This window comes from Phenylobacterium sp. (genome assembly GCF_030698145.1).
In the GTDB taxonomy this organism is placed as follows: domain Bacteria; phylum Pseudomonadota; class Alphaproteobacteria; order Caulobacterales; family Caulobacteraceae; genus Phenylobacterium.
This window is the reverse complement of the sequence record NZ_JAUYNW010000029.1, coordinates 1-52,676: the sequence shown is the minus strand read 5'-3', so window position 1 is coordinate 52,676 and position 52,676 is coordinate 1. Positions and strand designations below refer to the sequence as shown.

The 52,676-nt window shown below is 69.1% G+C and carries 63 protein-coding genes (1 of these 63 running past the window's edge); 34 read left to right on the top strand and 29 right to left on the bottom strand.

What is annotated here, in order from left to right; translation table 11 throughout:
• The 4 genes from Q8Q77_RS03845 to Q8Q77_RS03830 all read right to left on the bottom strand — a co-directional run.
• Positions 1-1,868 carry the 5' portion of a PAS domain-containing sensor histidine kinase gene (locus Q8Q77_RS03845; protein WP_305581344.1) on the bottom strand. The gene continues 61 nt to the left of window position 1, outside the view, so the window shows 1,868 of its 1,929 coding nt (coding positions 1-1,868); it begins with the start codon at positions 1,866-1,868; its stop codon lies off the left edge, out of view.
• A gap of 154 nt (positions 1,869-2,022) precedes the next feature.
• Positions 2,023-2,469 carry a response regulator gene (locus Q8Q77_RS03840; RefSeq protein ID WP_305581342.1) on the bottom strand — a complete coding sequence of 149 codons (447 nt, stop codon included), beginning with the start codon at positions 2,467-2,469 and terminating at the stop codon, positions 2,023-2,025.
• A 24-nt stretch (positions 2,470-2,493) separates the two neighbouring features.
• Entirely contained in the window at positions 2,494-3,606 is a 1,113-nt protein-coding gene (locus Q8Q77_RS03835) for a sensor histidine kinase (RefSeq protein ID WP_305581340.1), read from the bottom strand.
• 157 nt (positions 3,607-3,763) lie between these two features.
• Complete coding sequence (locus Q8Q77_RS03830; RefSeq protein ID WP_305581338.1) at positions 3,764-5,179, bottom strand: HWE histidine kinase domain-containing protein; 1,416 nt, start codon at positions 5,177-5,179, stop codon at positions 3,764-3,766.
• Positions 5,180-5,364: 185 nt separating this feature from the next.
• Here Q8Q77_RS03830 and Q8Q77_RS03825 point away from each other — a divergent pair, with 185 nt between their 5' ends.
• From Q8Q77_RS03825 to Q8Q77_RS03810, 4 genes are all read left to right on the top strand, one after another.
• Positions 5,365-5,688 carry a hypothetical protein gene (locus Q8Q77_RS03825; protein WP_305581336.1) on the top strand — a complete coding sequence of 108 codons (324 nt, stop codon included), beginning with the start codon at positions 5,365-5,367 and terminating at the stop codon, positions 5,686-5,688.
• On the top strand, positions 5,685-6,077 hold the full coding sequence (locus Q8Q77_RS03820; RefSeq protein WP_305581334.1) for a hypothetical protein: 393 nt from the start codon (positions 5,685-5,687) through the stop codon (positions 6,075-6,077). The genes Q8Q77_RS03825 and Q8Q77_RS03820 overlap by 4 nt, the downstream gene beginning before the upstream one ends.
• A gap of 70 nt (positions 6,078-6,147) precedes the next feature.
• The gene (locus tag Q8Q77_RS03815) at positions 6,148-6,831 is read left to right on the top strand and encodes a superoxide dismutase (protein ID WP_305581332.1); all 684 of its coding nucleotides are present in this window, start codon (positions 6,148-6,150) and stop codon (positions 6,829-6,831) included.
• 15 nt (positions 6,832-6,846) lie between these two features.
• Entirely contained in the window at positions 6,847-7,020 is a 174-nt protein-coding gene (locus Q8Q77_RS03810; protein WP_305581330.1) for a DUF1328 domain-containing protein, read from the top strand.
• A 51-nt stretch (positions 7,021-7,071) separates the two neighbouring features.
• On the opposite strand, the gene Q8Q77_RS03805 is transcribed toward Q8Q77_RS03810, so the two are convergent.
• Both Q8Q77_RS03805 and Q8Q77_RS03800 read right to left on the bottom strand, forming a co-directional pair.
• A complete protein-coding gene (locus tag Q8Q77_RS03805) occupies positions 7,072-7,854 on the bottom strand; it encodes a metallophosphoesterase (RefSeq protein ID WP_371130398.1) in 783 nt (260 codons plus the stop codon).
• Entirely contained in the window at positions 7,851-8,744 is an 894-nt protein-coding gene (locus Q8Q77_RS03800; protein WP_305581328.1) for a diacylglycerol kinase family protein, read from the bottom strand. The genes Q8Q77_RS03805 and Q8Q77_RS03800 overlap by 4 nt, the downstream gene beginning before the upstream one ends.
• Positions 8,745-8,903: 159 nt before the next feature.
• On the opposite strand from Q8Q77_RS03800, the gene Q8Q77_RS03795 reads away from it, so the two are divergent.
• Both Q8Q77_RS03795 and Q8Q77_RS03790 read left to right on the top strand, forming a co-directional pair.
• Positions 8,904-9,260 (top strand): YMGG-like glycine zipper-containing protein, encoded by a 357-nt coding sequence (locus Q8Q77_RS03795; RefSeq protein WP_305581326.1) that lies wholly within the window; start codon positions 8,904-8,906, stop codon positions 9,258-9,260.
• 83 nt (positions 9,261-9,343) lie between these two features.
• Positions 9,344-9,793 (top strand): OmpA family protein, encoded by a 450-nt coding sequence (locus Q8Q77_RS03790; RefSeq protein WP_305581324.1) that lies wholly within the window; start codon positions 9,344-9,346, stop codon positions 9,791-9,793.
• Positions 9,794-9,982: 189 nt separating this feature from the next.
• On the opposite strand, the gene Q8Q77_RS03785 is transcribed toward Q8Q77_RS03790, so the two are convergent.
• Positions 9,983-10,297 carry a hypothetical protein gene (locus Q8Q77_RS03785; RefSeq protein WP_305581322.1) on the bottom strand — a complete coding sequence of 105 codons (315 nt, stop codon included), beginning with the start codon at positions 10,295-10,297 and terminating at the stop codon, positions 9,983-9,985.
• 142 nt (positions 10,298-10,439) lie between these two features.
• On the opposite strand from Q8Q77_RS03785, the gene Q8Q77_RS03780 reads away from it, so the two are divergent.
• Together Q8Q77_RS03780 and Q8Q77_RS03775 are read left to right on the top strand one after the other, a co-directional pair.
• Positions 10,440-10,646 (top strand): hypothetical protein, encoded by a 207-nt coding sequence (locus Q8Q77_RS03780; protein ID WP_305581320.1) that lies wholly within the window; start codon positions 10,440-10,442, stop codon positions 10,644-10,646.
• Between the two features lie 27 nt (positions 10,647-10,673).
• Positions 10,674-10,931, top strand: coding sequence for a hypothetical protein (locus tag Q8Q77_RS03775; RefSeq protein ID WP_305581318.1), 258 nt, complete (start codon positions 10,674-10,676; stop codon positions 10,929-10,931).
• Between the two features lie 69 nt (positions 10,932-11,000).
• On the opposite strand, the gene Q8Q77_RS03770 is transcribed toward Q8Q77_RS03775, so the two are convergent.
• Positions 11,001-11,174 (bottom strand): DUF1328 domain-containing protein, encoded by a 174-nt coding sequence (locus Q8Q77_RS03770; RefSeq protein ID WP_305581316.1) that lies wholly within the window; start codon positions 11,172-11,174, stop codon positions 11,001-11,003.
• A 162-nt stretch (positions 11,175-11,336) separates the two neighbouring features.
• Positions 11,337-12,137 (bottom strand): response regulator, encoded by an 801-nt coding sequence (locus Q8Q77_RS03765; RefSeq protein WP_305581314.1) that lies wholly within the window; start codon positions 12,135-12,137, stop codon positions 11,337-11,339.
• Positions 12,138-12,357: 220 nt separating this feature from the next.
• Between Q8Q77_RS03765 and Q8Q77_RS03760 the strand changes: the two genes are divergently transcribed.
• From Q8Q77_RS03760 to Q8Q77_RS03745, 4 genes are read left to right on the top strand one after another with little or no spacing between them, the layout of a single operon-like run.
• The gene (locus Q8Q77_RS03760) at positions 12,358-12,546 is read left to right on the top strand and encodes a NepR family anti-sigma factor (protein WP_371130399.1); all 189 of its coding nucleotides are present in this window, start codon (positions 12,358-12,360) and stop codon (positions 12,544-12,546) included.
• Complete coding sequence (locus tag Q8Q77_RS03755; RefSeq protein ID WP_305581310.1) at positions 12,546-13,151, top strand: sigma-70 family RNA polymerase sigma factor; 606 nt, start codon at positions 12,546-12,548, stop codon at positions 13,149-13,151. Before Q8Q77_RS03760 ends, Q8Q77_RS03755 begins: the two co-directional genes overlap by 1 nt.
• A 10-nt stretch (positions 13,152-13,161) precedes the next feature.
• A complete protein-coding gene (locus Q8Q77_RS03750) occupies positions 13,162-14,886 on the top strand; it encodes a sensor histidine kinase (protein WP_305581308.1) in 1,725 nt (574 codons plus the stop codon).
• A gap of 48 nt (positions 14,887-14,934) precedes the next feature.
• The gene (locus tag Q8Q77_RS03745) at positions 14,935-15,072 is read left to right on the top strand and encodes an entericidin A/B family lipoprotein (RefSeq protein ID WP_305581306.1); all 138 of its coding nucleotides are present in this window, start codon (positions 14,935-14,937) and stop codon (positions 15,070-15,072) included.
• A gap of 83 nt (positions 15,073-15,155) precedes the next feature.
• On the opposite strand, the gene Q8Q77_RS03740 is transcribed toward Q8Q77_RS03745, so the two are convergent.
• Positions 15,156-15,983, bottom strand: coding sequence for a protein-glutamate O-methyltransferase CheR (locus tag Q8Q77_RS03740; RefSeq protein WP_305581303.1), 828 nt, complete (start codon positions 15,981-15,983; stop codon positions 15,156-15,158).
• Positions 15,980-16,345 carry a PleD family two-component system response regulator gene (locus Q8Q77_RS03735; protein WP_305581301.1) on the bottom strand — a complete coding sequence of 122 codons (366 nt, stop codon included), beginning with the start codon at positions 16,343-16,345 and terminating at the stop codon, positions 15,980-15,982. The genes Q8Q77_RS03740 and Q8Q77_RS03735 overlap by 4 nt, the downstream gene beginning before the upstream one ends.
• A 206-nt stretch (positions 16,346-16,551) precedes the next feature.
• Here Q8Q77_RS03735 and Q8Q77_RS03730 point away from each other — a divergent pair, with 206 nt between their 5' ends.
• The gene (locus Q8Q77_RS03730; protein ID WP_305581299.1) at positions 16,552-17,277 is read left to right on the top strand and encodes a glutathione S-transferase N-terminal domain-containing protein; all 726 of its coding nucleotides are present in this window, start codon (positions 16,552-16,554) and stop codon (positions 17,275-17,277) included.
• On the opposite strand, the gene Q8Q77_RS03725 is transcribed toward Q8Q77_RS03730, so the two are convergent.
• From Q8Q77_RS03725 to Q8Q77_RS03710, 4 genes are all read right to left on the bottom strand, one after another.
• The gene (locus Q8Q77_RS03725; RefSeq protein WP_305581297.1) at positions 17,274-17,705 is read right to left on the bottom strand and encodes a nuclear transport factor 2 family protein; all 432 of its coding nucleotides are present in this window, start codon (positions 17,703-17,705) and stop codon (positions 17,274-17,276) included. The two genes, Q8Q77_RS03730 and Q8Q77_RS03725, sit on opposite strands and share 4 nt — an antisense overlap.
• Before the next feature lie 69 nt (positions 17,706-17,774).
• On the bottom strand, positions 17,775-18,593 hold the full coding sequence (locus tag Q8Q77_RS03720) for an SDR family NAD(P)-dependent oxidoreductase (protein WP_305581295.1): 819 nt from the start codon (positions 18,591-18,593) through the stop codon (positions 17,775-17,777).
• A gap of 58 nt (positions 18,594-18,651) precedes the next feature.
• A complete protein-coding gene (locus Q8Q77_RS03715; RefSeq protein WP_305581293.1) occupies positions 18,652-19,533 on the bottom strand; it encodes a TauD/TfdA family dioxygenase in 882 nt (293 codons plus the stop codon).
• 66 nt (positions 19,534-19,599) lie between these two features.
• The gene (locus tag Q8Q77_RS03710) at positions 19,600-19,986 is read right to left on the bottom strand and encodes a VOC family protein (protein WP_305581291.1); all 387 of its coding nucleotides are present in this window, start codon (positions 19,984-19,986) and stop codon (positions 19,600-19,602) included.
• Positions 19,987-20,057: 71 nt separating this feature from the next.
• On the opposite strand from Q8Q77_RS03710, the gene Q8Q77_RS03705 reads away from it, so the two are divergent.
• Together Q8Q77_RS03705 and Q8Q77_RS03700 are read left to right on the top strand one after the other, a co-directional pair.
• A complete protein-coding gene (locus Q8Q77_RS03705) occupies positions 20,058-21,392 on the top strand; it encodes an amidohydrolase family protein (RefSeq protein WP_305581289.1) in 1,335 nt (444 codons plus the stop codon).
• 100 nt (positions 21,393-21,492) lie between these two features.
• Positions 21,493-22,020: a hypothetical protein gene (locus Q8Q77_RS03700; RefSeq protein ID WP_305581287.1), complete on the top strand. Its 528-nt coding sequence runs from the start codon at positions 21,493-21,495 to the stop codon at positions 22,018-22,020.
• Between the two features lie 47 nt (positions 22,021-22,067).
• Here the strand turns inward: Q8Q77_RS03700 and Q8Q77_RS03695 are convergent, their stop codons facing one another.
• Positions 22,068-22,445: a VOC family protein gene (locus Q8Q77_RS03695; RefSeq protein ID WP_305581285.1), complete on the bottom strand. Its 378-nt coding sequence runs from the start codon at positions 22,443-22,445 to the stop codon at positions 22,068-22,070.
• A 65-nt stretch (positions 22,446-22,510) separates the two neighbouring features.
• Positions 22,511-23,194, bottom strand: a complete 684-nt coding sequence (chpT, locus tag Q8Q77_RS03690; protein ID WP_305581283.1) for a histidine phosphotransferase ChpT — start codon at positions 23,192-23,194, stop codon at positions 22,511-22,513.
• Positions 23,195-23,263: 69 nt separating this feature from the next.
• On the opposite strand from chpT, the gene Q8Q77_RS03685 reads away from it, so the two are divergent.
• Together Q8Q77_RS03685 and cysQ are read left to right on the top strand one after the other, a co-directional pair.
• On the top strand, positions 23,264-23,461 hold the full coding sequence (locus Q8Q77_RS03685) for a DUF3553 domain-containing protein (RefSeq protein ID WP_305581281.1): 198 nt from the start codon (positions 23,264-23,266) through the stop codon (positions 23,459-23,461).
• Entirely contained in the window at positions 23,458-24,219 is a 762-nt protein-coding gene (cysQ, locus tag Q8Q77_RS03680) for a 3'(2'),5'-bisphosphate nucleotidase CysQ (protein WP_305581280.1), read from the top strand. The genes Q8Q77_RS03685 and cysQ overlap by 4 nt, the downstream gene beginning before the upstream one ends.
• Here cysQ and Q8Q77_RS03675 read toward each other — a convergent pair.
• A complete protein-coding gene (locus Q8Q77_RS03675; protein WP_305581278.1) occupies positions 24,216-24,410 on the bottom strand; it encodes a hypothetical protein in 195 nt (64 codons plus the stop codon). The genes cysQ and Q8Q77_RS03675 overlap by 4 nt on opposite strands.
• Before the next feature lie 234 nt (positions 24,411-24,644).
• Between Q8Q77_RS03675 and Q8Q77_RS03670 the strand changes: the two genes are divergently transcribed.
• From Q8Q77_RS03670 to Q8Q77_RS03650, 5 genes are all read left to right on the top strand, one after another.
• Positions 24,645-26,732 (top strand): TonB-dependent siderophore receptor, encoded by a 2,088-nt coding sequence (locus tag Q8Q77_RS03670; RefSeq protein ID WP_305581358.1) that lies wholly within the window; start codon positions 24,645-24,647, stop codon positions 26,730-26,732.
• Positions 26,733-26,872: 140 nt separating this feature from the next.
• Complete coding sequence (locus Q8Q77_RS03665; protein ID WP_305581276.1) at positions 26,873-27,661, top strand: enoyl-CoA hydratase/isomerase family protein; 789 nt, start codon at positions 26,873-26,875, stop codon at positions 27,659-27,661.
• 45 nt (positions 27,662-27,706) lie between these two features.
• A complete protein-coding gene (locus Q8Q77_RS03660) occupies positions 27,707-28,897 on the top strand; it encodes an acyl-CoA dehydrogenase (RefSeq protein ID WP_305581274.1) in 1,191 nt (396 codons plus the stop codon).
• A gap of 86 nt (positions 28,898-28,983) precedes the next feature.
• Positions 28,984-31,677 (top strand): PAS domain S-box protein, encoded by a 2,694-nt coding sequence (locus Q8Q77_RS03655; RefSeq protein WP_305581272.1) that lies wholly within the window; start codon positions 28,984-28,986, stop codon positions 31,675-31,677.
• 59 nt (positions 31,678-31,736) lie between these two features.
• The gene (locus tag Q8Q77_RS03650; protein WP_305581270.1) at positions 31,737-33,416 is read left to right on the top strand and encodes an MFS transporter; all 1,680 of its coding nucleotides are present in this window, start codon (positions 31,737-31,739) and stop codon (positions 33,414-33,416) included.
• On the opposite strand, the gene Q8Q77_RS03645 is transcribed toward Q8Q77_RS03650, so the two are convergent.
• From Q8Q77_RS03645 to Q8Q77_RS03625, 5 genes are all read right to left on the bottom strand, one after another.
• Complete coding sequence (locus Q8Q77_RS03645) at positions 33,413-34,417, bottom strand: phosphotransferase (protein WP_305581268.1); 1,005 nt, start codon at positions 34,415-34,417, stop codon at positions 33,413-33,415. The genes Q8Q77_RS03650 and Q8Q77_RS03645 overlap by 4 nt on opposite strands.
• A gap of 66 nt (positions 34,418-34,483) precedes the next feature.
• Positions 34,484-35,179, bottom strand: a complete 696-nt coding sequence (gene modB / locus Q8Q77_RS03640; RefSeq protein WP_305581266.1) for a molybdate ABC transporter permease subunit — start codon at positions 35,177-35,179, stop codon at positions 34,484-34,486.
• Positions 35,176-36,072: a bifunctional precorrin-2 dehydrogenase/sirohydrochlorin ferrochelatase gene (locus Q8Q77_RS03635; protein WP_305581264.1), complete on the bottom strand. Its 897-nt coding sequence runs from the start codon at positions 36,070-36,072 to the stop codon at positions 35,176-35,178. The genes modB and Q8Q77_RS03635 overlap by 4 nt, the downstream gene beginning before the upstream one ends.
• 6 nt (positions 36,073-36,078) lie before the next feature.
• Complete coding sequence (locus Q8Q77_RS03630) at positions 36,079-36,387, bottom strand: MliC family protein (protein ID WP_305581262.1); 309 nt, start codon at positions 36,385-36,387, stop codon at positions 36,079-36,081.
• Positions 36,384-36,734: a cytochrome c family protein gene (locus Q8Q77_RS03625; RefSeq protein ID WP_305581260.1), complete on the bottom strand. Its 351-nt coding sequence runs from the start codon at positions 36,732-36,734 to the stop codon at positions 36,384-36,386. Before Q8Q77_RS03625 ends, Q8Q77_RS03630 begins: the two co-directional genes overlap by 4 nt.
• 130 nt (positions 36,735-36,864) lie before the next feature.
• On the opposite strand from Q8Q77_RS03625, the gene Q8Q77_RS03620 reads away from it, so the two are divergent.
• On the top strand, positions 36,865-37,359 hold the full coding sequence (locus tag Q8Q77_RS03620; protein ID WP_305581258.1) for a (2Fe-2S)-binding protein: 495 nt from the start codon (positions 36,865-36,867) through the stop codon (positions 37,357-37,359).
• Between the two features lie 14 nt (positions 37,360-37,373).
• The gene (locus Q8Q77_RS03615; RefSeq protein ID WP_305581256.1) at positions 37,374-39,554 is read left to right on the top strand and encodes a xanthine dehydrogenase family protein molybdopterin-binding subunit; all 2,181 of its coding nucleotides are present in this window, start codon (positions 37,374-37,376) and stop codon (positions 39,552-39,554) included.
• Here the strand turns inward: Q8Q77_RS03615 and Q8Q77_RS03610 are convergent.
• Complete coding sequence (locus Q8Q77_RS03610) at positions 39,551-40,147, bottom strand: nucleotidyltransferase family protein (RefSeq protein ID WP_305581254.1); 597 nt, start codon at positions 40,145-40,147, stop codon at positions 39,551-39,553. The genes Q8Q77_RS03615 and Q8Q77_RS03610 overlap by 4 nt on opposite strands.
• A gap of 32 nt (positions 40,148-40,179) precedes the next feature.
• On the opposite strand from Q8Q77_RS03610, the gene moaA reads away from it, so the two are divergent.
• Genes moaA through glp form a run of 6 tightly spaced genes read left to right on the top strand, consistent with a single transcriptional unit; the run spans position 40,180 to position 44,115 of the window.
• Positions 40,180-41,220 carry a GTP 3',8-cyclase MoaA gene (moaA, locus tag Q8Q77_RS03605; protein ID WP_305581252.1) on the top strand — a complete coding sequence of 347 codons (1,041 nt, stop codon included), beginning with the start codon at positions 40,180-40,182 and terminating at the stop codon, positions 41,218-41,220.
• A 4-nt stretch (positions 41,221-41,224) separates the two neighbouring features.
• Positions 41,225-41,464 (top strand): MoaD/ThiS family protein, encoded by a 240-nt coding sequence (locus tag Q8Q77_RS03600; protein WP_305581250.1) that lies wholly within the window; start codon positions 41,225-41,227, stop codon positions 41,462-41,464.
• Positions 41,461-41,904, top strand: a complete 444-nt coding sequence (locus tag Q8Q77_RS03595; protein WP_305581248.1) for a molybdenum cofactor biosynthesis protein MoaE — start codon at positions 41,461-41,463, stop codon at positions 41,902-41,904. The genes Q8Q77_RS03600 and Q8Q77_RS03595 overlap by 4 nt, the downstream gene beginning before the upstream one ends.
• 2 nt (positions 41,905-41,906) lie before the next feature.
• The gene (moaB, locus tag Q8Q77_RS03590) at positions 41,907-42,461 is read left to right on the top strand and encodes a molybdenum cofactor biosynthesis protein B (RefSeq protein WP_305581246.1); all 555 of its coding nucleotides are present in this window, start codon (positions 41,907-41,909) and stop codon (positions 42,459-42,461) included.
• Complete coding sequence (moaC, locus tag Q8Q77_RS03585) at positions 42,458-42,928, top strand: cyclic pyranopterin monophosphate synthase MoaC (protein ID WP_305581244.1); 471 nt, start codon at positions 42,458-42,460, stop codon at positions 42,926-42,928. Before moaB ends, moaC begins: the two co-directional genes overlap by 4 nt.
• A 5-nt stretch (positions 42,929-42,933) precedes the next feature.
• Entirely contained in the window at positions 42,934-44,115 is a 1,182-nt protein-coding gene (glp, locus tag Q8Q77_RS03580; RefSeq protein ID WP_305581356.1) for a gephyrin-like molybdotransferase Glp, read from the top strand.
• A 73-nt stretch (positions 44,116-44,188) separates the two neighbouring features.
• Here glp and Q8Q77_RS03575 read toward each other — a convergent pair whose 3' ends face one another.
• The 3 genes from Q8Q77_RS03575 to Q8Q77_RS03565 form a co-directional block, all read right to left on the bottom strand.
• A complete protein-coding gene (locus Q8Q77_RS03575) occupies positions 44,189-45,688 on the bottom strand; it encodes an NAD(P)/FAD-dependent oxidoreductase (protein ID WP_305581242.1) in 1,500 nt (499 codons plus the stop codon).
• 387 nt (positions 45,689-46,075) lie between these two features.
• Entirely contained in the window at positions 46,076-46,429 is a 354-nt protein-coding gene (locus Q8Q77_RS03570) for a hypothetical protein (protein WP_305581240.1), read from the bottom strand.
• A 27-nt stretch (positions 46,430-46,456) separates the two neighbouring features.
• Positions 46,457-47,449: an XdhC family protein gene (locus Q8Q77_RS03565; protein WP_305581238.1), complete on the bottom strand. Its 993-nt coding sequence runs from the start codon at positions 47,447-47,449 to the stop codon at positions 46,457-46,459.
• A 99-nt stretch (positions 47,450-47,548) separates the two neighbouring features.
• Here Q8Q77_RS03565 and Q8Q77_RS03560 point away from each other — a divergent pair, with 99 nt between their 5' ends.
• The 3 genes from Q8Q77_RS03560 to Q8Q77_RS03550 all read left to right on the top strand — a co-directional run bounded on the left by Q8Q77_RS03560 (position 47,549) and on the right by Q8Q77_RS03550 (position 50,017).
• Entirely contained in the window at positions 47,549-48,424 is an 876-nt protein-coding gene (locus Q8Q77_RS03560; RefSeq protein ID WP_305581236.1) for a bifunctional regulator KidO, read from the top strand.
• 14 nt (positions 48,425-48,438) lie between these two features.
• Positions 48,439-49,146 (top strand): cytidylyltransferase domain-containing protein, encoded by a 708-nt coding sequence (locus Q8Q77_RS03555; protein ID WP_305581234.1) that lies wholly within the window; start codon positions 48,439-48,441, stop codon positions 49,144-49,146.
• A 73-nt stretch (positions 49,147-49,219) separates the two neighbouring features.
• A complete protein-coding gene (locus tag Q8Q77_RS03550; RefSeq protein WP_305581232.1) occupies positions 49,220-50,017 on the top strand; it encodes a hypothetical protein in 798 nt (265 codons plus the stop codon).
• On the opposite strand, the gene mtgA is transcribed toward Q8Q77_RS03550, so the two are convergent.
• Positions 50,014-50,724, bottom strand: coding sequence for a monofunctional biosynthetic peptidoglycan transglycosylase (mtgA, locus tag Q8Q77_RS03545; RefSeq protein WP_305581230.1), 711 nt, complete (start codon positions 50,722-50,724; stop codon positions 50,014-50,016). The genes Q8Q77_RS03550 and mtgA overlap by 4 nt on opposite strands.
• Positions 50,725-50,808: 84 nt before the next feature.
• On the opposite strand from mtgA, the gene Q8Q77_RS03540 reads away from it, so the two are divergent.
• Positions 50,809-51,471, top strand: a complete 663-nt coding sequence (locus Q8Q77_RS03540) for a nitroreductase (RefSeq protein WP_305581228.1) — start codon at positions 50,809-50,811, stop codon at positions 51,469-51,471.
• Here the strand turns inward: Q8Q77_RS03540 and Q8Q77_RS03535 are convergent.
• On the bottom strand, positions 51,468-52,436 hold the full coding sequence (locus Q8Q77_RS03535; protein ID WP_305581226.1) for a WD40 repeat domain-containing protein: 969 nt from the start codon (positions 52,434-52,436) through the stop codon (positions 51,468-51,470). The genes Q8Q77_RS03540 and Q8Q77_RS03535 overlap by 4 nt on opposite strands.
• Between the last annotated feature and the right edge of the window lie 240 nt (positions 52,437-52,676).

Genomic DNA, 52,676 nt, shown 5'->3' with positions numbered 1-52,676 from the left:
AGCTGGATGACAGCGGGCTCAGAGCCGGCCGGCAGCTCGGCGTAGCCGCTGGCGAGGATCAGCGGCACGTCCGGCCACTCGGCCCTGATCGCTTCCGCCAGTTGCACGCCGGTCATGTTAGGCATGGCGTGGTCGGAGATGACCAGATCCACGCGCTTGCCGCGCCGGAGCACCGCCAGGGCCTCCTGGCCCGACCGCGCGGCGAACACGGCGTGCCCCAGGTCCTCCAGCATCGCCCCCGTATTCAGCAGCACCAGTTCGTCGTCATCCACCGCCAGGATGACCAGAGGCGCCGCGTCCGGGTCTACCGGCAGGTCGGCGGCGATCGGCGCCTGGATCACCGGACCTGTGGCGACCGGCAGCCAAAGCTCGATGGTGGACCCATCGCCCTTGCGGCTGGCCAGCTTGAGCCGACCTCTCGATTGCTCGGCCAGGCCATGGACCATCGAAAGGCCAAGGCCGGTGCCCTTGCCCACGCCCTTGGTGGTGAAGAACGGGTCGACGGCGCGCCCCAGGGTCTCCTCGTCCATGCCTTCGCCGGTGTCGGTGACGCCGATCCGGACGTAGGGACCCTCAGGCAGGTTATCGCCGCCCGGATGGTCGGCCATCTCCGCCCAGATCGTGAGGACGCCCCCGTCGGGCATGGCGTCGCGGGCGTTGACCGCGAGGTTGAGCAGCGCCGACTCCAGTTGGTTGGCTTCGGTCTCGACGGGCGGAAGACCCGTCGCGAGCCGCACCTCGACCTTTACGGTCGGCCCGATGGATCGCTCGACGAGACCGACTAGGCCGCCCACCAGGTTGTGCACGTCGACCGCTTCGCGCCGCAGTTCCTGCCGCCGGGCGAAGGCGAGCATGCGCCGGGTGAGCGTGGCGCCGCGCTGGGCCGCGTGGATGGCGTTCTCGATCAGCGGCGTGGTCCTGGGGTGAACCGGGATACGCTTCATGACGAGCTCGAGGCTGCCGAGGATCGCCATCAGCAGGTTGTTGAAATCGTGGGCCACGCCGCCGGTGAGCTGTCCGATGGCATCGAGCTTCTGGGACTGGAAGAGGGCTTCCCGGGCCTCCTCCAGCGCCTGGGCGACCGCCCGCCGCTCGGTGACGTCGCGGGTGACCTTGGCGAAACCGATGATCGCCCCATCCGGACCCCGGATCGCATCGATGACCACATTGGCCCAGAAGCGGCCACCGTCCTTGCGGATGCGCCAGCCTTCCGTCTCGGAGCGACCCTCCCTGGCGGCGACGGCGAGCCCGCGCTCCGGCAGGCCCGCGGCGCGATCCTCGTCGGTGTAGAAGCGCGAGAAGTGCTGGCCGACGATCTCGTCGGCCGAATAGCCCTTGATGCGCTCGGCGCCGAGGTTCCAGTTGGTGACCCGTCCCTGCGGATCCAGCATGTAGATGGCGTAGTCCGTCACACCCTGGGCCAGCAGCCGAAACTGTTCCTCGCTCCGCCGCAAGGCCTCCTCCGACGCCCGGCGCTCGGTGAGGTCGCGGGTGATCTTCGCAAACCCCAGGATCTCGCCGGTGTGGGACCGGATCGGGTCGATCACCACGTGGGCCCAGAAGCGGCCGCCATCCTTGCGGACGCGCCAGCCCTCGGTCTCGAAGCGGCCCTCGGCGGCGGCCGTCGCCAGGCCATGCTGAGGGATCCCCGCCGCGCGATCGGACTCCGTGTAGAACCTGGAGAAATTGTGGCCAACGATCTCGGCGGCGGTGTAGCCCTTGAAGCGCTGCGCGCCGGGGTTCCAGCTGATCACCACGCCGCTCGGATCGAGCATGTAGACGGCATAGTCCGTGATCGACTCCACGAGCAGGCGATAACGCCCGTCGTCGTCGATCAAAGCGGCCTTGCCCCCCGAAGAGTCGTCCATCCATCCATCCCTGGCGGGCGCGCCTGAGTCTTCGCGGATCGACTCTTAGGCTCGGCGACACAGACGACCTAGCGGATGGTTCGAACGGCGGAAATCGCCACCCGCAGGTCCCGCCTGCAAGAACGGACCAGCGATGGCCAAGTTCCTGAAGGCCCTAAACCGGGTCGGGCTCCAACCCCGGCACGGTCTCGTCGAACACTTCCAGCCCCTGGGGCGGAAGAACCGACTCGTCGCCCACCAGGTGGCGCAGCAGGTAGTCGACCGCCTTGACCATATCCATGGCGCTGTAGGGTTTCGGCAGCGACCCGATAGCGACGGTCTGGGCCGACCTCGCCCGGCTGACCTGGCCGCTGATGAACAGGACGGGGACGCCCATGGCCTTCAGCTCCCGCGCCAGTTCGATGCCGTCGTCATGCCCCTGGAGCTCGATGTTGACCAGGGCGAGGTCGGGCTTGCGCGCCCGGGCGGCCGCCAGGGCCTCCTGGTGACGCTCGGTCAGGTCCATGACCTCGTAGCCGGCGTCTTCCAGCTCATCCCTGAGCGCCATCGCCGGGAGGACCTCGTCCTCGACGATCAGCAGGGTAATGCCCAGACGCTTCACCGTTTCGATGCGGGTCTCCCTCGTTCAAATGGCGGCGCCCGCGATCCCGGCCGCGGGGCGCACGATGTCGGCTTCGTCGGCGACATCATCGGGGTCGCCGCTGACCAGGGCGATCTGGGTGTGGGTTATGGCGACGCGGGTTCCGGGGTGCTCCGGGGAGATCTCGACGACCGCGCCGAGCTGCTTGGCCAGGGCCTGGACGATGCTGGTGCCCAGCCCCGGCTGAAGCTGCGCGGGATCGGCGGGCATGCCCACGCCGTCGTCGGAGACCGACAGGACCCAGTTGGGCCCGTGAAATTCGCAGTGCACCTGGATCTTGCCGCTCCGGCCCTCAGGAAAGGCGTGCTTCAAGGCGTTGATCACCAGCTCGGTCACGATCAGGCCCAGGCTGACGGACACCTTGGAGTCCACGACCCCGCCCCCGCCGGTGACGGTCAGGGTGAGCTGGTCGTGATCCCCGATCATCGAGGCGCCGATGCTGTCGCAAAGGCTGGTGAAATAGGCGCGCAGCTCAACCTGGCCCTCACCCGATCCGGCGAGCTGCCGCTCCAGGGCCGCCACCGACATCACCCGGTTGTGGGCGTCCCGCAGGTGGCCTCGGGTCTCGACCGACCGGGTCTTCTTGGCGTTCTGCAGGAGCACGCTGGCGATGATCTGCAGGCTGTTGGCGACCCGATGCCGGACCTCTCGTAGCAGGACCAGGTTCTGGCGAAGGGCGTCATCCTTTTCTTTCTCACCGGCGCGGGCGTCGGTCACGTCGGACACGGCCATCAGCAGCCGGAGATTATCGAGGTCTAGGTAGACCAGCCGCTGGGCGTGAACGATCAGACGACGGGTGTCGCGCCCCGGCCGCTCAAGGTCCATCTCATAGGCCTCGATCTTGGCGACGCCCGACGCGGTCGTATCGAGCAATGACCGAAGCTGCGGGGCGTTCCACTCGCCGGAGCCAAGGCTGGCCAACGGACGACCTGGCGCCGTGGCCGCGTCGGTCTCGAAGGCGTCGCAGAATGAAGCGCTTGCGGCGACGATGTTCAGATCGCCGTCCAGCAGCAGCAGGGGCCCTGGCGACGCCTCGACCATGGCCATGGCCAGGCTGCGGGCGGCTCCTTCCGGATAAGGGGGTGTCTGGGCAGCCACGGCTGGCCCTTCAAGGAACTGGAGGCTCGCGAAGCGAAAGCCGTACCCAGATAGACTGTCGAGGTACTTGGTCGCCTAAGCAGACGGAGCCACAGGTATAACACAACTGCGAGTGATGCGTTGCATTCCGCACACGGGAAACTCGAAACGCGTCCGGCTAGCCCGCCCGTAGCACCGCGGCCACGGCCGCCGCCACCTGGGTGACGTCGTAGGGCTTGCGGATGATCGGGGCGTCGAAGCCCAGCGGCGCGCCAGCGGAGTCGCCATAGCCCGTGGCGAAGACGAACGGGATGCCGCGGGCGGCCAGGGCCTCAGCCACCGGCGTCACGGACAGGCCGTTGAGATTGGCGTCGAGCACGGCGGCGTCGATCTGCTGGTCCAGCAGGGCCATGGCCTCCGACAGCTCATAGGCCGGCCCGATCACCTCGGCGCCGGCGTCCGAGAGGCCGGTCTCAAGCTCCAGGGCCAGCAGTACGGCGTCCTCGACGATCAGCACCCGCGAACCGCGCAGGTCGGTGGGGCCGCTGGCGGCGGCGATCGTCTCGATGGGCTGCTGGGTCGGGGCCTCGGGCACCGTCTCAGGGCGTTCGACCACCGCCGCGGCGCTGGCCCGAAGCCGTACGCGGACCCCGGCGCGACGATACTCGACCTCGGTCTCGCCATTCAGTTCGCGGCCGGTCACCTGGGCCAGCAGGGTGGCGCCGAAGCCCTGGCGGGCCGGACGCTCGACGGACGGTCCGCCGCTCTCGGTCCAGAACAGCTCGAACCCACCGTCGGCGATCCGGCTCCAGCGTAGGTCGACGCGGCCGGTTTCCGTCGAAAGCGCCCCGAATTTCACCGCGTTGGTGGCCAGTTCGTGCAGCGCCAGGGACAGGGCGTTGGCCGCACGCGGGGTCAGGAAGAGCTCGGGCCCTTCCCAACGAGTCTGGCCCGGCGCCAGGCCGCCCAGCTCGGCCGCGGCCAGGTGGGCGATGGCCGCGCCGCGCCAGCGGGCGGCGGTCAGCAGCTCATTGGCCGAGCCCATGGCCTTCAGCCGCCCGGCGAAGGTGGCCAGGAAGCTGTCGAGGGAGGTGGTGCGCTTGGCGGTCTGGAAGGCCAGAGCTTGGACGGTGGCCAGCACGTTCTTCACCCTGTGATCCAGCTCGGCCATCAAGGTGCGGCGGCGGTCCTCCTCCATGTGATGGTCGCCGACGTCCTGCACCACGCCGCAGACCCGGATCGGCGCGCCTTGCGCGTCGCGCACCAGCAGGCCCGACGAGCGCATCCAGACGGTGCGGCCGTCATCCTCGCGGATCCGGCGGTACTCGGCCTCGAACCGGCCGGTCGCCCGCATGGAGCCTTCCATGATCTTGCGGGTGTTGTCGCGATCCTCGGGATGCACGCCGCGATAGAGCGCGTCGCCCTTCGCGGCGGGCATGTCGCCCTGCGGCAGGCCGGTGATCGCCGACATCCGCGCGCTGACGCGGAAGATGTCGTCGACCATGTCCCACTCGTACTCGCCCAGGCGCGCCGATTGCAGCGCCAGCTCCAGGCGTTCCCTGTCGAGGTTCGGTTCAGAGGCGGGCTTCGCCATAAGGCCACCTTAGAGCCGGGTTCGATTGGAAGCGACAGGAACCAAGGGTTGCAGTCGGCCTTTTGCGGCGAAGCCGCCAAGCGACTTCCGCCGCAAGGCGGAACCGCCTAATATGTGTGGCGTTTGGGCTGTGACGCCCGGGCGCGCTTGCTTGAGGCCTGCCGAACATCTGGAGAGCACCCATCATGGGCACGAACGCCATCGATCACGCCACTGACGAAGCACGCAACGCGACCCACTCGGTCACCGAGTCCGCCGCCAAGCTGAGCGCCGAGGCCCAGCGCAGCTTCAACGACGCCGCCAAGCGCTTCGAGAAGGTCGTCGCCGAGGGCCTTGAACAGGTTCGCGCGCAGTCGCGCACCTATGCCGACAACGCCGGCCAACAGATCGACGAAGCCCAGCGCTACGTCGTCGAGCGCGTGAAGGAACGTCCGCTGGTCGCCGCCGGCGCAGCGCTCGGAGCCGGCTTGCTGATCGGTCTGCTGCTGGCCAGCGGCCGTCGCCGTTGATCCTGAAGAAGGCGGTCTATTTCGCCGTCGCCGTCGCCGCGCTCGCCGCGGCGGCGGTCGTTTGCGTGGTCGCCCTGGCCATGGCCCTGCACGCCGCTGTCGTTCCCGCCCTGGGCCCGGCCTGGGCCGCCGTGGTCGTAGCCAGCGCGGCGGCCCTCCTGATGGGGCTGTTGGCCGCGATCATGCTGATCCGCGCCAATCCCCCTAAGAAACTCCACGTCGCGGGCCAGGACAAGGACCTGACCTCGCGGGTGTTCGAACTGGCCCGCGATAAGCCTTGGGTGGCCGCTGGGGTAGTGGCCGCCGCCGCCGCCGTGGCGCTGAAGAACCCCAAGATCACAGCCGCCGTCGTCTCTGCGGTCATGGCCGGCCGCGCCTCGAAGAAATAGCGAACCAATCGCCCCGCGAGGGGTTCCCCCGGGGACAGCGGGCCCGCCCGCGCCTCCCCGGGATGACCCCATGTTCGAGCTTCCGCCCCTGCCCTACGACCACGCCGCCTTGGAGCCGGTGATCGGCCGGGCGACCATGCACCTGCATCACGAGAAGCATCACCAGAAGTACGTCGACACCACCAACGAGTTGCTGGCCAAGCAGGGCGCGAGTCCCGCGAGTCTGGAGGACTTGGTCCGCGCGGCCGCGGGCGATCCCGACGCCAGCAAGCTGTTCAACAACGCCGCCCAGCTCTGGAACCACACCTTCTTCTGGACCTGCATGACCGCGAAAGCCCAGACGCCCTCCGGCGCGCTGGCCGAAGCGATCAACCGCGACTTCGGCGGGCTGGCCGAGTTGAAGACCAGGTTCGTCGAGGCAGGCGCCGCGCATTTCGGCTCGGGTTGGGTCTGGCTGGCCGCCGAGGGCGAAACCCTCAAGGTCGTCGACACCCATGACGGCCACGACCTGCTGACCCACCAGGGGCTGACCCCGCTGTTGGTCTGCGACCTGTGGGAACACGCCTATTATCTCGACCACACGAACGACCGCGAGGCCTTCCTGGAGGCCTGGTTCAACGCCCTGCCCAACTGGACCTTCGCCGCCAGTCAGTATGCGGCCGCACGTGGCGAGGGCGAGAACTGGAAACATCCGGCGCCGATCGCGTCTTCGGGAACGGGAGCGGCCGAAAAGCGTTCGAATCTGGGACGCTAATTCGGAGGAACGACTATGCTCGGTTGGGCTTTGACTTTCCTGGTGGTCGCTCTGATCGCCGGTCTTCTAGGCTTCACCTCCATTGCAGGCGCGGCGATGGGTATCGCGAAGATTATGTTCTTTGTCTTCCTGGTGCTGTTCGTAGTTTCCCTCGTCATGCACATGGTGCGAGGGCGCGGCGCGTTATAGGCGCCTGAAGACGTCACTATCAGCGCCCGCCTTCCTCGGAAGGCGGGCGTTCTATTGTCTGCGGTCGAGCGACCAGGTGCGGGTGGTCTCGAAGTGCGAGCCTACCCAGGCCTGGGCGATGACGCGGACCGAGCGACCGTCGGCCTCCACGATGTTGAAGCCCGCAGGCACGCCGCGTTCGCGCACCGACAGGGTTCCGGCCCCGGCGGCGTAGGTCTTGCCGTCGCCGAACGGATAGGGCCACGCGAACGGCGCGTGGATATGTCCCGACAGGACGAGATCGACACGGCACTCGGAGAACGCCTTGGCCGCCGCCTCGCCGCCCCAGACCCGCGCGGTCATGGGACCGCCGATCATCTCGGTGAGCGGATGGTGGCAGACCAGGATCTTCAGCTGATCGCCGGGGGCCGCGCACAGCCAGTCGCGGGCCGCGCGGGTCTGGCGGCCGGAGATCTGGCCCTTTGACCAGTTGGCCCGGGGCTGGACCCCGCGAGCGGTGTTGACCCCGCGCACCACGAAGCCCTTGCCCACGTGGATCTGACCCTCCGCCGGGCCGATCAGCCGCGCGAACCGGCCGAAGGGCGAGAAGAACCGCTCGACCCAGGCGATATAGGGTGCGTCGTGGTTGCCCGGGGTCACCAGCAGAGGACCGGGCAAGGTCTTGAGCCAGGCCGCCGCGGCCTCGAACTCGGCGATTTCGCCGAACTGGGTCAGATCGCCGGAGACGATGGTCAGGTCGAAGCCGCCCTCGCGCAGCATCTCCGCGGCGCCGGTCACCGCGGCGGCGTTCTCGCCGCCGAAATGGATGTCCGACAGATGGGCGATCCGGATCATGGGCGGGTCTCCTGGACCGCCTCCGGCGGCGGCGCCAGGATGCGCGCCACCTTGGGCCGCCAGGTCACCCGCGCGGTGGCCGCCAGCCGGGCGGGCTCGCCGTCCAGAACCGCGGGAATACGCCCTGCCGCCCAGACGCCGGCCGAGCGGCAGGAGCGCACCTCGACCGCCGGGTCGTTGCGCCAGTCGTCGACAAGCGAGGCAAAGCCCATGCGGGCTACATCGACGAAGTTCCGCGGATCGATGGCCGCGGCCTCCAACGCCTGCTCGTCGCTGGACATGGCCTTGGAGGCCAGCGGGCAGAGGAAGGTCAGCGCCTCGGCCTTGCCGCGCGGACCGCCGTCCAGGGCGTAGCGTAGCCGGCCGGAGAAGGCGCGGCTCCAAGCCCGCTGGGCGTGGGCGAAGGCCAGTCTGAGCCGCCCGTCGCGCACCGCTTCGCGGGCGGGCGCCCATAGGGCCGGCGAGCCCAGGATCGCGGCCACCAGGAAGGTCCGCCCCTCGATCTCGCCGCCGCCGATGACCTGTTCGCGGCCATCTTCGAGAATGGTCTTCAGAGCGTCCTGCCAGGGCGTCACCCCGTAGACGGCGTGCGGCAGCATGTTCATGGTCCCGCCCGGCAGCGGGGCGATCAGCGGCCCGTCGGGTCCGGCCAGCTCGGCCGCGGCCCGTGCCGTGCCGTCGCCCGCCAGCACCAGGACAGCGTCCGGCGCGGCGTCGATGGCGTCGCGCAGGCATCGCGTCAGATCGGCGCCCTCGGGCGCGCAGACATTCGCCTGGACGCCCCATTCTGACAGCAGGGCCGCGATTTCATCGGGCGCTCCGGCATCGACGCCCCCCGAAGCGATGTTCACCACCACCTCGACCTTGGTAATCTTCGGCCTCGCCGCCACTGTCAGTCCTTCGCCCACTCGCCGGTTCGGCGCCCTTATGGCGCAGATCACGCGCCATGTCCGAAACGGCGGCGCCTGCCGCCGGTTCCGGCCGTCTCCGGAACCGTGGGGACCGCCGACGCGTTGCGCCACGAGGGATAAGCTCAAGGAGAGCCAAGAATGCTCAAGCTCGGATCTTTCAAGCCGTTGATCGCGATCGCCGGCGCGGGCCTGCTGGCCGCGGCCTGCACCTCCACCGGTAACGTCGAACGCAACGCCGCGGGCGGGGCCGCCCTGGGCGCGCTGGCCGGCGCGGTGATCGGCAACAATGTGGGCGACGGCGACGCGGGGACCGGGGCCCTGGTCGGGGCCGCCATCGGCGGTACGGCCGGCGCGGTGAAGGGCTGTCGCGAGGACGGCGGCTGTGGCGCCAATGCGCCGAACAAGCGCCAGTACTATGACGAGCGCGCCGGGCGCTATTACTACTACGACTCCGGCACCGGCCGCTACTACTGGGAAAACGGCAGCCCGCGCTGAGCGGACGTCGCGAGACTGGCATCGGAAGGGCGGTCGGCTATGCTGGCCGCCCTTTCCCATTTCTGGCTCAACAAGGGCGTAGGATGAAGCTGCAGCCGATCTTGGCGATCACCCTGGTTGCGGGACTTGCAACCGCCGGATGCGCCATGCGGAGCGGTCGCGACCGCATCGTCACCGCGCCCGCCCCGTGCGAGGACGTCACCGTCCAAGTCTATTTCGAACCCGACAGCGCCCAGGTGACCGCCGAGGGTCGCGCGGTGATCGCGCAGGCCTCCAGCCAGGCCAAGAGCTGCCGGATCGACCGGGTGCTGGTGATGGGCCTGGCCGATGCGGCCGGGGCGCCGGCGGCCAATCTGGAGCTCTCCAAGCGCCGCGCGACCTCGGTCAGCGAAGCCTTGAGCGCCAACGGACTGCCGACCGCCGAGTTCGATCTGCGGGCGGCCGGCCAGAGCGGGGCCGTGACCCGGACCGGCGACGCCCAACCCCTGCGCCGCAGGACCGATGTGACGGTGGAGCTCAGCGCCCCTCGCTGACGGCACACGCAAAGAAAAAGGGCGGATCACCGATCCGCCTTGAGTGTGCATCATCGAGAAAAAGGGGGTGCGGAGACGGCAGACCGGCATGGTCGCCGGCCTCAAGTCGGGGGGGGCGTCGCCGCCTCCGCAGCAGATAAACCCGGCTCCCGATTGAATGTTCCCGGCATAGGCGAGTTTATTTCCAACCTATTTCGCCGGAAGTTCAACGGCCGGCATGGCGTCGAATTCGGCCTTGCTGATTGGCGCGATCAGCGCGTCGCCGTCCTCCTTCAGGGCCTTGACCGACAGGCTGCGAGGACCGGCCGCGCGCAGCCCCTTGGGCCGCACCAGCACCTGGGCCGGGGCGCCGCTGGCCGCCAGCACCACGCGCTCCACATGGCCCAGCAGCACGCCTCCCTGACCAATCACAGCCTTGCCTTCAAGCTTGGGCGCGAGCGCGTGGGCGCCAAGCGGCGGCGACAGCAGGACGAGGGCGAAGAGCAGGGGCTTGAGCACTTTCATGGCCCTAAGATGGGGCCTTTCCGCCGGAAAGCGAACGTCTCCGACGCCGCACCTTCCGCACTGTCGCGCTGGGAACACTCAAGCCCGTCGGCACGTTAAGAGAATGCGGGCGGCACGCCCGTGGGACAGGGGCGCGACGATCATGATGCGCGGATATGAGGCGCCGCACGGCGGACTGGTTCTCTTCTCCACCCCCTCTCGCCGGCAGCGCATGGCGCGGCGGCGGTGGACGGCGCTGGCGGTGGTGCTGAGCGTGGCTTTGGCGGGCGCCGTGCTTGGCCAGATGTCGAGCGTCCGCGACGACGCCGAACGCCCGGTTCCGCCCGGACCGTTCAGCTACCTGCCCTAGAGCCTTTTCCTCCGAGGACCCTACGCCATGGCGACTATTTCCCGACTTTCGCGCAACGCCCTGGGCGCGACCCGCGCGCGGCAGGGGCAGCTTGGCCGCCACATGTTCTGGGTGCTCGCGGTCTCCACCGCCCTGGCCGCCCTGGCCCTGTTCGGCGCCTGGAGCTGGCGGGCCGACGACCTGGCCTCGACCGCGCCGCACAACGCGCGCCAGCCCGCCGACGCCAAGGCCTTCGACATGGGCGAGCCCGCGGCCTTGCAGACCACCCCGACGCCGGGCCGCTGATCCATTATCCAGACATGGAAACGGTCGCCCCGGCGGGCGGCCGTTCTTTCGTGGGTTCGGCGGCGGAGGCTAGAGGACCGATTGGCCCCGCACCGCGCGCATGACGAAGCTGGCGATCAACAGGGCCAGGAACACCACGAACAGCACCTTGGCCACGGTGGCGGCGAGGCCCGCCAGGCCTATGAACCCCAGGAAGCCTGCCACGATGGCGAGAACGGCGAAGGCCAACGACCAACCCAGCATGTGGGAACTCCTGAAATGAAAACGCCGCGCCCCGGCGGGGCGCGGCGAGATCAGGTGAACGCCTTCTGGCGGCCTACGTTCCCGGGTCGGAGCCGACCCGAGAGCCTTTGTATTCAGACCATTTTCTTCGACAAACCGGCGGCCACTTCGTCGAAAAATTGTCTAGGCGGCCTTGCGCGAGTTCCGCGGGTGGAAGAACAGGGCCTGGCCGATGGCCGCCTTCACCGTTTCTGGCTGGAACGGCTTGGTGATCAGGAAGGTCGGCTCGGGCCGCTCCCCGGTCAGCAGGCGTTCCGGGAAGGCGGTGATGAAGATCACCGGCACGTCGAAACGGGCCAGGATGTCCTTCACGGCGTCGATACCCGACGAGCCGTCGGCGAGCTGGATGTCAGCCAGCACCAGACCGGGCGTGCGGCGGTTGATGGCGTCCACGGCCTCGGTGCGAGTGGCGGCGATGTCGACCACGGTGTGCCCCAATTCGGTCACCAGAGCCTCGATGTCGGCGGCGATGACCGGCTCGTCCTCGATGATCAGCACCTCGGTGGCCAGTTCCGCGTCGATCTCGGACTGGGCCTCGCCGATCAGCCGCTCAACCTCGCTGAAGTCGGCGCCCAGGATCTGGGCGGCCTCCGACGGGGTGAAGCCTTCGAGGGCGGTGAGCAGGAAGGCCTGGCGGGAGCGCGGCGCGATCCGCATCAGGCGGCGGCTGGCGTCGTCGTTGGGCCCTTCATTGGGCTCGGCGGGGCTCTCGAGCTGAGCGCCCGTCGACAGCCATATGGCGTGGAAGACGTGATAGAGCGCCACGCGCGGCGTGAGGTTGGTTTCGAGGACGCGTTCTCCGGCGGCCAAGGCCTCGAGCGCGACGCGGACATAGTGGTCGCCGGTGGTCTGATCGCCCGTGAGCGCCCGCGCATAGCGGCGTACATAGGGCAGATGCGGCGCCAATCGGGCTAGCAGACTCAAAACTTACCCCTCCCGTGGAGATACCCATGCGAACCTACGGGGTTGTCGCCCCGAGGCCCATCATAGGCCCTTTAACGTAGCCTTGGGGAACCGGTTCCCTCCGAGCTTCGTTTTCTGCATCTTAGGGTTCCACCCATGGAACCCGGCACGGAATGAGACGTTGAGCGGCGACGAGGATGCATCGAGGGGGCGGGTCCTGCGAAAGCCGGGCGCCGACAACATGATAGAACAACGACCCACAGAGGAACGCCGCAAGGCGTCGGCCGCTCTGGACGAAGCCCGCCTGCGCCAGCAGGCGATCGGCGTGCGCCTTCGTCAGATGTTCGACGAAGTGGTGAGCGAGCCGGTCCCCGACGAGTTCCTCGAGATTCTCCGCAAGGCGGACAAGACGGCCGCGGAGAAGGGTTGATGACGCAGGACAGGACTGACCGTCCGCCGCGCACGGCCGCGGACGACGAAGCGTTCAAGCGCGAGCTGGTGAAGCTCATCCCACACCTTCGCGCGTTCGCCCGCACCCTGGCCGGAGAACCCGCCGGGGCCGACGACTTGGCGCAAGACGCCATGATGAAGGCGTGGGACGCCCGCGCGAGCTTCCAGATGGGCACCAACATGAAGGCCTGGACCTTCATGATCCTGCGCAACCAGTTCTATTCCGAGAAACGCCGCTCCTGGCGCCAAACCCAGCTCGACCAGGAGGCCGCGGAACGGACCCTGGTGGCGGTGGACGATCCCGAGGCCCCCGTGGCCCTGGACGAACTGCGGTTGAGCCTGGCGCAGCTTCCGGCCGAGCAGCGCGAGGCGCTGATCCTGGTCGGCGCGGGCGGCTTCGCCTACGAGGAGGCCGCCGAGATCTGCGGCTGCGCCGTAGGCACGGTGAAGAGCCGCGTCAGCCGCGCACGTAAGGCCTTGCACGTCATCCTCGACGACGGCTCTTATGAGCGCGACGGCGGGAAGGCTGGCGACGCCATGCGATCCATCCTAGCGGACGCGGAGCGTCTCAGCACCGTTCGCTAGAAAGAGGACGATGCACGTCTCGCCATGGGGTTCGCTGTCGACGATCAGGGTCAGGTTGACGGCGGCCCTCGCCGCGGCCCTGTTGCCGGTGCTGATCCTCGGCGTGATCCAGGCGGCGATCGCCTTCCGTAACGACGCGATCGAACTGCGCGATGAGTTGGCCGCCTCGGCGGAACGCAGCGCGGCCACGGCGCGTGCGCGGATGGAAGCCGCCGACATCCTGCTGCAGACCCTGGCGCCGGGCTCAGTCGGCCTCAACTGCGCCCAACGCCTGGCTGAGGTGACGCAGCGCATTCCAGGCTATTCCAACCTCATCCGGTTCGACCGGCGCGGACGGGTGGCCTGCGCCGCCAACGACGTCCCGGCCGATCCCCTGCGCGCCAGGAGGGCCTGGTTCACGCGGACCGCGGCGGGCGACAACCTGGTCATCACCCGCGACCCGGGCGCCGAATACGCCCGCGTCCCAGCCCTGCTGGCCGCGGTGCCGGCGCGGGATCCGAGGGTCGGTTTCGACGGCGCCTTCGTGGCGGTGATCTCCCTGGAGAGCCTGGCGCCGCGCACCGCCGACCGCTCCTTGCCCGAACAGGCCGAGGTGGCCCTGGCCGACGGCGCCGGGCGCTTCATCAACGCCACCGACAAGGAAGCCTTCCCCAACCTGCCCCGAGACTGGCGCGCAAAGGCCACCGAGCGCGGATCCCTGGTCTGGTACGCCGACGACCTGCGCGGCGAACGCCGGGTCTATTCGGCCGCGCCGCTGGTGGGCGACGAGCTCTATGTGATCCTGTCGGCGCGGTCGGGCGGCATCTTCTCGTGGGCGACGCTGAACCCGCTCACCGGCGTCGCCTTCCCGATCCTGACCTTCATCCTGGCCCTGGTGGCCGTGTCGGTGGTGACCGAGCGGGTGGTGACCCGCTGGATCGCCTATCTGCAGCGGATCGCCGCCCTCTACGCCCGCGGCCGGCTCAGCGTGCGGCCGATCCAGGCCGAGCAGATGCCACCCGAGATCCGCGACTTGGCGGAGACGCTGGAGGACATGGCCGACGCCATCGTCGGACGCGACGCCTCCCTGCGCGACAGCCTGGCCCAGAAGGACGCGCTGATGCGCGAGATCCATCACCGGGTGAAGAACAACCTGCAGGTCATCTCCTCCCTGCTGAACATGCAGCAGCGGGCCCTGGCCGATCCGGCGGCCCGAGCGGCCATGTCCGACACCCGCCAGCGGATCACCGCGCTGGCCCTGATCTACCGCGCCCTCTATCAGGGCCCCGACCTCAAGCGGGTCGACCTGCGTAGCTTCCTGGAGGAACTGACCGCCCAACTCGTCGCCGCCGACGCCATCCGCGGGTCGCATATCCGCACCGAGATCCACGTCGACGCCCTGGTGATCGACCCCGACCGCCTGGCGCCCCTGGCGCTGTTCGCCGTCGAGGCCATCACCAACGCCCAGAAGCACGCCTTCGCCGGCCGCGGCGGGACGCTCAGCGTCAATTTCCGCGTCCATGGCGAGGAGGCGGAGCTCGAGATCGCCGACGACGGTTCGGCGCCGGACGACGCCCTGGTCTCCTCGGGCGTGGGACGCACCCTTATGACCGCCTTCGGCCGCCAACTTCGCGGGCGTTCCGAACTGGTCCGCAACGACAAGGGCGGGATCACCGCGCGGCTGATTTTTCCCACGCCCATCGCCGAGCCGCAGGCGAGGTCGGTTCCGAGCGACGGGAACCAGGCGGCGGCTTAGCCGTTACGGTCCCGCGAGTTTTCCAACCACTCCCCGGGGAGATACCCAATGCGTACGTTTGCGATCCTGGCCCTCATGGCCGCCAGCCTGACCCTCAGCGCCTGCAACACGGTTTCCGGCGCCGGCCAGGACGTGAAGGCCGCGGGCGAAGCCGTGACCAGCACCGCCGAAGACGCCAAGAAGTAGGCTTCGGCCCCGGCTGAAATGTCTGAGAGAGGCCCCGCTTCCGCGGGGCCTTTTTCGTACGCGCCTAGAATGGGAGTGAGGCCCTAGGCCGCGACGCGGAAGGTGGGGTTGCGGGCGAACAGGCCTGGGCGTCCGGCGACCGGCTGGAATGCGTCCTCGAAGCCAGTGGCGCTCTCGCCCTCGCCCAGGAACAGGAAGCCTTCGGGGCTGAGCGCGCGAGCCAGGTTCTCTAACAGGCGGGCCTTCATCGGCTCGACCAGGTCGCCCAGCACATAGCGGCAGAAGATCACGTCGAAGCGCCCGGCGGTGGACAGATCGGCCACCAGGTTGATCCGCCGCCAGCGAACCATCTGGCGGACGCGGGGCGAGATCGCCCACATCTCGTCCACCTTCTCGAAGTGGCGGACCAACTGGCGGATCGGCAGGCCGCGCTGCACCTCGAACTGGGTGTAGAGCCCGCTCTGCGCCTTCTCGAGCTGGCGCTCGCACAGGTCGGAGCCGAACAGCTCGACCTTGACGCCGGGAGTCTCGGACCGCTCGTCCTCGACGATCATGGCCAGGGAATAGACTTCCTGGCCCGAACCGCAGGCGGCCGACCAGATGCGGATCGGCTCCCCGTCGCGCAGGCGGGCCAGGGCCGGCAACACCTCTTCCCGGAACAGGGCGAAGGGCGCGCGGTCCCGGAAGAAGGCGGTTTCGGACTGGGCCATGGACTCCACGATGGCCCAGGCCAGGCGGTCCTCACGCTTGGCGCGCAGGGCGGCGAGCAGATCGGCGATCGAGCCGAAGCCCTCCCGGCGGGCTACGGGGCCCAGCCGGCTTTCGATCAGATAACTCTTTTCGGGGTCGACCCTGAGCCCCGCGCGCGCCGCGCAGAGCTGAGCCACCAGGTCACGATCCTCGGGCCTCATGCCAGCCCCACCTCGGCGAACTTAGCGGCGATGATGTCACCGTCGAAGGGCTTCATGATGTATTCGTCCGCGCCGCAGTCCAGCGCCTCGCGGATGCGGGCCAGGTCGTTCTCGACGGTGCAGAACACCACCACGGGCTCCTTGCCGCCCGGCTCGAGCCGCAGATGGCGCAGGAAGTCGATGCCGGTCATCTGCGGCATGTTCCAGTCCAGCAGGACGGCGTCGGGCATGGCCGCGCGGCACCAGGCGAGCGCCTCCATCCCGTCGGCGGCCTCGGCGATCTCGAAGCCGATGTCCTCCAGGATGCGGCGGGCGACCTTGCGGATCACCCTGCTGTCGTCGACGACAAGACAAGTCTTCAACGGGATGCTCCTTCCCCTGCGTTTCTTGTGCTCCGCCGGTGGTTAAGGAGGGGTATGGCCGCGAGATTATTTCGCGGCGCGGCGCGCGGCCGCGCTCCGAGGTCCAAGACTTTGCGGACCCGTCTTTCAGTTTTTGTCGCCTTGAAGCCCGACGCCCCGCCGCTAGGGTCTCGAACCTGCCCCGCCAAGTCTCGAGAGGCCCCGCGATGATCGACGTCCACTACTGGCCGACCCCCAACGGCAAGAAGGTCACCATCCTGCTGGAGGAACTGGCGCTTCCCTACCAGATCGTCCCCGTCCGCATCGGCCAAGGCGACCAGTTCACCGACGATTTCCTGAGGATCAGCCCCAACAACCGGATGCCGGCCATCGTCGACCACGCGCCGGCGGATGGCGGCCCGCCTATCTCGATCTTTGAGTCCGGGGCTATCATGCTGTACCTGGCCGAGAGGGCGGGACGGTTCCTGGGCGCCGACCTGCGTGGGCGCTACGAGGTCACCCAATGGGTGATCTGGCAGATGGCCAACCAGGGCCCGAAGTTCGGCGAGCGCGGCCATTTCAGCCGCGTGCCCGAGAGCGCCGGCGACCAGTCCTATGCCCAGCGCCGGTTCAACGACGAGACCCATCGTCTCTACGGCGTGCTGAACAACCGCCTCTATGACCGCCCCTACATCGCCGGCGACGACTACTCCATCGCCGACATGATCAGCTATCCCTGGACTGCCAGCTGGCAGCTCCAGGGCATCGACATGGGCGAGTTCAAGTACTTCAAGCGCTGGTACGACGAGATAGCCGCCCGCCCCGCCGTCCAACGCGGCATGGCGGTCACCGCCGGGCCGGTCCCCGACCCCGCCACCATCTCGCCCGAGGATCAGGCGCGCATCCGCAAGCTGCTCTACAACCAGCGCGCCCGGCCCGCGCCCGTGGCCTAGGACGCGGGCGTCGGGGTCACCTGGACGAAGACCACCTGCCAGCGGCCGTCACGCCAGGCGAAGACGTCGGAATAGTGGAAGCGTTCGACGAACGGCTTGCCGTTCTCCGCGCCGCGCAGCTCCACCCGTCCGCCGACGATGGCCGCCTGCGGGCCCAGCGGCACGAAGACCGAATCGAAGATGGTCAGGGGCTCGAACGTCACGCCCGGCGTCAGCCAGCCGGCGATGAAATCCTCGCGGCCCACCTGCTTGCCCGATCCCCGGACGATGATGAAGTCCTGCGCCAGGAACCGTTCCAGCGCCGCCTTGTCGCCGCTGAGCTGGGCCTGGTCGAAGGCCTTGGCGGCGGACCTGACGTCAGTGTCGGGGGCGGGGGCGGCGGCGATCAGCAGCGGCGCGAAGAGCGCCGCGGTCAACAGGTGGCGCATGGAGAACCTCCGGGAAAGCGTCGGCCTTCCTAGCGATCCCACACGCGCCGCGCTGTCAGGTTTCTAGGTTCAGACCAGCTCGGACGGCTTGACGCCCAGCTCCTTCAGGAACGGCTCGGCGTATTCGACCCGGCCGGTCATGGTCTTGGGATCGCCCGAGGCCAGGCGGTAGACGGCTTCCGAGATGAATTCGATGGGCTGGACCCGGTCCTTGGTGGCCTCGTTGATCAGGCCGTGGACCGCCACGCCGGGGGTGTCGACCAGGCCCGGCGAGACCACATTGACGGCGATCCCGTCGTCATAGACCTCGGACGCCAGGCCGGTGGTGAAGCGCTCCAGCGCCGCCTTGCACATGCCGTAGACGGTGCCGCCGCGACCGCCGCGGTACGGCTGCTTGGGATGGATGCCGGCGGGCGAGGAAATGTTGACGATCCAGCCCTGCTTGCGCGCCCTCATGCCCGGCAGGACGAGCTGGGCCAGGTGGAAGGGCGCATAGACCTGCACCTCCATCATCAGCTTGAAGCGCTTCTCCGGGAACTCCTCGACCGGGATGAAATAGGTGATGGCGGCGTTGTTGATCAGGATGTCGATGGGCCCGAACGTGGCCTCGGCTTCCTCGACCAGGCGCTCGCGCTCGATGGCCTGGGCGAGGTCAGCCTTGACGAAGGCGGCCTTGCCGCCGGCCTTGTTGATGCGCTCGACCGTGTCGGCCAGGGTGCCGGGCAGCCGGCTCTCGCCGTCCGAGGCGGTGCGGGCCGAGACCACAACGCTGGCGCCCTCCATGGCCAGGCGCGCGGCGATGGATTCGCCGATGCCGCGGCTGGCGCCGGTGACCAGGGCGACCTTGCCCTTCAGGGTCCCGTTCGGACTAATGCGGGCTTCGCTCATTTGAAATTCTCCCTTATGAAAGTCTTTGTTTTTAATTGGAAATCGGAAACCGACGGGACTATTCAGCCGGCTCGGACAGCCTTGCTGAGGTTGTCTTGCCGACCGCCGCCGGCCAGGCGTCGACGGTCACCCGGCGCATATGGCGGCGCTCGCCGGGATAGTCGTTGAGGGCGAAATGCCAGACCGAGCGGTTGTCCCAGAAGGCCACCGATCCGGGCGCCCATGAAAACCGGCAGGTGAAGGCCTCGTAGCGGGAATGCTCGAACAGGAAGTCCAGCAGGGCCTTGCTCTCGCGCCGGGTCCAGCCCTCGATCCGCATCGTGAAGGCAGGATTGACATAGAGCGCCTTGCGGCCGGTCTCGGGGTGGACCTTGACCACGGGATGGACGAACTCGCCCACCGCCCCCTCGGCCTCCACCACCTTCATGGTCTTGCGCGACTGGGCCGAGTGGCCCTGGGCGGAATATTCCCGACCGGCGGAATGGACGGCGTTCAGTGTCTCGAGCGTCGCCTTCAGCCCCGGCGACAGGGCGTCATAGGCCGCCGCCTGGCTGGCGAACAAGGTGTCGCCGCCGAAGGACGGGAGTTCGACCGCGTAGAGGATCGAGCCGATTGAGGGATACTCCAGGAAGCTCATGTCGGAGTGCCAGCCACCGCCGAAATTGACCCGGTCCTCAGGCTCCTTGACGATCTCCATCACCTCCGGATGGGCGTCCATTCCGGCCACATAGGGATGGATGTTCAGCGGCCCGAAACGGCGGCCGAAGCTGAGCTGCTGTTCCGGCGTCAGCGTCTGGTCGCGGAAGAAGATCACCTGATAGGTGACGAAGGCCTTGCGGATCTGGGCGATCGTCGCGTCCGACAGGTCCTTCGACAGGTCGACGCCGGTGAGCTCGGCGCCCAGCGCGCCGGCGATTTTGCGGACTTTCAGCGCGGACATGGACGGTCTCCTTCACCTGGCGGCGAATGAAACATCGCAACGGCGCCCGAGGCCAGCGAGAAGCGCTCAGGTCGGCTGCAATAAATCCCATCGGGTGCCATAGAGATCCTGGAACACCGCCACGGTCCCATAGGGTTCGTAGCGTGGCGCCTCCAAGAAGACGACGCCCGCCGCGGTCATCGCGGCGTGATCGCGGGCGAAATCGTCGGTCTGCAGGAAGAACGCCACCCGGCCGCCGGTCTGGTCGCCGATCCGCGCGGCCTGGGCGTCCGTGACCGCCTTGGCCAGCAGCAGGCCGCAGGCCGAGCCCGGCGGCGTCACCACCACCCAGCGCTTGCCGTCCCCCTGGGGCGTGTCGGCGGTGAGCGTGAAGCCCAGCTTTTCCACATAGAAGGCGATGGCCTCGTCATAGTCGGCCACCACCAGGGCGGCGAGGCTGATCTGCTGGGGCACGGGCGGCGACTCCATGGCTGGACGACGGTCGCCCCCAGGCTAGAGTGCGCCGGCGTTTCGGGGGAGTTCTCATGCGTCGTCTGTCCGTGGGCCTTGCGGCCATCGTCCTTGGCTTGGCCTGCGCGGGGTCGGCCGGGGCGCAAGCCTTCAAGGTCACAGTCATCCACGCCGGCGCGCTCCTGGACCGGCCAGGCCAGGCGCCGCGCGGCGCCTCCACCGTCGTGATCCGGGGCGGCAAGATCGAGTCGGTGCGCGACGGCTTCGTCGCCCCTGAGGCCGGCGCCGCGCTGATCGACCTGAAGGACCAGTTCGTCCTGCCCGGACTGATCGACATGCACGTCCACATCTTCAGCGACGACGACAAGCTGCGCTCGCGGCTCGAGGCCAACGGCCGCGACGAAGAAGACGCCCTGGTGACCGCCGTGGACAATGCGCGGCGCACGCTGGAAGCGGGCTTCACCACCATCCGCGACCTGGGCTCGGACGCCCACGCCATCACCGCCCTGCGCGACGGGATCGCAGCCGGCTACCTGGCCGGGCCGACCATCGTGCCGGCCGGACGGATGATCTCGATCACGGGCGGCCATGGCGACGGCGCCAACAACGCCAATCGCGACATCGCCGAACTGGTCCGCGGCCGCTCCGACAACCTGTGCGACGGTCCGGAGTCGTGCCGCCGGGCGGTCCGCAACCAGGTCGGCCAGGGGGCCGAGGTGATCAAGTTCGCCGCCACCGGCGGGGTGCTGTCCAACGTGGCCGGCGGCCTGGGCCGCCAGATGTTCGACGACGAGATGAAGGCCATCGTCGACACCGGCCACAGCTTCGGTCGCAAGGTCACCGCCCACGCCCATGGCAAGGACGGCATCGAGGCGGCTCTGCGCGCCGGGGTCGATAGCATCGAGCACGCTACCTATACCGACGCCGAGACCCTCGCCCTGTTCAAGAAGACCGGCGCCTACCTGGTCCCGACCATGGTCGCGCCCGAGGCTGCGCTGGCCCAGGCCCGGGCCGGCGCCCGGCCGCGCAACGTACTGGCCAAGGCCGAGGAAGCCGCCAAGATCGCCTTTGAGAACCACATCGCCCAGTACAAGTCAGGCGTGAAGATCGCCTTCGGCACCGACACCGGCGTCTCCACCCACGGTCAGAACGCCAAGGAGTTCAAGATGATGGTTGACGCCGGCATGAGCCCGGCGGACGCCATCAAGTCCGCCACGGTCAGCGCCGCCGACCTGCTCGGCCGCACCGCGACGTTGGGCTCCCTGGAACCCGGCAAGGACGCCGACCTCGTCGCGGTCGCCAAGAGCCCGCTGGCCGACGTCACCGAACTGGAACGCCCGACCTTCGTGATGCGGCGCGGCGTGGTCCACAAGCAGTCCGGCCAGCGCCAGGCGTTTCCGCCGAACTAGCGACGCAGAGTCTTGGGAGGGGGCGGCGAAGCTGCTGTCCGCCACGGGTGGAAAGCAGCCGTGCCTCGCTAAGCGGCGGTGTAGCTAGTATGCATTGCGCATGCGGGTCTTTTTCATCATCGGCAGCCTCTTAGCTGCGGTGTTGGTCGCGGTCGCGACCGTAGGCTTCGTCCGCTATCGGCAGGCCTTTCCGACGCCGTCCTCGGAGGTTGTTCAACTAACGCCCGAAAGGCGCGTGGCGATAGGTCGATTGCGAGTTGAAGCGAAATTCGGGCCACACAACTTCCCACCGCTTGGATACACCGGGGCCGCGACACCCAGGGACCGAGCCATCGCGTCCGCGGCAGTGGACGAAATGCTCGAAGGCGTTTTGGCAAGGCCAGACGGGCCGTTAGAGGCGAAGACCGTCATCCAATTGGTGGCCGCCGCGATGCGCAAGGTTGATCGACTTGAGACCGAGGATCGCGATCGCACCGCCGACTATACGCTGGAGGTCTGGTACCTACTTGGGTTCAAGGGCGGGACGGGACGGTTCGCGCACGGCGCTGCATATTCTAGGCCGCCAGGGTACGTTGAGCCGCTGCCCGCCGGCTGGAAGAGCCCAGCAGAGCCGCGCACAATCGGCTGAGGTTAGTCCGCCAAGGGTCGAAAATGGGCGTCCGGATCCCAATCGCCTCAGTGCATGGTCCCCGCGACGATCTCCAGCTTGTTGCCGTCGGGATCGAGCAGGACGCAGCCGTAATAGTCCGGGCCGATGTCCGGGTGCAGGCCGGCCGCGCGGACCGAGGTCGCCCCGGCGGCGATCGCCGCGGCGTAGGCCTGGTCCACCGCCAGGCGGCTGTCGGCGGTGAAGGCGATATGGGTCCCGAGGCCGGCGACGCGTTCGCCCTCCACCGGATAGAGCCAGAAGTCGCGGGTCTCGCCGCCAGGTCCATAGGCCAACTCGTTGTCCGCCGCCCAGGCGTTGGCGCAGCCCAGCGGTGCGAAGAAGGCGTCGTAGAAGGCGCGCGCGGCGGCGAGGTCGCGGACCCCGACGGAGAGGTGATCGAACATGGGAGACGCCCTTCCTGCGGTGAAGCCGGCGCCATAGTTGGGCGCGGCGTCGGGGCGCCGCAAGGTCAGGCCGGGATGGTGGCGGCGAAGGTGACCTTCTCCTCGGTCACGTCGGCGAAGATCCGGCCGCCGACGTCGCCGACGAACAGGTGGACATAATAGGCCTGGACCCAGTGGCCGTGGAGGCCCTCGCCCGGTCCGTCGCCACGTAGCCCGGCCAGCACCTCGGGCCGCAGCCGCGCCTTGGGACCGGTGGCTTCCACGGCGATGGCCACGCCGCCGCCGGCGTCGGCGACCGCGCGGATGCGGGCGACTCCACCGATGGGCAGGGCCGCGCCGGCCATCTGGGCGAGGTTGAGCAGGGTGCGCGCGGCGGGCTTGTTCACACCGGCCGGCTCCACTTGCCAGTCGAGTTCGGCGCGCATGTGGGTGAAGAGCCCACCCGCGAGCTTGGCCAGTTCGCGCGCGTCGAAGGTCTCGGCCGAGGCCGATGCGCCGAAGGCCACGCGGCTGAAGGACAGCAGGTCGGCCAGCTTGCGCGCCGAGCCCTGGATGAGGCCCATGGCCTCCTCCTTCATGTCCTGGGCGCTGGGATCGTCCAGCAGGTCCAGTCCCGAGACGATGGCGCTGGCCGGACTTATGAAGTCATGACACATGCGCGCCGCCAGATAGGCGGCCACCTCCGCAGTCCTGGGGGCCTTGGGGGGCGGGGCCGTGGGTTCGGCGGGGGCGGGGGCGTCGGCATCCATCATCAGAACCCGAACTTGGGGTGATTTGGCCCTTTGGCAAACCGGGCGGGCGCTCTACAGAACGCGGCCATGAGCGGTCCCGATCCCTTCCTGGAGCCCGGCGTGCTGGTGAAGCACCCGACTCTGGACGACTGGGGCCTGGGCCAGGTGCAGTCGGTGGCGGGAGCCAAGGTGACAGTGAATTTCGAGAACATGGGCAAGCAGGTGATCGACACCACCGTCATCGCCCTGGTCTTCGTCGGCGACGACCCGCGCGAGGCCCGATGAGCAACGACCTCGGCGCGGCCCTGGCCGACATCTGCGAGGAAGCCGCCGCCCTCATCCTGCCGCTGTGGAAGTCTGGCCTGACCGTCTTCTCCAAGTCCGACGAGAGCCCGGTCACCGAGGCCGACCGCCAGGGCGAGGCCCTGATCGTCGCCCGGCTGACCGCGCTTTATCCCGACACGCCGGTGATCTCCGAGGAGGACGCCAGCGAGTTCGGAACCCCCGACGCCATCGGGCCGCGGTTCTTCCTGGTCGATCCGGTGGACGGCACCAAGGCCTTCGTGCGCGGGGATCCCAACTTCACCGTCAATATCGGCCTGATCGAGCATGGACGGCCGGTGGCAGGCGCGGTTTGCGCCCCGGCCACCGACGAGACCTGGTTCACCTCCGGCGGCAAGGCGCTGAAGCGCAAGGCCGGCGGGTTGGCGGAGCCCGTCAGCGTCCGGCCCTGGCCAGAAGGCGCGGCCGTGGCCCTGATCAGCCACACCATGAAGGAAGAGACCGCCGACAAGCTGGCCGCCCAGTACGGCTTTCACCTGCGCCAGCCGATGGACTCGTCCATCAAGTTCTGCCGGATCGCGGAGGGGGCGGCCGACATCTATCCCCGTCATGGCCCGACCATGGAGTGGGACGTGGCCGCGGGCCACGCGGTGCTGGAGGCGGCCGGCGGGATCATGACCACGCCGGAGGGCGAGACCTTCCACTACGGCAAGGCCGGCGAAGGCTTCCGCAACGGCTGGTTCGTCGCCAAGGGCGGCTAGATCTCCCGTGGCGGATCCTGGGCCGGCGACAGGGGTTCGGTCATGGCGGCCGGCTTCGCGTCAAGCCGTGCGCGGGTGAGGGCCTGGGCGCCGCCGCCCAGCAACAGGTAGCCGACGAAGCCCACGGCGAAGCCGATGGCGGCGAGCCACAGGAACGGCCGCGCGATGTCGGATGGGCTGGCGGCGAGCACGATCCTTCTCCGGCAGGATGGGTCTGGACGTGGAACCAGCGAACGCCGGCTTGGTTGCGCTCGCCGTGCGACGACCTCGGCGCCAGCTAGTTGCAATCAATTCTCATTGCCAAGACAGTCGCGCCTAACTAAGACCGCCTCTCAGTTTCATTCGCATTTGGGCTTGAGGGGTTGGCGGTGGCGTTTCGAGGCAAGACAAATAGGCGCGTCCAGGGGAAGCTGGTTCCCGTGCTGATGGCGGGCGTCGCGGCCTTGGCCGTCGCGCCCCAGGTCGCCCGCGCCGAGACCGACGAAGCCGTCATGTCCATGGCCGCCGTGGAGATTTCCGGGGTCACCGTGACCGGCCGCAAGGACGCCTACGACGCCAAGCAGACCTCCACCGCCACCAAGACCGACACCCCTCTGCGCGACGTGCCGCAGTCGGTGACCGTGATCACCCAGGAGTTGATGTCCGACCAGGCGGTGCAGAGCATGGCCGACATCGTCCGCTACGTGCCCGGCGTCACCATGGGCCAGGGCGAGGGCCACCGCGACGCCCCCACCATCCGCGGCAATTCCAGCACCGCCGACTTCTTCGTCGACGGGGTGCGCGACGACGTCCAGTACTATCGCGACGTCTACAACGCCCAGCGGGTCGAGTTCCTCAAGGGCCCCAACGCCATGATCTTCGGCCGCGGCGGCGGCGGCGGCGTGATCAACCGCGTGACCAAGCAGGCGGGCTGGGACCCGTTGCGCGAGGTGAAGCTGGAAGTGGGCTCCCATGACCACAAGCGCTTCACCGCGGACCTAAACCAGCCGCTGAGCGCCCGGCTCGCCGGCCGGCTGAACCTGCTCTACGAAGACTCCGAGAGCTTCCGCGACCACGTTTCGCTGGAGCGCTGGGGGATCGCGCCGACCTTCACCTACCTCCCCAACGACCGGCTCTCGCTGCGCGTGGCCTATGAGCATTTCGAGGATGACCGGGTTGTCGACCGGGGCATCCCGTCCTTCCAGGGCCGCCCGTCCCGCGCGCCCATCGAGACCTTCTTCGGCGCCCCGGCGCTCAGCTACGCCACGGCGCGGGTCGACGCGCTCAGCGCCGCGGTCGAGTACGAGATCGGCGAAGGCCTGACGGTCCGCAACAACACCGCCTACGCCAGCTACGACAAGTTCTATCAGAACGTCCTGCCCGGCGCGGTGAACGCCGCCGGGACCCAGGTCTCGATCACGGCTTACAACAACCCCACCGAGCGGGAGAACCTGTTCAACCAGACCGACCTGGTCTGGAAGGCTGAGACCGGGTCGATCAAGCACACTGTACTGGTGGGCGCCGAGTTCGGCGTCCAGGAGACCGACAACTTCCGCAACACCGGCTTCTTCAATGGGACGGCGACCTCGATCCTGGTTCCGTTCGCCAGCCCGACGATCTTCAGCCCCAATCTCACGTTCCGGCAGAGCGCCACCGACGCCGACAACCACGTCACCGCCAAGGTGGCTGCGGTCTATGTTCAGGACCAGATCGAGCTGACGCCGCAGTTCCAGATCATCGCCGGCCTGCGCTACGACAGCTTCGACTTGGAATTCGAGAACCACCGCAACGGCGACCGGCTGAGCCGCACCGACGACCTGGTCTCGCCGCGGGCCGGTGTGGTCTACAAGCCCATCGAGGCGGTCTCGATCTACGCCAGCTATTCGAAGTCCTTCCTGCCGAGCTCGGGCGACCAGTTCTCGTCGCTGACCGCGACCTCCAAGACCCTGGAGCCGGAGGAGTTCGAGAACTACGAGGCCGGTCTGAAGTGGGAGCTGCGCCCGGACCTGATCCTGACCGCGGCCGCCTATCAGCTCGATCGCGACAACACCACGGCGCGCGACCCGAACAATCCCGCCCTTACCGTGCAGACCGGCAGCCAGCGGACCAAGGGCTTCGAGCTCGGCGTCAGCGGCCGGCTCAACGAGGTCTGGGAGGTGGTCGGCGGCTTCGCCTGGCAGGACGCGGAGATCACCACCGCCACCACTGCAGCCAATCCCGGCCAGAAGGTCGCCCTGACTCCCAAGCACACGCTCTCGCTGTGGAACAAGTTCCAGGTGACGCAGGACTGGGCCCTCGGACTGGGCCTTATCCACCAGGACAAGATGTTCGCCGCCATCGACAACGCTGTAACCCTGCCGGGCTTCACCAGAGTCGACGCGGCGGTGTTCTACGACGTCACCGACAGCCTGAAGGTTCAGGTCAATGTCGAGAACCTGCTGGACGAGGCCTACTATCCGACCTCGCACGGGAACAACAACATCATGCCCGGTGCGCCGCGTACGGTGCGCGCCTCGCTGACCGCCAGGTTCTGATCCCCCCGGACCCGATCCCCCTCCCCCCTCGGATCGGCTCTCGTGACGCCCCGCCCGGCTGGCCCGGGCGGGGCGTTTTCGTTCAGGCTGCTTGCTTCCCGCGACCGTTGGGCGAGACTTGCCAAAACGGGAGGGACGCCGTGGCCTACGAGACCATCACCTACGAGACACGCGGCCAGGTTGGCGTGCTTACCCTCAACCGCCCCGACAAGCTGAACGCCATCTCCGCCGAGCTGCGGCGCGACGTGCACGCGGCCGTGGGCGAGGCCCGGGAGGACGACGGGGTGCGGGTGCTGGTGATGACCGGGGCCGGCCGGGGGTTCTGTTCGGGCGCCGACCTCACCGGAACCCTGCCGCCGCCGGACACCTCCCAGGAGGGGCGGCTGGACGAGATGGGTTGGGTCGGCCGCTGGGCGCGGCTGTTCCACGACTTCGACAAGCCGCTGATCGGGGCGATCAACGGCGTCTGCGCCGGGGCGGGCATGAGCGCGGCCCTGGCCTGCGACGTCCGCATCGGCGGACCCGGCGCGCGGTTCAAGACCACCTTCGCCGAGCGCAACCTGTCGCCGGACTCCGGGCTGTCCTGGTTCCTGCCGCGTATCGTCGGCTATGCGGCGGCCGCCGACCTGATCTTCACCAGCCGCATGGTCGAGGCGCGGGAAGCCCTGTCGCTGGGCCTGCTCAACCGGCTGGTCGAAGGTGACCTGGTCGAGGCCGCCGTGGCCTATGGCGAACAGATGGCCCAGTGGCCGCCGCTGGCGATCCGGTCCTCCAAGCGGGTGCTGCGGCACAGCCAGGAGGCCGACCTGGAACAGGCGCTCAAATACGAGTCCGTCGGCCTCGGCTTTTCGCGCCGATCGCCCAATGACGCCAAGGAGTCCCTGGCCTCATTCCGCGAGAAACGCAAAGGCGTCTACACGGGCACGTAAAATGGCGTCATAAGGCGCGCGAACTTCCTTCAATGGAGACGCGCCATGGCCCTGGACGCCGCAGACACCCAGAAGACCTTCGATTGGGAAGACCCGCTGGACCTCGCCTCGCGCCTCACCGAGGAGGAGCGGATGGTCTGGGACGCGGCCCGCTCCTACGCCCGCGAGAAGCTGCTGCCCCGGGTGGTCTCGGCCTATGCCGACGAGCGGTTCGACCGCGAGATCATGACCGAGATGGGCGCCAGGGGCTTCCTGGGCGCGACCCTGCCGGAGAAGTACGGCGGCGCCGGCGTCAGCCACGTAGCCTATGGCCTGATCGCCCGGGAGATCGAGGCGGTCGACAGCGGCTACCGCTCGGCTATGAGCGTCCAGTCCTCGCTGGTCATGTACCCGATCTACGCCTTCGGCTCGGAAGAGCAGAAGATGAAGTACCTGCCGGGCATGGCGCGCGGCGAGATCGTCGGCTGCTTCGGCCTGACGGAGGCCGACGGCGGGTCCGACCCGGCCTCCATGCGCACGGTGGCGAAGAAGACCGACGGCGGCTACGTGCTCAACGGCGCCAAGATGTGGATCACCAACGCCCCGATCGCCGATGTCTGCCTGGTCTGGGCCAAGCTGGACGGGGTGATCCGGGGCTTCCTGGTGGATCGCGGCTCCAAGGGCCTGGAGACGCCGAAGATCCTCAACAAGCTCTCCCTGCGCGCCTCGGTGACCGGCGAGATCTCGCTCAGCGACGTCTTCGTGCCCGAGGACATGATGATGCCGGGGGTCTCGGGCCTGCGCGGCCCGTTCTCCTGCCTCAACAAGGCCCGCTACGGGATTTCCTGGGGCGCCATGGGCGCGGCCGAGTTCTGCCTGCACGCCAGCCGCGATTACACCCTGACCCGCAAAGTATTCGGCAAGCCGCTGGCCGCCCGCCAGCTGGTGCAGAAGAAGCTGGCCGACATGCAGACCGAGATCGCGCTGGGCTTCGAGGGCGCCTTGGCGCTGGGCCGCCTGCTCGACCAGGGGGCTTGGGTCCCCGAAGCCATCAGCCTGATGAAGCGCAACAACTGCGGCAAGGCCCTGGCCATCGCCCGCGAGGCCCGCGACATCCATGGCGGCAACGGGATTTCAGGCGATTATCACGTGATGCGGCACGCCGCGAACCTGGAGACGGTCAACACCTACGAGGGCGCGCACGACGTCCACGCCCTGATCCTGGGCCGCGCCATCACCGGCGAGAACGCGTTCTAGACACAACCTGTACGTTTGCGGAAGACGCCCCAAACGATACGTTTACCGGGCCGCGCTAGGCTCCATCCGAACCTAGGGGATGGGGCATGCCCAGAGCGCGGCCGGAAGTCCGACCGGCCAACACCGGCGACATGTCGCAGTGGCTGTTCGACAACAGCCGCGAGGTGATGTTCGTCATCAGCGCGGACGGCGCGGTCGACCAGGTCAATCCGGCCTTCGAACGCGCCACCGGCTGGACCCAGGCGGAGATGTTGGGCCGCGGGGTGCGTGACATGGCCCATCCCGACGATGTTGGTGAGATGGACGCCCACTTCGAACGGCTGACCCGGACGGGCACAAGCGAGAGCCTGCTGCGGCTGCACACCAAGGACGACCGTTTCGTCTGGTTCGATGGGCGGGCCCAGATGCAGCCGGACGGCCGGATCGTCGGCGTGGCGCTGGACGTGACCGAGGCGAAACAGCGGGCGCTCGACCTCGAGGAGGCCCATCGCACCCAGGTCGTGTTGTCGATCACCGCCGGTATCGGCAGCTGGACCTACGAACCCGACACGGACGGCATTTCCTGGTCGGACGACATCCTGTCCGTCATCGGCTACGCGCCCGAGGAGATCGCCAACAGCGCCCAGTTCGAGGCCCTGCTGCACGCCGAGGAACGGGAGCGCGTGCAAGCCCTCTTCATCGCCGGAACGGTCAAGGGCGTCGGCGGCGCCTTCCAACATCGCCTGCGCGGTCGCAATGGCCGCTGGACGTCCTGGCGCGTCACCTTCCACACCGAGCCACGCCCCAGCGGCGCCTACGCCCTGAAGGGCCTATCGCAAAACATCACCGAACTCGCTGAGGCGCGTGACACGGCCCTGCGCGGCGAGCAGCAGATCCGGCAGCTGATCGAGAACGCCCCCTTCGCAGTGGCCATGTTCGACAAGCAGCTACGCTACATGGTGATCTCCAACAGTTGGCGGCAGGCCTTCAAGCTGGACAAGCGCGCCCACATCGGCCGCACGCTGAAGGACGTTTTCCCCGGCGCGCCGAAACGGCTGCTGTCAGCCCAGACCCGGGCGCTCACCGGCGAGGTGGTCAAGGCCAAGGAGGACAAGTTCACCGACGGCATGGGAGGCAAGCACTGGGTGCGCTGGGAGGCTCGCCCCTGGCATGACGCCCGCGGCAGGGTCCAGGGCGTGATCTGCTATGTCGACGACATCTCGGTCCAGGCCAAGGCGCGCGAGGACGCCCAGGTCAGCGCGCGGCGGCTGAAACTGGCTCTCAATGCGGCCGAGGCCGGGGTCTACGAGATCGACCACGTCCACAAGACCTTCTGGGCCAGCCCGGAGTTCAAGAAACTGGTCGGCGGCCGGGTGGCCGGCTACGAGGACGCCCTCAAGCTCAACTTTCCGCGCTTCCATTCGGACGATCAGGCGCAGCTCCGCGACGCCTTCAACGATATCCGCGACGGCAAGCGGGGATCCGGCGAGGCCTTCGAGGCCCGCGCGCTCAGCGACACCGGCGAGGAACGCTGGGTGCGGGTGTTCCACCACCTGAAGACCGACCGCAAAGGCAAGTGGCTGAAGGGCGTCGGCCTCGTCCAGGACTTCGATGTGCGCAAGCGCCAGGAGCTGGACCTGATCGAGGCCCAGCGCGCGGCTCAGGCGGCCACCGAGGCCAAGGCCGCCTTCCTGGCCAATATGAGCCACGAGATCCGGACGCCGATGAACGGCGTCATGGGCGTGCTGCACCTTCTGAAGTCCGAGACCCTTTCGGACGACGGCCGCAAGATGCTGGAGGAGGCCCTCTCCTGCGGCCAGATGCTGGCCGTGCTCCTGAACGACGTGATCGACTTCTCGAAGATCGAGGCCGGCCGGCTGGAGCTGGCCTGCGAGCCGATCGACCCGCGCGCCCTGATCGAGGGCGTCGCCCGGCTGCTGCGGCCCCAGGCCGAGGCCAAGGGCCTGACCCTCAATGTGGACATCGCCTCCGACCTGGGCTGGGTTCGGACCGACCCCGTTCGAGTGCGCCAGGCGCTGTTCAATCTGATCGGCAACGCGGTGAAGTTCACCCTCAAGGGTGGCGTCACGGTGCGTGCCGGCCTCAAGTCCGGACCGGCCGACCCCATGCTGCGCCTGGAGGTGGCCGACACCGGTGTCGGCATCCCCGAGGCCGTGCAGCCCAGAATCTTCCAGCGCTTCGACCAGGGCGACGCCTCGACCACGCGCAAGTTCGGCGGCTCGGGCCTGGGCCTGGCCATCACCCAACGCCTGGCCGGGATGCTTGGTGGCGGGGTGGGTTTCGCCTCGACGGAGGGCGTGGGATCGATCTTCTGGCTCGAGGTGGCCGCCCCGCCCGCCGAGGCCGTCGCCCCCGAACTCGAGACCGCCGAGCCCTATCTTGAAGGCCTGCGGGTACTGGTGGTCGAGGACAACGCCACCAACCGCATGATCGTCACCAAGCTGCTGGAAAACCTGGGCGCCGCGGTCGAGACCGCCGCCGACGGCCTGCTGGGCGTCGAGGCCGCCGCCCGCGGCGGCTTCGAACTGATCCTGATGGACGTACAGATGCCGGGCATCGACGGCCTGGAGGCCAGCCGCCGCATCCGCGCCCTGGGCGGCCCGGTCGCCAGCACGCCGATCGTGGCCCTCACCGCCAACGTCCTCTCCCACCAGCGCCAGGCCTATCTCGAGGCCGGTATGGACGGGGTGGTCGGCAAGCCCATCTCCCCCTCCGCCCTGCTGGCGGAGATCTCCCGGCTGAGCGGCGGCGTCGCAGCCGAGGACGAGGCGGCCGCCTAGGCCTTCCCCACATCCCGTCGTCGCGTTAGACGTCTCCCCCTGTGACGGGGGAGAGACGCATGGCGGAGATCGCCGCGGAGACGACGGATACGGCGGAGAAGAAGCCCGCATCGCTGAAGACGGTGGTGGCGGCGTCGTCGGCCGGCACGGCCTTCGAGTGGTACGACTTCTTCGTCTTCGGCAGCCTGACCCAGGTCATCTCCAAGACCTTCTTTTCCGGCCTGCCCGAGGCGGCGGGCTATATCGCGGCCCTGGCCCTGTTCGGCGCGGGCTTCCTGTTCCGTCCCCTGGGCGCCCTGGTCTTCGGCCGTATCGGCGACAAGGCCGGGCGCAAGGGCGCGTTCCTGGTCACCGTGGCCCTGATGGGCGGCGCGACCTTCGCGATCGGCCTGCTGCCGACCTACGCCCAGGTGGGCCTGCTGGCGCCGGCGCTGCTGGTGCTCATGCGCATCATCCAGGGCTTCGCCCTGGGCGGCGAGTACGGCGGGGCGGCGATCTACGTGGCCGAGCACGCACCCCCCGGCGGCCGCGGCCGGGCCACGAGCTGGGTCCAGACCTCCGCAGCCTTGGGCCTGTTCGGCGCCCTGATGGTGATCCTCGCGACCCGCCTCATCCTGGGCAAGTTCTTCGGCCCGGAGGCCTTCGACGCCTGGGGCTGGCGCATACCCTTCCTGTTCTCCGCGGGCCTGCTGGCGATCTCGATCTGGATGCGCCTTAAGCTCAGCGAGAGCCCGGCCTTCACCAAGATGAAGGCCGAGGGGACGTCGTCCAAGGCGCCCTTCACCGAAGCCTTCGGCCAATGGCCCAACCTGAAGATCGTCCTGCTGGCCCTGATCGCCATCATGTCGGCCCAGGGCGCGGTCTGGTACACCGCCTTCTTCTACACCCAGACCTTCATGGAGCGGTTCCTGAAGGTCGCGCCCGAGACCATCAACCTCCTGATGCTGTCGGCGACCGCGGTCAGCGCCATCGGCTATGTGGCCTTCGGTTGGATGTCGGACAGGTTCGGGCGCAAGCCCGTGATGCTGTTCGGCATGACCCTGATGCTCGCGGCCTATTTCCCGGGCTTCCACCTGCTGTCCCAGACCCTCAACCCCGCGCTCGCCGAGGCCGAGGTCCGCACGCCGGTCGTGGTCGTCGCCGACCCGGCCGACTGCTCGCTGCAGTTCGACCCCGTGGGCAAGGCGGCCTTCGTCTCTTCCTGCGACATCGCCAAGAGCTCATTGGCCAATGCGGGGGTCTCCTATCGGACCGAGGCCGGCCCGGCCGGCGCGCCCGCCGTCGTGCGGCTGGGCGAGGCCAGTGTCCCGTCCACCTCGGCCGCGGGCCTCCCGGCCGACGCCGCCAAGGCGGCGAAAGCCGCCGTGGAAACCCGGATCAAGGCTGCGCTGGTCGAGGCCGGCTACCCGGCCAAGGCCGATCCCGAGCGCATGAACCTGCTGGGCGCCTTCGGAGTGCTGCTGGTCTTCGTCATCGCCGCCACCGCGCTCTACGGCCCGATCGCCGCCTGCCTGGTGGAGTTGTTCCCGACCCGGATCCGCTACACGGCCATGTCGCTGCCCTATCATATCGGCACCGGCTGGATCGGCGGCTTCGTGCCCTTCACCGCCTTCGCCATCGTGGCGGCGACGGGGAACATCTATTCGGGCCTCTGGTATCCCTTCGCCTTCACGGCGGTCTCGGTGGTGACCTGCTTCTTCCTGCTACCCGAAACCAAGGGACGGTCGCTGGACGACTAGGTAGCCACTAGCTCCAACGCCTCCGGGAATCGAGCAGACCGCAGCCCGTCCAGGGCCGCGTTGAGACGCGCCTTGCCGTAGGCGAGGCGGCCACGCCAGGATTCCAACACGAACTCGCCGGTCCCCAGGGCCTGGTGGATCTCGGCGAGTTCCGGCGCCTCGAGGCTGGTCTCGCGCAGGCCGGGCTGCTCGGCGGCGACGCCATTCAGCATGATCACGCCGTAGAAGACGTGGTTGACCTGCCGCATCAGGAATAGCCGCGCCTGCCGCTCGGCGTCCGGCGTTTCGCCGAAATAGGTCCGCGCCAGCAGCGCCTCCTCCTCCGGCGTCTGGGCGAAGACATTGGCGAGCGTCGCCAGGTCCACATAACGGTCGGCCAGGAAGGACGACTCCCAGTCCACCAGCCACAGCCGCGCGCCGTCATAGAGGATGTTGCGCGGATTCAGGTCGTTGTGACTGGAGACCTGGTCGCGCTCCGGCGTCCGATAACCGGCGCGCAGGACGGCGTAGCGGGAAAACAGCTCCTCCGTCGCCGCCGGCGCAATCAGGCCGCTCGCCTGGAACGCCCCGATCAGCCCGTCCATGCCGTCCATGTAGTCGACCAGGGGCGGGAAGGCGGGCGCCTCGTGCAAGGCCCGGATCGCCTGAGCTACCTCCACGATCATGTCGGCGCGCGTCCCTCGATAGTCCAGCGACAGGGGACGTTCGTCGATGAAGTCCATAATCGCCACCCCGTCGTCGGGGTCGGCATGGCGCACCCGCGGGGCCAGGAAGGCGGCCGCCGCCGTGCGCATGCAGCCGTACCAGCGGCCGGGATCGCGGAAGGCGTCGCGGCTCCCCTCGACCCTCAGCAAGTAGGCGATGCCCCCGACCCGGACCTTGTAGATCGACGCGCCGGACAGGCCGCCGGTCAGCGGCTTGGCGGAGTCCAGTACGGTCGTCCCGAAGGCCGCGGTCAGGGCGCGGTCGACAGCGGGGCGCTGGGCGTCGGGAATGGACATGGGCGGCTCCAAGTGAACCCGCCTTTTACCCGGATATAATTCCGAGTCAATAATACCCGGATAGTATTATCGCGATCCGCGCGAGGTCCGCCCTGCCCAGCGGCCGACGGCGTCGGAGACCAGCACGGCGGCGACGGCGATGGCGGCGGCCACCAGGCACAGGGCCGCGGCGCGGGCCTCGCCGCCGGGCGACTGGGTGGCGCCGTAGATGGCCGCCGGCAGGGTCAGGGTCTCGCCGGGAATCGCGGCGACGAAGGTGATGGTCGCGCCGAACTCGCCCAGGGCCTTGGCGAAGCCGAGGATGGCGCCGGCCGCCACGCCGGGGGCGGCGAGCGGCAGGGTCACGCGGAAGAAGCGGGTCAGGGCGCCGGCGCCAAGTGTCAGGGCGACCTCGTCCACCTCACGGTCGATGGCCTCGATCGCCAGGCGCATGGGCCGCACCATCAGTGGGAAGGCCATGATCCCGGCTGCCAGCGCCGCGCCGGTCCAGTCGAAGGCGAAGACGATCCCGACCTTCTCCAGCAGGGCGCCGATGGGGCCGCGCCGGCCGAACAGCAGCAGCAGCACATAGCCGGTCGCCACCGGCGGCAGGACCAGCGGCAGGGTGACGGCGGCGTCCAGGGCGACGCGGAGGCCGAAGCGCCCGCGGGCCTGGGCGAAGGCCGCGGCCAGGGCCAGGGGCAGGCCGAACAGGGTGGCGGCCAGCGCCACCTTCAGCGACAGGGCGACCGCGGCGAAATCCTCCGGCGTGAAGGCGCTCACCGGTCGGGCGCCGCCGAAAGGACCTCAGTGGCCGCGCCGGCCGCGGCCAGGGCCTGGAGGTCGGCGTCCGACGGCGGGCCGCAGATCACCCGCACCACCCGCAGACCCGAGGCGGCCAGGGCGATCAGCCTGTCGGGCGTCGCCGCGTCCGGCGCCAGCCGCTCGGCGTCCCGGCGCGCCAGGCTCAGAATGTCGGGGTCGGCGTCGGTGTCGGCGACCAGCACGTCGGCCGCCGCCAGGGCGCGGCTGGCACGCAGGGTCAGGAGATCGGCGGGGCCGCGCCCGGCTACGAACTGCACCTTGCCCTGGGCCATGGGCCCCTTGGCCAGCCCCTCAAGGAACAGCCTAGTCGCCGCCTCCATGTCGCCGGCCTGGGCGGCCTGGGCGGCGGGTCCGGCCAAGGCCTCGCGCAGGAAGGCGCGGCGCGCGGGCAGGTCCGGCAGCGCCTTGCGCACCTCGTCCTGATGCTTGCGGAACAGGGCGGCCACGCGGCCCGCGCCCTCCGGGACGCGCTGTTCGATGTCGTTGCGCAGCATGGCCGCCAGCATCGGCGAGGCGCCGCCCGTGCCGATGGCCGCCACCACCTCGCCCCGGTCGATCACCGAGGGTGTGGTGAAGTCGCAGAGCGCGAGGCGGTCGACGACGTTGACCCAGGCCCCGGCGGCCCGCGCCGCCTGCGCCGCGGCCTGGGCGAAGATGTCGTCGTCGGTGGCGATGAAGGCCAGGGTCGCGCCGGCATAGGCGCCGGCGATGAGGGCGGCGGGGCCCTCGATGCGGACCACCGTCGCGGGCGAGCTCTCGAACAGCCGCGCCTTGGCTTCGGCGGCCTCGCCGGACCCGGCGATAACCACCGTGGCGCCGTGCAGCGGGATGAAGGCTGGGAAGGCGTCCACCTGGGCTCAGCCGGTCCGGCAGGCGCGGTAGGGACCGCCGGCCGCCCCGTCGAGCAGGGCCTCGACGCCCTTGGTGGAGAGCTCCACCCCGCCCTTGGCGTAGCGGGCGCCCGAGCCCGATCGGACATGGCGCAGGACATAGGATGTCCCGCCCGCGCTGACCCGCGCCTTGTCGCCCTTGAGGTCATAGGCGGCGGTGAATCGCTTGCCGCCTTCGCAGGCATAGGCCATCGGCGCGTCGGTGGCGTCCTGCGGCATGACGCTAGCGCAGCCGCCCAGCAACAGCAGGCCGGACAGGACGAGAAGCCTTCTCACTTCAGGGTCTTCAGATAGGCCGCCACGGCGGCCCGATCGGCCGGATTGGTCACCGAGATCATCATCTTGCCGCCGGGCGCGAACTTCAGCGGCGCCGCCAGATAGGTGTCGAGACTGGCGTCGGTCCAGGTCCCGCCCTTGGCGGTCAGGGCCGCCGAATACTTGAAGTCGGGCAAGCTCGCGACCTTGCGGCCGGCGACCCCCGTCAGGCTCGGCCCCATCGCCGTCGACTTGGCCGCGTGGCAGGTCTTGCACTGGAGCTGGAAGGTCTTGGCCCCATCGGCGGCCAGGGCGGGGCTGGCCGTCATCAGGGCGGCCACGGCGAACATCATTGCAGATCGAGTCATTTCCATCTCCGGCGGGCGTCGCCCGATACCTAACGCGTCGACGGACGAACCGCCACTTGGACCCACTTTACCGCGCCAGCTAAACACTGTTAAGATTGCGTCGTTGTCCGACATTCGGGAGGAACTCTCCATGGCCATTACGCTTGACGTGAACGGCAAACCCCTAGCTGTGAAGGCCGCGCCGGACACGCCCCTGCTATGGGTGCTGCGCGATGAACTAGGCCTGACCGGCACGAAGTACGGCTGTGGAATCGCCCAGTGCGGCGCCTGCACGGTGCTCGCCGACGGCCAGCCGATTCGCGCCTGCGCCATGCCGATCCAAGGCCTGGCGGGGGTGAAGATCACCACCATCGAGAGCCTTGGCGGCGCCCATCCCGTGCAGGCGGCCTGGGTCAAGCACGACGTGCCGCAATGCGGCTACTGCCAGTCGGGCCAGATCATGTCGGCCGTGGCCCTGCTGACCGCCACGCCCAAGCCCACCGACGCCGACATCGACGGCGCCATGGACGGGAACATCTGCCGCTGCGGGACTTATCAGCGGGTCCGCGCGGCCATCAAGGACGCCGCGGGCCTGACCCCCGCGGCGCCGGCGGCCGTCGTGGCCGCGCCGGCCGCCAAGCTCTGATCGGGACCCACGCCATGAACGCTCACGTGAAATCCCCCTTGAAGGCCACCCGTCGCGACGTGGTGATCGGCGCCGCCCTGGTCGGCGGCTCGCTGCTGGTCGGCGGCTGCTCGATGGGCGATGTGCTGTCGATCGGCGCCAAGACCGACTTCGGCGCCTTCGGCCCCTTCATCAAGATCGGCGCCGACGGCGCGGTCACCGTGATCTCCAAGCACATCGAGTTCGGCCAGGGCAATCATGCGGGCCTCGCGGCCATCGTCGCCGAGGAACTGGAGGCCGACTGGAGCAAGGTGAAGGTCGAGCAGGCCGCGGCCATCGCCAAGGTCTACGCCAACACCGGCATGGGCGTGCAGGGCACCGGCGGCTCGTCGGCCATTTCTAATTCCTGGGACCAGCTGCGCAAGGCCGGCGCCTCGGCCAAGGCGATGTTCGTCGAGGCCGCGGCCAACAGGTGGAGCGTCCCGGCCGGTGAGATCGTGGTCAAGGACAGCGTGGTCAGCCATGCGGCCTCGGCCAAGTCGGCCACCTTCGCCGAACTGCTGGCCGACGCCTCCAAGGTGACGCCGCCCCAGGCCCCGACCCTGAAGGACCCCAAGACCTTCACCCTGATCGGCAGCGACCGGGTCCGCCGCAAGGACTCCCAGTCCAAGGCGGACGGCACGGCCAAGTTCACCCAGGACGTCCAGATGCCGGACATGCTGGTCGCCATGGTGGCCCACGCTCCGCGCTACGGGGCCAAGGTCGCGTCCTTCGACGCCGCCGAGGCCAAAAAGGTCGCCGGCGTGGTCGAGGTGTATGAGGTCCCGACCGGCGTCGCCGTGGTGGCGGAGAACACCTGGGCCGCCCGCAAGGGCCGCGACGCGCTCAAGGTGACCTGGAACGAGGACGAGGCCGAAAAGCGGTCCTCGGACGCCATCCTCGCCAGCTACAAGGACCTGGCCTCGGGCAAGACCGCGGCTACCGACAAGATGAAGTGGAAGCCGTTCGGGTCGAAGGGCGACATCGCCACGGCGACCGGGCCGGCCTTCGAGACCAGCTTCGACTTCCCCTATCTCGCCCACGCGACCATGGAGCCGATGAACTGCGTGGCCCAGGTGGGCGGCGGCAAGGCCAAGCTGACCTTCGGCTCGCAGATCCCCACGGTCGACCAGCTCAACACCGCCAAGATCGTCGGCATGCTGCCGGGCGCGGTGGAGATCGAGACCCTGTTCGCCGGCGGCTCGTTCGGGCGCCGGGCCAACTTCCAGTCAGACTACGTCGCCGAGTGCGTCCATATCGCCAAGAAGGTCGGCAAGATGCGGCCGGTGAAACTGGTCTGGACCCGCGAGGACGACATGGCGGCGGGCTATTTCCGACCCATCGTCCATCACACGGTCAAGGTCACGGTGGACAAGGACGGCTATCCGGCCACCTGGCGCCACCGGGTGGTCACCCAGTCGATCATGAAGGGCTCGCCCACCGGCGAGCCGAAGCTGGACGAGACCGCCATCGAAGGCGCTCTCGGTTCGCCCTATCTGAAGGCCACGCCGGTGGTCGACGCCCAGCTCATCCAGCCCGACATCGGCGTGCCGGTCCTGTGGTGGCGTTCGGTGGGCGCGACCCACACCGCCTTCGTGATGGAGCACACCATCGACCAGCTGGCCAAGCGTGCCAACAAGGACCCGGTGGACTACCGCCGCGCCCTCTACACCAAGGCCGACGCCAAGCGGCACCTGGCGGTGCTGAACCTCGCCGCCGAGAAGGCGGGCTGGGGAACCCCCGCGCCCGCCGGCTGGACGCGCGGCGTGGCGGTGCACGAAAGCTTCGGCTCGGTGGTCGCCCAGGTCGCCGAGGTCAAGCTGGTGGACGGGGTCCCGAAGGTGGGCCGCGTGGTCACCGCCATCGACTGCGGAACGGCCATCGCCCCGGATCAGATCGCCTCCCAGATCGAGGGCGGGACCTGCTACGGCCTGTCGGCGGCGCTCTACGGGAACGTGACGGTGAAGGACGGGGTGGTCGAACAGACCAACTTCGACACCTACCGGGTGCTCCGCAACTCCGAGTCTCCCATCGTGGAGACCCACATCGTGCCGTCGGGCGCGGCGCCTAGCGGCGTCGGCGAACCCGGCACCCCGGTGATCGGTCCCGCCGTGGCCAACGCCCTGTTCGCCCTCACCGGCCAGGCCACCACCAGCCAGCCGTTCGTGAAGGCCTAGGCCGGAAGGTCGCCGCGCTCGTCGACGTCGAACAGCACGCCGTCGTCGGGCGCCTCGATCAGGGCCAGGCGGTCGCCCAGGCCCTTGAGGATCGCCCGCGCGCCGGCGTCGCCCTGGAGCGTCAGCAGCCTCGGCAGCAGCGCCGCGCCGATCAAGGCGGGGTGACCCCTCTGACTGTCGAACACCGGGGCCGCCGCCGGGGCGCCGGCGCGCACGGCCTCGATCAGGGGCGCGAACACGGCGTGCGGGATCCTAGGCATGTCGCCCAGCAGCACGAAGGCGCCGGCGCAGTCGGGGCCGAGTTCGGCGGCGGCGCGGCGCAGGGAGGCGCCCATGCCCTCGGCGTGGTCCTGCGCATGGACCAGCCGCAGCCGGCCGTCGACCGCGGGGCAGGCGCGCGCGGCGGCGGCCACCGCCTCGCCATCCGCACCCGTCACCACGATCACCGTGCGCACCGGGGCGGCGAAGGCCGCGGCCAGGGCTGAATCCAGCAGGACGCCGCCTGCATAGGGCGCGAGCAGTTTACCCCCGCCGAAGCGCGAGCCGGACCCGGCGGCCAAAACGATGGCTTCGAACGCGCCCACCCCTGTCACGACCCCGTGTTCCTCTCTATGTTAGCGGCGACATGACGCCCTATGACGCCCCATCGCCGCAAGAGCCCGCGCGCTCGACGCCAGTCCTGATCGACGGCTTCGGCCGTGCGGTGACCTATCTGCGGGTCTCGGTGACCGACCGCTGCGACCTGCGCTGCGTCTATTGCATGGCCGAGCACATGACCTTCCTGCCGAAGATCGAGGTGCTGACCCTGGAGGAGCTGGACCGCATCGCCTCGGCCTTCATCGGCCAGGGCGTGCGCAAGCTGCGGCTGACCGGCGGCGAGCCGCTGGTGCGCAAGGGCTTCATGGGGCTGGTCGAGAGCCTGTCGCGCCACCTGCGGTCCGGCGCGCTCGACGAACTGACCCTGACCACCAACGGCACCCGGCTTTCCGAGTTCGCCCAGGAGCTGGCCCTGCACGGCGTGCGGCGGATCAATGTGTCGATGGACACGCTGAAGCCCGACCTGTTCCGCAAGCTCACCCGCGGCGGCGACCTCGCCAAGGTGATCGCCGGGATCGACGCGGCGCTCGCCGCCGGGATCGCGGTCAAGATCAACGCCGTGGCGCTCAAGGACGACAACGCCGCCGAACTGCCCGACCTCATCGCCTGGGCCCACGCCCGCGGCTGCGACGCCACCCTGATCGAGGCCATGCCGCTCGGCGAGATCGAGATCGACCGCACCGACCAGTTCCTGTCGCTCAAGGACGTGCGCCGCGACCTGGAAAGCTTCTGGACGCTCACCGATATCGACCACCAGACGGGCGGCCCGGCCCGCTATGTCCGCATCGCCGAGACCGGCGGGCGGCTGGGCCTCATCACCCCGCTGAGTCACAATTTCTGCGAGGCCTGCAACCGCGTGCGGCTGACCTGCACCGGCACCCTGCACACCTGCCTGGGTCGCGAGGACGCCAGCGACCTGCGCGCGGTGATCCGCGCCGGCGCCGACGACGCGGCCCTGATCGACGCCGTGCGGCTGGCGGTGGACGCCAAGCCCAAGGGCCACGACTTCCAGATCTCGCGCGCCTCGGCGCCGGCGGTGGCCCGCCACATGTCGACCACGGGGGGCTAGGGCGATGGCCCGGGTCCTGCTGTTCGGACGCCTGAGCGACGTGGCCGGCTGGCGCACCCGGGAGATCGCCAGCGACACCCTGACGGCCCTGCGCGACCTGCTCTGCGGCGAGGACGCCCATCTGGCCGAGGCGCTTCGCGCGCCCGGGGTCCAGGTCGCCCTCGACCAGGCCATCGTGCGCGGCGACGCGGCGCTCACCGCCCGCTCGGAGGTCGCCTTCCTCCCGCCCATGAGCGGCGGATGATCGCGCTCACCGACCAGCCTTTCGATCCCGGCGCCCTGCTTTCGGAGTTCTGCCGGGACCGGACCGAGACCGGGGCGGTCGCCAGCTTCGTGGGCCTGGCCCGCGCCGAACTGGGCGCCGCCGCCATCCTGGAGCTCGAGGCCTATCCCGGCTTCACCGAGGGCGAGATCAACCGCATCGCCCAGGAGGCCGTCGACCGCTTCAGCCTGGACGACTTCGCCGTGGTCCACCGGGTGGGCCAGATCGCGCCGGGCCAGGCGATCGTCTTCGTGGCCACCGCCGCCACCCATCGCCGCGCCGCCTTCGAGGCCTGCGATTTCCTCATGGACTACTTGAAGAGCCGCGCCCCCTTCTGGAAGAAGGAGACCGGCCCGGCCGGCGCGCGCTGGATCGAACCGAAACCCCAGGACCACGCCGACATCGCCCGTTGGGAGACATGACCATGAACGCCCCTGCCTTCGGCCCCGGCGGCCACATCAACGAGAACCTCTCCATCAAGCCGGTGCGGATCGCGGTCCTGACCGTCTCCGACACCCGCGACGAAGAGAGCGACACCTCCGGCCACGTCCTGGCCGAGCGCATCACCGGCGCTGGCCACGAGCTGACCGCCAAGAGCATCGTCAAGGATGACGTCGCCCAGATCCGCGAGCAGATCAAAGCCTGGGTCGCCTCGGGAACCGTCGACGCCATCATCACCACCGGCGGCACCGGCATCACCGGCCGCGACGTCACGCCTGAGGCGGTCGAGCCGCTGTTCGACAAGAAGATCGACGGCTTTTCGGTGATCTTCCACCTGGTCTCCTACCAGTCAGTTGGCCTCTCCACCCTGCAGTCCAGAGCCACCGCCGGCCTGATCGGCGGGGTGTTCGTCTTCTGCCTGCCGGGCTCCAACGGGGCGGTGAAGGACGGTTGGGACAAGGTGATCTCCGCCCAGCTCGACAGCCGCCACGGCCCCTGCAACATGGTCGAGCTCATGCCGCGCTTGATGGAGCGGTGAGCAAGCTCACCCACATCGACGAGACCGGCCGCGCCAACATGGTCGACGTCTCGGCCAAGGCGGTCACCGCCCGCGAGGCCGTGGCCGAAGGCTTCGTGCGCATGTCCGCCGAGACCCTGGCGCTCGCCCTGTCCGGCGACGCCAAGAAGGGCGACGTCCGCGCCACGGCCGAGATCGCCGGGATCATGGCGGCCAAGAAGACCTCCGACCTGATCCCGCTCTGCCATCCCCTGGCGCTGTCCAAGGTCGAGGTGCGGGTCGAGCCCGGCGACGGCGGGCTTTCCGTCACCGCGAGGGTGCGCACCACCGGCCAGACCGGCGTGGAGATGGAAGCCCTGACCGCCGTGTCGGTCGCCTGCCTCACCGTCTACGACATGCTGAAGGCCGCCGATAAGGCCATGACCATCGAGGCCGTGCGGCTGATGAAGAAGTCCGGTGGCAAGTCGGGCGACTGGGTCCGGCCGTGAAGCTGATGAGCGTGGAGGCCGCCCGCGCCGCCATCCTGGCGGAGGCTTCCCCCCTGCCCGTCGAGACCATCGCTCTGGGCGCCGCCGTGGGCCGGGTGCTGGCGCGGGACGTCGCCGCGGTCCGCGACCAGCCGCCCTTCACCAACTCGGCCATGGACGGCTGGGCCGTTCGCTCGGCCGATGCGCCAGGGACCTTAAGGATCGTCGGCGAGAGCGCCGCGGGACACGGCTATGAGGGCCAGGTCCAACCGGGCGAGGCGGTGCGCATCTTCACCGGCGCGGCCCTGCCCGCCGGCGCCGACAGCGTGGTGATCCAGGAGAACGCCACGCGGGAGGGCGACCTGATTTCCGTCCCCGCCGCCAGGCCGGGCGACAATATCCGCGACGCCGGCAAGGATTTCCGCGTGGGCGACGTGCTGCTGCGCAAGGGGACACGCATCGATCCCTGGCGGCTGTCCCTGGCCGCCTCGGCCGGCCGGGCCGAGGTCGCTGTCCATCGCCGTCCGCGCGTGGCCATCCTCTCGACCGGCGAGGAGATCGTCGAGGCGCCGGCCAGGCCGGGCCCGTTCCAGATCTATGACTCCGGCTCGCCGGCCCTGAAGGTCATGGTCGAGGCCTGGGGCGGCCAGGCCACCAAACTCTCCGGCGTCCGCGACCAGCTCGAAGCTGTGATCGAGGCCATGCGGGGCGCGCAGGCCGAGCTGATCGTCACCGTCGGCGGCGCCTCGGTGGGCGACCACGACCTGGTGCGCGCCGCCGGCGAGGCCCTGGGGATGTCCTATCGGGTCGAGAGCGTGGCTGTGCGTCCGGGCAAGCCGACCTTCTTCGGGGTGCTGGCCGACGGCCGCCGCCTGCTGGGCCTGCCGGGCAATCCGGCCTCGGCCTTCGTCTGCGCTGAGCTGTTCCTCAAGCCCCTGATCGCCGCCTATTGCGGGACCACCGCCGAACCGGTCATGGCCACCGCCCGCCTCACAGGCCCCCTGGCCGCCAACGGCCCGCGCGAACACTGGATGCGCGCCAAGCTGAGCCACGGCGACGGATCGATCCTCGCCACACCCTATGGCGACCAGGACTCATCCCTGGTGGGCGTCTTCGCCGCCGCTGACGCCCTGCTGCGCCGCCGGCCCGACGCACCGGCCCTGGCGGCCGGCGACCTGGTGGACGTGCTGCCGCTCCCGCGGGCCTAGAGCCTCGAATCTCTTAAATTGGAGCGCGACAACCGCCGAGACCGGTGTCCACTTTCGGCTGTCGCGCTCCAGCCTACTCGTAAACGAAGGCGGGGTCGTCCAGGTCGATAGCCGGGATCTCGTCCTTCTCGGCCCAGTAGTCCTGGGTGTGGCGCCACTCGTCCTTGTCGCCGCTGCGAGGCAAGAGGTGCATGCCGCGCATCAGGTAACCGGGATTGAAGTTCTCCGGATCGATCCAGGGCAGCAGCGGCATGTCCTTGTCCTGCGGCCGCAGGGCCGGCGTCACCCGCTTGGCGCCCTTTTCGTCCATGTGCTTGAGCAGCCGCGCCACGAAGTCGCCGATCAGGTCGGCCCGCAGGGTCCAGCTCGCCCGGAAATAGCCGAACACCCAGATCAGGTTCGGCACGCCGGTGAACATCATGCCGCGATAGGTGACGGTCTTGGCGAAATCGAGCGGCTGGCCGTCGATGGCGAAGTCGATGTCGCCCAGGACGTTGAGATCGAAGCCGGTGGCGGTGACGACGATGTCGGCCTCCAGCGTCTCGCCGGACTTCAGCAGGACACCCTTCTCCGTGAACCGCTCGATCTCGTCGGTCACCACGGAGGCCTTTCCCGAGCGGATGCCCTGGAACAGGTCCCCGTCGGGGATGAAGGCGATGCGCTGGCGCCAGGGGCGATAGGTGGGCATGAAGTGCTTGACCACCTGGTCCTCGGGCAGGAAGGCGCGGACCCCGGCGAGCAGCTCTTCCTTGACGATCTCCGGCTCTTCCAGGGCGCGCTTGGTGAACGCCGCCTGGTCGAACAGGATCTTCCGCCGCACGATCTCGTGGATCCAGGTCTCGTCGATCTCCAGCTGGCGCAGGGTGTCGGCCAGCTCGTTGGCGTTGCGCCCCGGGATGAAATAGGTCGGTGAGCGCTGCAGGACGGTGACGTGCGCGCAGTCCCCGGCGATGGCCGGCGCCAGGGTCGCCGCCGTGGCGCCCGAGCCGATGACGATGACCTTTTTGCCTTTGTAATCCAGGTTCTCGGGCCAGGTCTGGGGGTGGACGATCTGGCCCTTATAGTCGGCCATGCCCTCCCACTCCGGGGTGTAGCCCTGGCCGTGGCGGTAGTAGCCCTGGCACATCCAGAGGAAGTTGGTGGTGAACCGCACGCTCTCGCCGGTGTCGGCGCGGGTGGCCTCGAGGGTCCAGAGGTTGTCGGCGTTCGACCAGTTGGCCTTGGTGATCGTGTGGCCGTAGCGGATGTGGCGGCCCAGATCGTTGTCGGCGATCACCTCGTTCATATAGGTGAGGATCTCCGCCGCCGTGGCGATCGGCGTCCCCGTCCACGGCTTGAACCGGTAGCCGAAGGTGTAGAGGTCGCTGTCCGACCGGATGCCCGGATACTTGTGGGTCAGCCAGGTGCCGCCGAAGCTCTCCTGCGTCTCCAGGACCACATAGCTCGCGCCCGGGCGCTGCTGGCTCATGTGATAGGCGCCGCCGATCCCGGAGATCCCCGCGCCCACGATGATGACGTCGAAGTGCTCGGTGGTCTGGGACGCCGTCCGGGTGAGTGTCGCGGTCGCGGTCATGTGGCTTCCTGTCCCTTGTGTCGTGGACGCGCCGCATCGCCGTGCGGTCGCGCGCCTGGTAGGCGCCAAACCTGAGTGATCACTGATAACTTTGCAACTGCTTCGTGCCGCGGCATTCGCGACAGCGGCGTTCAGCCGGCCGAAGGGAAGCGGCCGGCAGGCCTCAGCGCGTGCTGCGGCGGTCGTTGAGGAGGGCCTTGCGCGACTGCGGAGCCGGGAGCCCGGAGGAGCGACGATCGGTGAGGTCGCGCCGGACGGGCGTCGGGGGCACGGTCGCGTAGGTTTTCATGAGTTTGGCCTTTCCGGCCGCGCCGCGCGGAGGCTCCACGGATGGCGTGAGCCCAGGATAGCACGTCCCGCTGCGACCGGGTGGTCTTGGATAGTCCCCTATGACGCCGCGTCGGCCCGAAGTGTGGCGTAGAGATCGCGTTCCGCCTGATTGATCTGAGACGACGTGCGATCGATCTCGCGTTTCGTCGCCGGCAAGTGCTCTCGATTCTGGACGTAGTCGTAGAAGAGCGTCCCGTGGATGCCGTGTGCGTCCCGCTTGTGGATCGGACGGTCCCACAGGGGAATGAGGAGACCCGTCGCCTCCTTCTCGCCGAGGCGGTGGAAGAGATCCTCGACAATCTCGAGGTCTTGCCCTTCGCCGGGAAAGATCAACCTGAACTCGTCGTCCGTCGCCTGGAAGATGCTGTAGGTCGCGTTGTCCGCGCCATCGGTGATCTGAATATTCTTCAAGAACGATCCTGTCGCTTTGCGCTCACCCTATGACACCGAGACCTTGTCGCGCTTCGACGGCGCTTCGCGGGCGGGTTCCGGCGTCCGCGGATGGCGCAGGCTGATGATCTCGCCGATCACGGAGACGGCCACCTCCCAGGGCGCCTTGCCGCCGATGTCGAGACCGATGGGGGCGTGGACGCGCATCAGCACCTGCTCGGGCACGCCGGCGGCGCGCAGGGGCGCGAGCCGTTCCTGCAGCCGCTTGCGGGCGCCCAGCAGGCCGACATATCCGGCCGCCGACGGCAGGGCCGCGGCCAGGGCCTCGCGGTCGGTGTCGATATTGTGGGTGGCCACGGCGATGGATGTCCAGGCGTCACAGCCGATGGCGTCCAGCGCCGCCTGGGGCTCGTCGCGGCGATAGCGCAGGCCGGGGATCGGCGGCGGCGCCTCGGGCCCCTTCGAGCGCACGAAGGTGGTCTCCAACCCGTTCAGCACGCCGAGCTGGGCTATGGCGAGCGCCGTGGGGTCGGAGCCGAACACCACCAGGCGAGGCACGGGGTCATGGCGGCGGCTGACCGCGCCCTCCCAGGCCTGGGCGTCCGCGGCGCAGACCCGGCGGCGGCCGTCGCTGACCCAGGTGGTCGGACGCCGCGCCGCCATGGCCTCCAGCAGTTCAGCCAGGGCCGGGTCGCCGGCCTCCACCCGTTCCACGAAGATCTCGATGCGCGCGCCGCACAGCAGGGTGATGTCCGGCCAGGGGCTGCCCTCGCCATAGACCAGCCGCCGGGGCTCGCCGTCGTCCAGGCAGGCGAAGGCGTGATCGGCGACGTCGCTCTCCACGCAGCCGCCCGAAAAATAACCGGCGACGATCGCCTCGGCGAACACCATCTGGGTTCCCACCGGACGCGGGCCGCCGCCCTCGACGGCGACCAGGGTGGCGAGGGCGACGGAGATTTTCCGTTGCCGGGCTTGGGCTAGGGCGGGGCGCACATCGTCGGCCATGCCGAACAGGGGCCACTCGGGCAGGGGGTCACGCATGGCTCAAGCTTAACCCCCCATAAACGTCCTAGACACGGGTTCTTTAGGCCTTTCGACCTAGATGGGGACTCTTAGGGTTCGTATCCAGCTCACGGCTTCATGACCTCACCGCTTTCAAAGCTCGGCCTCGGCTCCGCACAGTTCGCCCTCGATCAGTCCGTGGGCGTGCGCGGCCGCTCGCCGCAGGCCGACGCCCGCGACATCCTGGACATCGCCGCGCGTTCGCAACTGGCCGTGTTCGACGTCACCGGCCATTCGGCCATGGCCGAGACCGCGCTGGGCGAGATCCTGCCGCGCCCCAATCCGTTCCGCGTCTCCATTTCGACCGTCCGCGCCGACCGCGGCCCCGACTTCGTCGAGCAGGAAGCCCGCGCCGCCCTGCGCCGCATGGGCGTGGAACAGGCCGACGCCATTCTGGTGCCCGCGGCCTCCGACCTGTTCGGACCGCATGGCATGGCCCTGTGGGACCGCCTGAAGGCGCTCAAGGACCAGGGCTTGACCCGCAAGATCGGCGTCTCGGTCTTCGCCTCCGACGATCCGCTGGGCGTCGCCCGCCGGTTCCGTCCCGACATCGTCCAGGCCCCGGCTTCGCTGCTGGACCAGCGCCTGCTGATCGACGGCACGCTCGCCGCCCTCACCGGCTACGGCATCGAGGTGCATCTGCGCTCGATCTTCCTGAATGGCCTGCTGTTCCTGCCGCCCGACCGCGCGCCCAACCATCTGAAGGCCGCCGCCAGCCGCATCAGCCGCGCCCGGCGCCTGATCGCCGAGGGCCGGTCCGATCCCTTGCAAGCCGCGCTGGGCTTCGCGCTGTCGCGTCCCGAGGCCGCCACGGTCCTGGTCGGCGTCTCGTCTCCGGCCGAGATGTCGGCGGTGATCGCCGCCGCCTCCAGCCCGCCGCCCGACCTCGATTGGGACGAGATGGCGCTGGACGATCCCATCGCGCTCGATCCCCGCGCCTGGGCGGCCGCCTAGAGGCTTCGAATGTCATGATCCTCGCCATCCTGCAGGTCCGGATGACCTCCCCTCGCCTTCCGGGCAAGGCGATGGCGCCGCTGCGGGGCGAGCCGATGATCTGGCGGCAGGTGGAGCGGATCCGCCTGGCTCGCTGCGTCTCCAAGCTGGTGGTCGCCACCAGCGCAGAACCCTCCGACGACCCCCTGGCGAGCTTCCTGGTCTCCCGCGGCCAGACCGTGTTCCGCGGCGCCTCCGAGAACCTCTCCGAACGCTTCATGCGCTGCGTCGAGGCCGCTGGTCCGGTGACCCATGTGGTGCGGATCAAGGGCGACTCGCCCTTCGTCGACCCCGGCGTGATCGATGAGACCGTGCGCCTGGCGCTCTCCACGCGCGCCGCCTACGCCTCCAACCGCGTCGAGCGCTCCTTTCCCAAGGGCCTGGAGGTCGAGGTGGTCACCGCCCAGGCCCTGGCCGACGCCGCGGCGCAGACCGACCCGCAGGTGGCGGCGGTCACCTCCCCCCTGGCCCAGATCCGCGACCTGGCCGGACGCTATCCCCAGGCTCATTGCCTGGCCCAGCGCGACTTCTCCAAGCTGGACTGGCGGGTGAAGACCGCCGCCGACTTCGCCTTCGCCCGCGCCGTCTATGACGCGCTCCATTCGGCCGATCCGGGCTTTTCCATGCAGGACGTGCTGGACATCACCCAGGGGCGCCAGGACCTGGCGCGCTGGGCCGCCTGACAGGCCTATCCTGTCCGTTGACAGGAACCGGCTGACCGTTAAGCCCTCCCGGACCTAGCCTCCGGGAGCGGCGATGAACCTCCAGACTGTGGTGGCCGACTGGCTGACGCGCCGCGTGCAGGAGCCGCGGCCCCTCGCCTCAATGCACGAACTGGAAAAGGTGCTGCGCCAGCTCGCCAAGTGGCGCTCGCAGGTCATCGCCAACACCCTGGTCGCCAAGCACGGCTCCACGATCCTGCAGGGTCCCTTCGCGGGCATGGCCTATGTGGACCGGGCGACCGAGGGGGCGCTGGCCCCCCGGCTCCTGGGCACCTACGAGTCCGAGCTGCACCCGCACATCGAGGCCTTCGCGGCGGAGGGCCTGGATTGCGTGATCGATATCGGCTGCGCGGAAGGCTACTACGCCGTGGGCCTGGCGCGGTTGATGCCGGCGAGCACGATCCACGCCCACGACATCGACCCCAAGGCCCGCGACGCCTGCGCCGCGTTGGCTCGCGCCAACGCGGTCGAAGCCCGCGTGCGGATCGGCGGGGAATTCACCCCCGGCGACTTCGAGGCCTTCGCGGGACGCAAGGTCCTGGTGTTCGTCGACGCCGAGGGCGCCGAGGACGACCTGCTCGACCCCGCGCTCAGCCCGGCGCTCAAGGGCATGAGCCTGATCGTCGAGACCCATGGCGGCGTGCGTCCGGGGGTGCTGGCGCGGCTGACCGAGCGGTTCGCCGCCAGCCATGAGGTCCTGCGGGTCGACCAGCAGGGGAAGACCGCGGTCCTGCCCGACTGGCTGGGCAATCTCAGCCACCTGGACCAGCTGCTGGCCGTCTGGGAATGGCGCGCCAAGCCCACGCCGTGGCTGGTGATGCGGCCGCGCTAACCCAGGACGCAGTCGGCCATGCCGGCGCGGTTCACGGTCCCGGCCGCCTTGCCGATCCTGCCGGACCGGCGCTTCACATAGGGGCCGGGCTTGGCGGCCTTCCATTTCAGCGGGCTTGGCAGGATGGCCGCCAGACGCGCGGCCTGGGCCGGCGTCAGCTTGTCGGCGCTGACCCCGAAGTTCTTGCGGGCCGCGGCCTCGGCCCCGTAGACGCCCGGGCCCCATTCGATGGAGTTCAGATAGACCTCCATGATCCGGCGCTTGCCCCACATGGTCTCGATCAGGACGGTGAAATAGGCCTCCAGCCCTTTGCGGACATACGAGCGGCCGGGCCACAGATAGACGTTCTTGGCGGTCTGCTGGCTGATGGTGGAGCCGCCGCGCAGCTTGCGGCCCTTGGCGTTGTTGGCAATGGCCTTTTCCAGGGCGTTGAAGTCGAAGCCGCGGTGTTCGCAGAACTTGGCGTCCTCGGCGGCGATCACCGCCCGGACCAGCCGGGGCGAGATGTCGTCGAGACCGCGCCAGCGCCGGTCGAAGCCCTTGCCCTCGAACACCCGCTGGATCATCAGCCAAGTGATCGGCGGCGGCACGAAGCGGTACGTCGCCGTCGTGAGGATCGGACCGATCAGGCCGAACACCACGAGCAGGACGAACAGCCCGCGGAAAAGCCGGCCGAAGAAGCCTCTCTGCGATGGCGCCTTGCTCAAGCTTGCTTGCCCTTACGCGACCTTGGGATGCTAGCGATGCTGTGAGCCGCCGACCTGGTCAAGCCGCCCGAAGGACGCACATCCGTGAACGTTTCCGACGCCGTCGAACGGCGTGTCTCCATCCGGGCCTTCAAGCCCGAGACGCCGCCGGAAGAGACCGTGCGCGAGATCCTGCAGGCCGCGGCCCGGGCGCCTTCGGGGGGCAACCTCCAGCCCTGGCGGGTCTATGGCCTGGCCGGCGCGCCGCTGGCCGAACTCAAGGCCCAGGTCGCCGCCAACCCGTTCGGCGAGACGCCGGAATACGAAGTCTATCCGCCCAATCTCTGGGACCCGTTCCGCACCCGGCGGTTCAAGAACGGCGAGGACCTCTACGCCACCATCGGCATTCCCCGGGAGGACAAGCCCGCCCGGCTGCGCCAACTGGCCAAGAACGGCGAGCTGTTCGGGGCGCCGGTCGGCCTGTTCTTCTGCCTGGACCGCAAGCTGGGCCCTCCCCAGTGGTCGGATGTCGGCATGTACATGCAGACCGTCATGCTGCTGGCGGTCGAGCGGGGGCTGGACACCTGTCCGCAGGAGTACTGGGCCCGCTATCCCCAGACGCTCGCCAGGCTGCTCGACCTGCCCGACGACCACATGGTGTTCTCCGGCATGGCGCTCGGCTGGCGCGACGAGACCGCGCCGATTAACACCCTGCGCTCGGACCGCGACCCCTTCGAGACCTGGGCCGAGCTGCGCGGGTTCAGCTAGCCGATCTCGGCGACCCCGGCGGCGCCGTCCTCGTCGCCCCAGGCCAGGCGCTTGCCGTCGGCGCTCATGGCCAGGGCCGTGATTGGCGGGCCCTTCTCGGCCTTGACGGGATTGATCCGCTGGCCGGCCAGGTCACACCACCAGACCCGTCCGTCGTCGAGGCCCGCGGCCACCACCTGGCCGTTCGGCGCGCCGGCCACCTTGGTCACCATGGCGCTCTCGTCGAAGCCGATCTCGGCGGCCTGCTTGCCCATGGGGCCGGTGGAGCCGGCGAAGGGCCAGATCACCGCCCCGGGCGCGCCTGAGGTGGCCAGGAGAGCGCCCTTGGCCAGGAAGGCGAGGCTCTTCACCTTGCCCGGGTAGCCGCCCATCTTCAGGTTCTTCTCATCGGCCACCCGCCAGCCGTGGAGCTGGTTCTCCTGCATCGAGGACATCAGGAACTTGCCGTCCGGGCTCCAGGCCAGCAGCACGTGGCTGCCGGCCCACTTCAGCACATAGGGCTTCTGCTCGGCGATGCGGCCGTACCAGAGCCAGGCGCCGTTGTAGGTGGCCGCAGCGATCCGCCGCCCCTTGGGATCGAAGGCGACGTCGGCCACCGACTTGTCATGGACGAAGACACGGGAGAAGGCCGGGTCGGCGGCGTCGCGGACGTGCAGCTCCCTTCCCGCGGCGAAGGCGATCAGTTTCGACTCGGCGCTGGCCGCCACCGCGTCGATCCAGCGGCCTGGGATCCTGGCGATCTCCTGCGGCCCCGTCGTGCGCGTCCAGACCAGCCGGCCGTCGTCGCCGCCGCTCAGCACCCCCTCGCCGGAGGGGTGCTGACAGGCGGCCAGGATCGCGCCGTCATGGGCCTCGACCTGCTCGCCGGTCTCGAATCGGATGCTGCCGTCCCCGAGGGCGAAGGCGGCCTTACCGGCCTTTCCGAACAGGGCGGCGGTGACATAGGCGTCGAAATCGAAAGTCATGCGCGCCTCTTAGCCGCCTAACGCGGGTCTTGGCGAGGCCCGCAAATCCAGGTGGGGGCGCGGTCGAAACGATCAGGCGGCAAACTTGACGCCCGGCTGGGGGCGGTTGGCTCTTTACAATCGGCTTTTGTTTGGCGAAGGGTTTCCGCGACCACGTGGCGGCCCCGGTTCCAGGGGCCCTAGGGAAGGAAATTCATATGGGTGCGAAGCTGGGCGGCGGGGGCGGCGGCGGTAAGTTCG

Bases quoted from the DNA above. Each gene is read 5' to 3' on its own strand.
- Q8Q77_RS03685 (WP_305581281.1), top strand. From the start codon at position 23,264: ATGAGCGGTCCCGATCCCTTCCTGGAGCCCGGCGTGCTGGTGAAGCAC.
- Q8Q77_RS03770 (WP_305581316.1), bottom strand. From the start codon at position 11,174: ATGCTGGGTTGGTCGTTGGCCTTCGCCGTTCTCGCCATCGTGGCAGGC.
- Q8Q77_RS03650 (WP_305581270.1), top strand. From the start codon at position 31,737: ATGGCGGAGATCGCCGCGGAGACGACGGATACGGCGGAGAAGAAGCCC.
- Q8Q77_RS03555 (WP_305581234.1), top strand. From the start codon at position 48,439: ATGATCCTCGCCATCCTGCAGGTCCGGATGACCTCCCCTCGCCTTCCG.
- Q8Q77_RS03815 (WP_305581332.1), top strand. From the start codon at position 6,148: ATGTTCGAGCTTCCGCCCCTGCCCTACGACCACGCCGCCTTGGAGCCG.
- Q8Q77_RS03670 (WP_305581358.1), top strand. From the start codon at position 24,645: ATGGCGGGCGTCGCGGCCTTGGCCGTCGCGCCCCAGGTCGCCCGCGCC.
- Q8Q77_RS03730 (WP_305581299.1), top strand. From the start codon at position 16,552: ATGATCGACGTCCACTACTGGCCGACCCCCAACGGCAAGAAGGTCACC.
- Q8Q77_RS03700 (WP_305581287.1), top strand. From the start codon at position 21,493: ATGCGGGTCTTTTTCATCATCGGCAGCCTCTTAGCTGCGGTGTTGGTC.
- Q8Q77_RS03705 (WP_305581289.1), top strand. From the start codon at position 20,058: ATGCGTCGTCTGTCCGTGGGCCTTGCGGCCATCGTCCTTGGCTTGGCC.
- Q8Q77_RS03715 (WP_305581293.1), bottom strand. From the start codon at position 19,533: ATGTCCGCGCTGAAAGTCCGCAAAATCGCCGGCGCGCTGGGCGCCGAG.
- Q8Q77_RS03565 (WP_305581238.1), bottom strand. From the start codon at position 47,449: ATGCGTGACCCCCTGCCCGAGTGGCCCCTGTTCGGCATGGCCGACGAT.
- Q8Q77_RS03785 (WP_305581322.1), bottom strand. From the start codon at position 10,297: ATGAAAGTGCTCAAGCCCCTGCTCTTCGCCCTCGTCCTGCTGTCGCCG.
- Q8Q77_RS03595 (WP_305581248.1), top strand. From the start codon at position 41,461: ATGATCGCGCTCACCGACCAGCCTTTCGATCCCGGCGCCCTGCTTTCG.
- Q8Q77_RS03805 (WP_371130398.1), bottom strand. From the start codon at position 7,854: ATGATCCGGATCGCCCATCTGTCGGACATCCATTTCGGCGGCGAGAAC.
- Q8Q77_RS03725 (WP_305581297.1), bottom strand. From the start codon at position 17,705: ATGCGCCACCTGTTGACCGCGGCGCTCTTCGCGCCGCTGCTGATCGCC.
- Q8Q77_RS03755 (WP_305581310.1), top strand. From the start codon at position 12,546: ATGACGCAGGACAGGACTGACCGTCCGCCGCGCACGGCCGCGGACGAC.
- Q8Q77_RS03810 (WP_305581330.1), top strand. From the start codon at position 6,847: ATGCTCGGTTGGGCTTTGACTTTCCTGGTGGTCGCTCTGATCGCCGGT.
- cysQ (WP_305581280.1), top strand. From the start codon at position 23,458: ATGAGCAACGACCTCGGCGCGGCCCTGGCCGACATCTGCGAGGAAGCC.
- moaB (WP_305581246.1), top strand. From the start codon at position 41,907: ATGAACGCCCCTGCCTTCGGCCCCGGCGGCCACATCAACGAGAACCTC.
- Q8Q77_RS03645 (WP_305581268.1), bottom strand. From the start codon at position 34,417: ATGTCCATTCCCGACGCCCAGCGCCCCGCTGTCGACCGCGCCCTGACC.
- Q8Q77_RS03790 (WP_305581324.1), top strand. From the start codon at position 9,344: ATGAAGCTGCAGCCGATCTTGGCGATCACCCTGGTTGCGGGACTTGCA.
- Q8Q77_RS03550 (WP_305581232.1), top strand. From the start codon at position 49,220: ATGAACCTCCAGACTGTGGTGGCCGACTGGCTGACGCGCCGCGTGCAG.
- Q8Q77_RS03740 (WP_305581303.1), bottom strand. From the start codon at position 15,983: ATGAGGCCCGAGGATCGTGACCTGGTGGCTCAGCTCTGCGCGGCGCGC.
- Q8Q77_RS03660 (WP_305581274.1), top strand. From the start codon at position 27,707: ATGGCCCTGGACGCCGCAGACACCCAGAAGACCTTCGATTGGGAAGAC.
- Q8Q77_RS03795 (WP_305581326.1), top strand. From the start codon at position 8,904: ATGCTCAAGCTCGGATCTTTCAAGCCGTTGATCGCGATCGCCGGCGCG.
- Q8Q77_RS03560 (WP_305581236.1), top strand. From the start codon at position 47,549: ATGACCTCACCGCTTTCAAAGCTCGGCCTCGGCTCCGCACAGTTCGCC.
- Q8Q77_RS03775 (WP_305581318.1), top strand. From the start codon at position 10,674: ATGGCGACTATTTCCCGACTTTCGCGCAACGCCCTGGGCGCGACCCGC.
- Q8Q77_RS03720 (WP_305581295.1), bottom strand. From the start codon at position 18,593: ATGAGCGAAGCCCGCATTAGTCCGAACGGGACCCTGAAGGGCAAGGTC.
- Q8Q77_RS03780 (WP_305581320.1), top strand. From the start codon at position 10,440: ATGATGCGCGGATATGAGGCGCCGCACGGCGGACTGGTTCTCTTCTCC.
- Q8Q77_RS03575 (WP_305581242.1), bottom strand. From the start codon at position 45,688: ATGACCGCGACCGCGACACTCACCCGGACGGCGTCCCAGACCACCGAG.
- Q8Q77_RS03695 (WP_305581285.1), bottom strand. From the start codon at position 22,445: ATGTTCGATCACCTCTCCGTCGGGGTCCGCGACCTCGCCGCCGCGCGC.
- Q8Q77_RS03615 (WP_305581256.1), top strand. From the start codon at position 37,374: ATGAACGCTCACGTGAAATCCCCCTTGAAGGCCACCCGTCGCGACGTG.
- Q8Q77_RS03830 (WP_305581338.1), bottom strand. From the start codon at position 5,179: ATGGCGAAGCCCGCCTCTGAACCGAACCTCGACAGGGAACGCCTGGAG.
- chpT (WP_305581283.1), bottom strand. From the start codon at position 23,194: ATGGATGCCGACGCCCCCGCCCCCGCCGAACCCACGGCCCCGCCCCCC.
- Q8Q77_RS03600 (WP_305581250.1), top strand. From the start codon at position 41,225: ATGGCCCGGGTCCTGCTGTTCGGACGCCTGAGCGACGTGGCCGGCTGG.
- Q8Q77_RS03625 (WP_305581260.1), bottom strand. From the start codon at position 36,734: ATGACTCGATCTGCAATGATGTTCGCCGTGGCCGCCCTGATGACGGCC.
- Q8Q77_RS03825 (WP_305581336.1), top strand. From the start codon at position 5,365: ATGGGCACGAACGCCATCGATCACGCCACTGACGAAGCACGCAACGCG.
- glp (WP_305581356.1), top strand. From the start codon at position 42,934: ATGAGCGTGGAGGCCGCCCGCGCCGCCATCCTGGCGGAGGCTTCCCCC.
- Q8Q77_RS03760 (WP_371130399.1), top strand. From the start codon at position 12,358: ATGATAGAACAACGACCCACAGAGGAACGCCGCAAGGCGTCGGCCGCT.
- Q8Q77_RS03620 (WP_305581258.1), top strand. From the start codon at position 36,865: ATGGCCATTACGCTTGACGTGAACGGCAAACCCCTAGCTGTGAAGGCC.
- Q8Q77_RS03750 (WP_305581308.1), top strand. From the start codon at position 13,162: ATGCACGTCTCGCCATGGGGTTCGCTGTCGACGATCAGGGTCAGGTTG.
- Q8Q77_RS03745 (WP_305581306.1), top strand. From the start codon at position 14,935: ATGCGTACGTTTGCGATCCTGGCCCTCATGGCCGCCAGCCTGACCCTC.
- moaA (WP_305581252.1), top strand. From the start codon at position 40,180: ATGACGCCCTATGACGCCCCATCGCCGCAAGAGCCCGCGCGCTCGACG.
- Q8Q77_RS03535 (WP_305581226.1), bottom strand. From the start codon at position 52,436: ATGACTTTCGATTTCGACGCCTATGTCACCGCCGCCCTGTTCGGAAAG.
- Q8Q77_RS03655 (WP_305581272.1), top strand. From the start codon at position 28,984: ATGCCCAGAGCGCGGCCGGAAGTCCGACCGGCCAACACCGGCGACATG.